Below are 45,420 nucleotides of genomic sequence, written 5' to 3' on the forward strand. Positions count from 1 at the left end.
GAGTTGCACGACTCACTCACACACAGCATCTCGATCGTCAAGCTCCAGGCCGGTGTCGCCGTCCATCTCGCCCGCAAGCGCGGCGAGGACGTGCCGCCCGCGCTCCTCGCCATCCAGGAGGCCGGCGTCGGCGGGGCTCACCTCGGCACCAGTGGCCCGCCGCGTCGATTCCCCTTCGCTGTACGGGGGTTGGTCCAGCCCGTCGGTGTACCAGTACCGCTCGCGGGCGAACGGGTAGCCGGGCAGGCCGACCTTGCGGGGCTTCGGTGCGTCGGCGTCGGCGTGCAGGCGCGCCCAGTCCACCAGCAGGCCGCTCGCCCACGCCTCGGCGAGCGGTGCCAGTTTGCCGCGCCGCGACCAGCGCACGACCGTCTCCTGGAACTCCTCGTCGGCCAGGAACTGCCCGACCGCGCCGGCCCGGCCCTCCCCGGCCCCGAGGTAGGCCCCCTGCGGCAGGCTCCTCCCGCCCGCGCAGGCGTCGAGCGCGTCCACCAGGTCGGGAAGGCCGCTGACCACCACGGCGAACCGGGCGGGCAGGGCCTCTCGGCCGACCTGAAGCGTGTAGGCGATGTCGGGCAGGTCCGTGCTGCTCCACTGCCCGGCCCGCAGCGCGTCGCCCAGCCGCCGGGCGTACGCGCGCAGGCGCTCTTCGTCGCGGGCGGAGAGTACGACGACGACGGGAACGGGGCCGCCGTGCTGTGCGGACGCCCCGGGGACGTGCTCCTCCACGTACTCCTCCACGACGACGTGCGCGTTCGTGCCGCCCGCGCCGAACGCCGAGACTCCGGCGAGTCGTGGGCGCCCCTCCCTCCTCGGCCAGGGCGCGGCGTCACGTTGCAGCACGAACGGTCCGGCCGCGAAGTCGATCTCCGGGTTGGTGCGCTCGGCGTGCAGGGTCGGCGCCAGCGTGCCGTGCCGCATCTGGAGCAGCACCTTGGTGAGGCCCGCGATGCCCGCGGCCGACTCCAGGTGGCCGATGTTCGACTTCGCCGAGCCGATGGAGCAGAAGTTCCGGTCGTCGGTGAACTCGGCGAAGGCCGCGCTCAGTCCGGCGATCTCGATCGGGTCGCCCAGCGCGGTGCCGGTGCCGTGGGCCTCGATGCATCCGATGTCGCGCGGGTCCCTGCCGGAGCGTCGCCAGGCGCCGCGGATCACCGCGGCCTGGGCGAGGGGGTTGGGCACGGTGAAGCCGTGGGTGTGGCCGCCGTGGTTGACGGCGGTGCCGCGCATCACCCCGAGCACGCGGTCGCCGTCGGCGAGGGCGTCGGCGAGCGGGCGCAGCAGCACCGCGCCGACGCCCTCACCGGGCACGTAGCCGTCGCCGCCCTCGCCGAAGCTGCGGCAACGGCCGTCGCCGGAGGCGAACTGACCCTCGCCGATCATCAGGTACTTGCTCGGGTGCAGCGACAGGTTGACGCCGCCCGCCACCGCCACGCCGCACTCCCCGCGCTGCAGGGCGGCGCAGGCGAGGTGGACGGCGGTCAGCGCCGAGGCGCACATCGTGTCGACGGTGACGCTGGGGCCGCTCGCGTCGAAGAAGTACGACACCCGGTTGGCGATGGACGCGAGGCTGCCCGGTACGACGAGAGGCTCGCCGCGCACGCCCTGCTCGGCGCCGTAGAGCTGGTACTCGGAGTACATCGCGCCCACGAACACCCCGATGTCACCGGCGTCCTCGCCCACCCGGGCGCGGGCGGCGGAGCGCAGGGCGTCCCGCGTGTAGCCGGCGTCCTCCAGCGTGGCGTGGGCGCACTGCAGGAACAGCCGTTCCTGCGGGTCCATGGTCGAGGCCGCCTTGGGCGAGATGCCGAAGAACAGTGGGTCGAACTCGTCGACCCCGTCGAGGAAGCCGCCCCACTTGCTGTAGGTCCGGCCGGGGACGCCTCGCCGCTCGTCGAAGTAGCGGTCGTGGTCCCAGCGTCCGGCCGGGATCTCGGTCACGCTGTCCCGGCCGTTCAGCAGGTTGTCCCAGAACGTGTCCAGGTCGGGCGCCCCGGGGTAGCGGCCCGCCATCCCGACGATCGCGACGGCCATGCCCTGCTCCTGCGCGGGGACCGGCTCCGGCTCCGGCTCCGGTCCCGGTTCCGGCTCCGGCTCCGGTCCCGGTTCCGGTTCCGGCTGCCGCGCGACGGCAGAGAGGCGTGCGGGAGCGACGGCCTCGGTGGGCGCCTGCTGCCCGTCCCGCTGTTCGTCGCGCGGTTCGTCTCGCGGTTCGTCTCGGGAGCCCACGACCGCGGCGAGCGCCTCGGGCTGTGTCCGCAGGAAGTGCCGGGCCAGGCCGTCGACCGTGCGCACCTCGAAGAAGAGGGTGCTGCCCACGCCGTCGAAGTCCCTGCGGACCGCTTCGGTGAGCTGGACGACGAGGATGGAGTCGATGCCGTAGCGGTCGAACGTCACATCGGCCCGGATCTCGCCGACCGGGAGGTCCAGGACCTCCGCGACGAGCGCGCGGAAATGGTCCCGGGCCAGGTCCAGCAGCCGCTCGTCACGGTCGGCGGCGGACTGCGGTGACGGCTGCGGCGCGGACTGCGGCGCGGGCCGCGGCGAGGCGGTGTCCCGGGGGCGTACGGCGTCGTCGGCCGGGGGAAGGGTGCCGCGGAAGGCGCTCACCCCGTCCGGGCGCGGCTGGCGGATCATGCCGTCGCTCTCGGCGACGATCACCTGCTGGCCGAGGTCGTCGGCGCCCTCGGCGCCCACGAAGCCGCCGTGGAACCCCACCTCCTTCAGCACCCGGAGCCAGCTTCCGGGCGCCAGGCCGGGAGATCCGGCGATCCGTGGTGCCGGGTCGTCGTAACGCCACCAGCCGTCCAGCAGACCGAAGGTGAGATGGCTGAAGAGGATGTTGTCGCTGAGCTCGTTGAGCAGCAGCAGGGAGTTCGGGCGCGCGGCGGCCTTGGCGTTGCGCAGGGTGGTGCGGATGTTGCGGGTGGCGTGCAGAACGTTGGTGGCGATCACCACGTCGTACGAGGCGGGGGTGAGCGGCTGCCCGGCCAGGGGTTTCTCGGCGTTGAAGAGCTGGGGGTCCAGGTAGGGCGCGACCGGGCCGTACGCCCTGCGCGCGTGCAGCAGGAACGCCTTGGAGATGTCGGTGTAGGTGTACGTCTCGATGCGGTCGGCCCACGGCTTCAGCCGGCGGAACACCACGGCGCTGGTGCCTCCGGTGCCCGCGCCGATCTCCAGGATGCGCAGTCGCGCGGAGGGGTCGTCGGCGAGGCGGCGTTCGACGTAGGCGACGAGGGTGTCGGCGAGGACGTCGTTGAAGTAGTCGGCGACCGGGTTGTTCTTGTAGACGCCCTCGACCAGTTCCAGGGAGGCGTTCGGGAACATGACGTCCGTGGCGGGGCGGCGGCCGGTGAGAACGGCGCGCAGGGCGCGCAGCGTCGTGTCGACCAGGACGGCCTGCGGGCGTTTGGCCTCGTCGGCCAGCCACGGGTCGCGTGCGCGGTCCCAGTCCGCCCAGGCGTCGTCGAGGGACACGGAGCGGGGGTCGACGGCCGCGTACCGGTCGTCGCCAGCACGGCGCAGCAGGCCCTCGTCGGCCAGGACGGCGAGGATGTGGGACATCCAGCGCTCGTAACGGTCGTCGATGCCGCCGACGGCACGCCACTCGTCGGCGGTGACGGCGCGGCCGTCGGCGAACAGGCCCAGCGACCGCAGCAGCGCCCAGGTGATGCGGACGAGCGCATCGTGCATGATCCCGGCGTGCCCGTCGGCCTTCACGCGCAGCCGCGCGATCTCGTCCCGCCGGTCGGGGCGGCTGTCACGCAGCGCGGTGATCAGGGACGGGACCGTGGTGGCCAGGGTGGCGGCGGGCCGGCGGGTGAGCGCGTCGGCGCCGTAGATGCCGTCGATGCTCCGGCTGTCGGTGGCCTTGAGCAGGGCGAGTTGGGGGTGCGGGGAAGCGAGCAGGGCGTCGAAGGCCGCCATGCCCTCGTCGGGCTCGATCGAGCCGAGCCCGAGCCGGCCCATGCGCTCGCGGTAGCTGTCGGCGGTGACACTGCCGACGCGGGCCCAGTAGCCCCAGTTCATCACCTTGACGGGGCAGCCGAGCCGGGGGGCGAGCTGCTCGGCGAAGGCGTCGGCGAAGGTGCAGCCGGCCGCGTAGTTGGCCTGCCCCGGCGCCTTGAAGAAGGACTGCATGGACGAGAAGAAGGCGACGAAGTCCAGCGGCTGGCCGGCGAAGACGTCGGCGAGGTTGACCGACACGTCCGCCTTGGCCGCGTACGCGGTACGGAAGCCCTCCTCGTCCATGCGGGCCAGCGTCCGGTCGCCCAGCACGAGCGCGGTGTGCAGCACCCCGCGGACCGGACCGTGCCGCCGTACGATCTCGTCGCGGGCGCGCCGGAGGGCGTCGCGGTCGGTCGCGTCCGCCTGGACGTAGTCGGGGCGCGGGCCGTGCCCCGCCAGGGCCACGGCGTCCTGGCGGGCCGCGATGTCGGCGTCGTGCGGGCTGCGGCCGATCCAGACCACCTGGGCGCCGTGACGGCGCATCATGTGCTCGGTCCACACGGTTCCGATGCCTCCGGCGCCGCCGATGGCCACGATCACACCGCCGGTCGCGGGCGGGGTGGCGGCCGTGCCCGGCTCGGGCACCTCGAGCAGCCGCTGGCGGTACCACTCGCCGTGCCGGTACGCCAGGATCTCGCCGCGCGGGTCGGCGGGGAGCGCCAGCAGATCCGGCCACGGTACGGACGTGCCGGCCCCGAGGTCGGCGACGCGGACGCGCCAGTGCGGGTACTCCTTGGCGAGCGTGCCGGCCAGGCCGTGCACACCGGCGTGGGCGGGGTCGGCGTGCGCGTCGCCCGGCAGCAGGCGTGTCTGCCGGGTGACGAGGGTCAGGCCCAGCTCGCGGGCGTCCGCGCCGTCCGCCAGGAGTGCCTTGACCAGCCGGAAGACGGCCAGTGCGGCCCGGGTGCCGGTGGCTGACGGTTCATCGGCGGCCGGGTCACCGGTCGGTGCGTCGGTCGGTGCATCCGCCACTGGCACGTCGGCCGGGGGGAGCCAGATGACGTGCTCGGTACCGGTCGGCAGCCCGGCCTGGGCATCGGCCTCGGCGTCCAGGACGGTGGCTCCGGGGTAGTGGCGGCGCAGCCCGGCCTGCTCGTCCGCGGTGCCGCCGAGGAGTACGACGCGGGCCGACGGGGCGGGCCAGTGGGGGGCGTCGGGTACGGCGGGCAGGGCGTCCCACACCGGGGCCAGCAGGGTGGCGTGCGGGGATGTGTCGGCCGTGGGCGGTGGTGTCGTGCCGGTCAGGCGTCGCGAGGTGTAGCCACGCAGGCTCACGCTGAGGCGTCCGGCGTCGTCGTACAGGTCGATGTCCACTTTGGTCACGTTCCGTCCCGCCACGGGCGCGTAGCCCTCGGTGTGGCGCAGGTGGGCCCACATGCGCTCGGTGGTGGGGGCGAGGATGTCGACGGCATCCAGCGCGAACGGCACCGCGGCGGCGCCGGGTTCCTCGGGCAGCGTGCCGTCGGCGTCGGCGTGGAGGCCGACGACGGCCTGGACGGCGCTGTCGAGCATCGCCGGATGCAGCCCGAACGCACCGTCGCGGGCGCCGTCCGGCAGGACGAGCCGGGCCAGGACCTCGCCGTCGCCGACGGCCAGGGTGTCGATGGCGCGCAGCCGGTCGCCGTGCCGGATGCCGACGCCGTCGAGGGCGGCACGGCACTGCTCCCGCGACAGGGTGCGGCGCGTGCAACGGGCCCGCAGCTCGTCCAGCGACGCGGACCCGGGCCTGTGGGAAGAGCCGGGCGAGCCGGGTGAGGTGACGCGCCCCTGGGCGTGGACGGCCGAGCCGTCGCGCAGCACCCGGAAGGCGTCACCGTCGAGGTCGACACGCAGCTCGGCGCCGTCGGCATCGGCGTCGACAGGGAACGGCGCGGGCCAGACGACATCGCGCAGGCCGACCGGCCGGAAGGAGCCCCCGCTTCGGTCGCCCGTGGCGGCACGGCGTGTGAACTCCAGCGACATCACGCCCGGCAGGACGGCCCGGCCATCCACATGGTGGTCGGCGAGGAAGAACTCCGCCCCGCTGAGCCGGACTCGGAGCGCGTTCGTGTCCGTGTCCATGCCCGTGCCCGTGCCCGCGTCCGCGTCCGTGTCCATGCCCGTGCCCGTGCCCGTGCCCACGTCCGTGCCCGTGTCCGGAGCCGCATCCAGGGCCGCATCCGGGGCCGACTGCTGCGACGGGGTGTCGGCCCAGTAGCGGCGGCGCTCGAAGGGATAGGTGGGCAGCGGCACCTGGCGGCGCACGGCGGGCGGGAAGCTCTCGGTGAACCGGTCGGCCTCGCCGCGCACATACGCCTCGGCGAGCGCGGCGGGCGCGAGCACGCGCACGCCCCCGACGGGCCTGGGCTCGGCGGCGGTCTCCCCCTGGACCACCGTGTCACCGGCGGTGCCGGACAGCCAGGCGCGCAGCCGGTCCGCCAGCGTCGGCAGGTCGGCGGCGACGACAGCCAGCCGGTGGGCGAAGTGGGAGCGCCCCGCTGCCAGGCTGTGGGCGACGGCGCCGGCGGGCAGGCCCGGCTCGCGGTCGAGGTGGCCGAGGAGCCGTTCCACGATGGCGCGGAGTGCGGACCCCGTGCGCGCCGACAGCAGGAACGCGTACTCCCCGCCCGGTTCCGCGACGTGGGCTGCCCGGTGTTCCTCCAGCACCACATGGGCGTTGGTGCCGCTGGCCCCGAAGGAGCTGACGGCCGCCCGGCGGGGGCCGCGGGCGGGTGCCGGCCAGGGCCGTGGCGCAGTGGTGACCGTGAACGGGCTGCCGTCGAGCGCGATGGCACGGTTGGCCTCGCGGAACTGCGCCGACGGCGGGATCCGCCGGTGCTCCAGGGCCAGCAGCGCCTTGATGACGCCCGCGATACCGGCGGCGAACTGCGTGTGCCCCAGGGTGGACTTGACCGAGCCCAGGACCACGCTTCCGGCCGGGGCCCCCTCGAACACCCGGCTGAGGGCACGGAACTCGATCGGGTCGCCCAGCTGCGTACCGGTGCCGTGCGCCTCGACGAGCTGGATGCCGCCCGGCTCCACCCCGCTCGTGGCGTGCACCTCACGCAGCAGCCGTTCCTGTGACGCCGCGCTGGGGGCCGTGATGCCGTTGGTGGTGCCGTCCTGGTTGAGGCCCGAACCGCGGATGACGCCATAGATGTGGTCACCGTCGCGCACGGCGTCGGCCAGCCGTTTGAGGACGACCGCACCCGCGCCCTCGCCCGGGACGAAGCCGTCGGCGCGGGAGTCGAAGCTGTGGCAGCGGCCGCTGGGCGAGAGCATGCCCGCGCGGCTGGCCGATTCGTAGAGCCGTGGGGTCGTCTGGATGAACACCCCGCCCGCGAGGGCCAGATCCGCCGCACCGGCACGCAGGTCGCGGCAGGCCAGGTGGAGCGAGACCAGCGAGCTGGAGCAGGAGGTGTCCGTGGTGAGTGCGGGGCCCCTGAGGTCGAGGTGGTAGGCGATCCGGGATGCCACGAGCGAGCCCATGGTGCCCCACAGCGCCTGCGCCGGGGGCGCGGCGGCCAGGTGCTCGTGGTAGTCCCCGGCGTAACAGCCCACGTACACACCGCAGGTGCTCTTCCGCAGCCGTTCCCCGGTGTGGCCGGCGTCCTCCAGCGCGTTCCAGCACTGTTCCAGGAAGATGCGCTGCTGCGGGTCCATGGCGGCCGCCTCGACCCCGGAGATCGCGAAGAACACGGGGTCGAACTGGTCGAAGCCGCGCACGAATCCGCCGTTCCGGCAGGTCACGTCCGGGCCGAGGGGCCAGCGGGTCACCGGCTCGACGAGGTCCGCGCCGGCCATCAGGTGGTCCCACAGGGCACGCGGGTCCTCGGCGTCGGCGTACCGGGCGGCCATGCCGATGACGGCGATGGCGTCGTCATCGGCATCGTCGGCGTCGTTCACGGCGTCAGCGGCAGCGGCAGCCGGTTCGGCGGAGAGCGTCGCCGAACCGTCCGCATCCGCGCGCAGCAGGTCGCCGTAGGTGTCGGTGATGTGCGCGTGCAGGCGCTCCACGGTGCCGTGGTCGAACAGGTCGGCGGTCTCCAGCGCGGTGCCGAGGGACGCGTTGAGGGTGTGGACCAGGTGCACACCGAGGATGGAGTCCAGGCCGTAGTCCGCGAACGGGCGACGGCGCTCGATCTCGGCGACCGGCATCTGGAGGGCTTCGCCGAGCGCGTCGAGCAGGACGGACTCGACCGACTCGGCGTTCACGGCCCGCGCCGCCGTGGAACGTCGCGCGTCCACGGCCGGTAGTACGGGCACCCCGGTCTCCGTGGTCTCCGTGGTCTTCGTGGTGGCCGCCGGGCCAGGCCAGTAACTCCGGCCGGCGAAGGGGTAGGCGGGCAGGTGGACCCGCGCGGGCGGCTCGGTGCCGGTGTCGGTGCCGGTGTGGAGGAGGGTCCAGTCCAGGGGCATGCCCTTGGCCCAGAACGCGGCCGGCTCGTCCAGGTCGCCGCGCGCGATCCACTGGGCGACGAGTTCGCGCAGTTCGTCCTGCCCGGCCAGCGTGGCCAGCGCCTCGCGGGCGGCCCTGACCCGGCCGCGCCGCCACGCGCCCTCGCCCTCGGGGTCGTCGAGGAAGGCGCGGAGCTGCTCGCGCCACTCGGCGGGTGTGGCGGCGACGCAGCACAGCCGCTCGTCCATCGCCTCGCGGCCCGTCTGCAGGGTGGCGGCGACGGCGTGCAGGTCGACCGCGGCCGGCCGGTCGTCGAGCCAGTCGGCCAGTTGCCGGGCGCGGGCCCTGAGGTCGTCGGCTGTACGTGCGGACAGCGGCAGCAGTACGGGCTGATCGGACGCGGCGGGAGACGTGGCAGGTGAGGCGGGCGGCGAGGCGGACGAGGACGGTGAGGGCGTCGTCCCGGGCGCCGTGTGACCGGCCTCCGGCGCCCGGTACTCGGCGACGATCACGTGCGCGTTGGCCCCGCCCGCGCCGAAGGAGGAGATGCCGGCCGTCCGCGGCGCGCCGTTCGCCGGACGCGGCCAGGGCGCGGCGGTGGTCTGCAGGGCGAACGGGGTCGCCGAGAAGTCGATGTCCGGGTTGGGCCGCTCGGCGTGCAGGGTGGGCGCGAACTCGCCGTGTCGCAGCTGGAGTACGGCCTTGGTGAGGCCCGCGATACCGGCGGCCGCCTCCAGGTGGCCGATGTTCGACTTCACCGAACCGAGGGCGCAGGCACCAGTCGTGGCCGCGGTCGTGCCCGTGGTCGTGCCCGTGTCGGGGGCGAAGGCCTGGGTGAGGCCGTCGATCTCGACGGGGTCGCCGAGGCGGGTGCCGGTGCCGTGCGCCTCCACGTAGCCGACGTCGGCCGCCGACACCCCCGCGCGGTCCAGCGCCTCACGGATGAGCGCCGCCTGAGCGCGCGGGTTGGGCACGGTGTAACCGTTGCTGCGACCGCCGTGGTTGACGGCGGAGCCGAGGATCACGGCGTGGACGGGGTCTCCGTCGGCCTCGGCCCGCGACAGCGGCTTCAGCAGGACGGCGCCGACGCCCTCGCCGGGCAGAAACCCGTCGCCGCCCTCGCCGAAGCTGCGGCAGTGCCCGTCGGTGGCAGGCATCCGGGAGCGACACAGTTCGACGTACGTGGAGGGGTGCAGGTAGAGGTTGACGCCGCCGGCGATGGCCAGTTCGCAGGCACCGTGGCGCAGGTGCTCGCAGGCCTCGTGCACCGCGGTCAGCGACGACGAGCACATGGTGTCGATGGGCATGCTCGGGCCGCGCAGGTCCAGCAGGTACGACACCCGGTTGGCCAGCGACGCGAAGGAGGTGCGCGGCGCCGGCGGCACCCCGTCGACCGCCGGCGGGCGGTGCCGGTCGTACCCGGTCTTGGTGATCCCGGCGAAGACGCCGACCCGCGAGCCGTGCCGCTCGGCGAGCCGCTGCCGTGTGTAGCCGGCGTCCTCCAGCACGGACCACGCGGTCTCGACGAACAGCCTCTCCTGCGGGTCCATGTCGGCGGCGTCGCGCGGCGCGATTCCGAAGAACGCGGCGTCGAACCGGTCGAAGCCGTCCAGGAAGGCGCCCCACTTGCTGTAGCTGGCGCCCTGGCTCACGGCGCGCTGCGGGTCCGGTTCGTAGAAGCCGTCCAGCGACCAGCGCTCGGCGGGGATCTCCCGGCTGCTCTCGCGGCCCGCCCGCAGGTTGTTCCACAGCGCCTGAAGGGTGGGCGCGTCCGGGTAGCGCCCGCTCAGGCCGATGATGGCGATGGGCTCGTCGGCGCGGACAGGGCGCGGACGGGGCGTTGTCCCGGCGACGGCGGGACGCGACGACCGCGGAACGGCGGCGGCCTGGGGCGCGACGGGCTGAGGGACGTCCCCGAGCCAGCGGTGGCACCCGTCGGGGTGCTCATCGGCCAGGTATCCGGCCAGGTCGTGCAGCGTCGGGTACTGGTAGAGCAGCGTCTTGGGGAGGGCGCCGAACCACCGCGCGAACCGCTGGTTGAGCCGGGTGACGGCGAGCGAGTCGATACCGAAGCTGTCCAGCGGCACGGCGGCGTCCAGCCTGGCGACGTCCAGCCGCACCGTCTCGGCGACGAGTTCCTTCAGCCGGGGCAGCACCCGCGCGCGGAGCCCCGCAGTCCCCGTAACCGTCTCCGCCTCCGCCCCCGGGGCTCCCTCGACCGGCTCGACTCCCTTGTCCATGCTGTTCTCGTCGCTCTCCTTGTCCATGACCAGCAGATGCGGTGCGTCCAGTGCGAGCGCACCGTGCAGGGCGCGCAGCGCGGTGCCCGTTTCGAGAGGGCGGCCGAACCGGGCGGTGAGCGCGGGCACGTCCTCCGCCGGAACGCTCATCCCGCCGTCCCGCCACAGCGGCCAGCCGACCGCCAGGCTCCGGCCGTGCCGCTCTCCCGCGGCGACGAGCGCGGCGCGGTGGGTCTGATACGCGTCGAGGAAGCCGTTCGCCGCGGCGTAGTCGGCCTGTCCGGCGTTGCCCAGCGTCCCGGCGGCGGAGGACAGCGCCGCCAGGAACTCCAGGCGCACCTCCCGCGTGGCCTCGTCCAGGTTCACCAGTCCGGCGGTCTTCGGCGCGAGCACCCGCTGGGCGTCCTGGTGGGACTTGCGGATCACATAGTCGTCGCTGGTCAGACCCGCCGCGTGCACGACGCCGTCGAGCCCGCCGTGCGCCCGTACGACCGCACGGACCAGCTCGGCCACTGCGCCCGGGTCGGTGACGTCCACCTGGCGGTACTCGGTCCAGGGTCCCGGCGGTCCCTCGGCCGAGCGCCCGCACACGACGATCCGGCTGCCGGGGGCGTGCCGCGCGATGTCGGCCGCGAGCAGCCGCCCGATGCCGCCCGCCCCGCCGGTGAGGAGGTAGACGCCGCCGGGCTTCCACACCGGTAAGGCCGCCTCGGGGGCCGGGGCGGCGATCCAGTCCCGTACGTGGCGGCGACCGTCGACGTACCGCACATGGTCCTGGTCCCGCCCCGAACCCTGTCCCTGGCTCTGCCCCTGCTCCTGCCCCTGCCCCTGCCCCTGCCCGGCCTCGACGTCCAGCACATCGGCGAGTTCGTCGCCCGAGGGCCACCGGACGAACTCGATCAGCCGGCCGTGCAGCGCGGGGTCCTCCTGGGTGGCCGTGCGCAGCATGCCGATGAGCCCGGCGTAGCCGTTCCGCGTCCCCTCCCGGCACACGACCTGCACCTGGCGGGGGCCGCCGGTCGGCCGGTCGAGCAGGCGCTGCAACTCTCCGAGCAGGCGGGTCGCCGCGTGCTCGTAGGCAGCGGCGGGCCCGTCATCCCGGCTGTCCACCCGGGCGAAGGACACACCGGGCAGCCGTCGGCGCAGAACGGCGGCGGCCTCGTCGGGCACGTCGCACAGCACGACCAGCCGCCGCGCGCCCGTCACAGTGGCCCGCCCCAGCGCCGGTTCGTCGCGCCACGTCGGGACACGAAGGATGGTTCGACTCATGTTCCGTTCCGTTTCGGGTTCGCAGGGCAGCCTCGGCCGCCTGATCGGGGCGGAGGGGGTGAAGGCGGGGTCCTTCGGTCAGTCGCCGCTCAGGGCGTGCGGGTCGGCGCGGCCGTCGAGGATCGCGTCGAGCAGCGCCGCCCGGGCCCCGGCGTCGAACGCGGTCCGGGGCGGCGGCGCGGGAGGCTCGTCGCTCGCGGGCACCCAGTGGCGGACACGCGCGAACGGGTACGAGGGCAGCCGTACGGTGCGCCGCTCGCCGGTGGAGTGCAGGGCCCGCCAGTCGACGAGCCTGCCCTCGCACCACAGGGCCGCCACCGTGTCGAGCCGTCCCTCCCGCAGCGCCTGCGTCACCTCGGGGTCCTGCGCGGGCTCGCGCCGTACGCCGGAGCCGCGGGACCGCCGCAGGGCGCCGGAGTGCAGGCCGGACGTCTCGTCTCCGGCGAGGAACCGGTTCAGGGCGCCGAGGACCTCGCCGATGTTTCCGGCGACGAAGGCGAGCCGCCGTTCCATGGCCTCCCGGCCGACCTGGAGGGTGAACGCCAGGTCCGCCGGATCAGGGGTTCCTCCGTGGTGGCGGGCCCCTTCGAGGAAGTCCCGCAGCCGTCCGGCCGACGCGCGCAGCCGGTCGCCGTCCCGGGCGGACAGCACGATCAGCTGGGGTGGGGCCGTGCGCGTCGGCCCGGTGCGTGGCTCGGTCTGCTGCGCGGGTGGCGCTTCGAGGACGACGTGGGCGTTGGCGCCGCCGAAGCCGAAGCTGCTCACCCCGGCCCGCAGCGGCCACTCCCGCCCCTCGGGGTCACGGCGCCGGGTCCAGGGTCGCAGCTCGCGCACGACGTCGAAGCCTTCGTCGGCGAGCGGGAGTTGGGGGTTGAGCCGGTCGCAGTGCAGGGTCGGCGGCAGCTCGCCGTGGCGCATGGCGAGCAGCACCTTCAGTACCCCGGCCAGGCCCGCGGCCGCCTCCAGGTGGCCGATGTTGGTCTTCACCGAGCCGAGCGCGCACGGCTGCTGCGCGCGGGCGGGCCTGCCGTGAGCTGCGCGGAGGGCGCCGTAGGCACGGGCGAGGGCGTTCACCTCGACGGGGTCGCCCAGCGCGGTGCCGGTGCCGTGGGCCTCGACGTAGCCGATGCTGTCGGGGTCGATGCCGCGCATGGCGTCCTGGATCAGGTCGGCCTGCGCCCTGCCGTTGGGGGCGGTGAGGGAACCGGCCCGCCCGCCGTGGTTCTCGGCGCTGCCGCGGACGACGCCCCAGATGGCGTCGCCGTCCCGGCGTGCCTGCGCGAGCGGCTTGAGCAGGACGGCGGCGACGCCCTCGGAGCGGACGTAGCCGTCGGCGTCCGCGGAGAAGGTCTTGCAGCGGCCGTCCGGGCTGAGCATCCCGGCCAGCTGCGTGGCGGCGAAGGTGTCGACGCTCAGCAGCAGGTTGACGCCGCCCGCGACGGCCATGTCGCAACGGCCGGACCGGATGCTCTCCACCGCCCGGTGCAGTGCGACGAGCGAGCTGGAGCAGGCCGTGTCGACCGGTTCGCTCGGCCCGTGCACGTCCAGGAGGAAGGAGATCCGGTTGGCGAGCATGGAGTGCGCGTTGCCGGTGGCGGTGAAGGCGTCGGGGGCCACCCCGCTCGCATTGAGCAGGTGGTGGTAGTCGCTGCCCGAGACCCCGAAGTAGACAGCGGTGTTCGCGGGCAGCCGGGCCGGGGCGTAGCCGCCGTTCTCCAGCGCGGCCCACACGGTCTCCAGCGCCAGCCGGTGCTGGGGGTCCATCAGCTCGGCCTCGAGCGGCGACAGGGAGAAGAAGTCGGCGTCGAAGCGGTCCACATCGGCGATCCGGCCCGCGAACTTCGGGAAGTCGGCCTTCGCCACGACGCCGGCGTAACGCTCGTCGAAGCGGTCGCCGGGGTAGTCGGCGATCAGGTCGGCGCCCGCGCGCAACCGCTGCCAGAAGGTGTCCAGGTCCTCAGCACCGGGGAACCGTCCCGCGGCGCCGACGATCGCCACGGCGTCGTCGTCGGGCAGGGGACGGGTCGCGGACACCGGCACTGGCACCGGCACCGGCACCGGCTCGGCCCCATGAGTGGGCTCGGGTTGTGCCAGAGGTGCAGGAGGTGCAGGAGGTGCAGGAGGTGCCGGGGTCGGCTCCTCGGGGGCGGCCGGAACGGTGAGCCGCGCGCCGTAACGGTCCAGGAGATGTTCCGTGAGGCTGCGGATGTCGGGGCACTCGTAGAAGAGCGCCGGGCTGAGGTTCGCGCCGAGCACGCCGCCCAGTTCCGCCGCCAGTTGGGCGAGCGCGATGGACTCGAAGCCGTACGCGTGGAAGTACGTGTCGTCGTCGATGTCGCCGAGGTCGGCTTTCAGCAGATCCGCGACGGTCTCCCGCACGATCCGGACGAGTGCCGCCTCCCGGTCCCCGGCCACGGTCGCGGCCACGGGCACGGGCACAGTCGCGGCCACGGGCACGGGCACGGGCTGCCGCTCCTCATGGCCGGACGGCAGGGGCTCGGGCACAACGGCCACGGACTCACGCACGGACTCAGGCACGGACTTGGGCACGGACTTGGGCACGGACTCACGCACGGACTTGGACGCCACCTCAGGCGCCACCTCGGCCACGGACTTGGACGCCACCCCAGGCGCCACCTCGGCCACGGACTTGGACGCCACCCCAGGCGCCACCTCGGCCACGGACTTGGACGCCACCCCAGGCGCCACCTCGGCCACGGGCATCACGGCCACCGGCCTGGATACCGCCTCGCCCCGGAGAGCCGGCGGCAACGGCGCGCCGGTGAACTCGGCTTCCTCGACCCGGCCCAGCGTCCGGCCGTCCTCGTCGAGGAAGGCCGCCTGGAACACGGCGTCGGAGGTCCGGGTCAGCAGGATCGCCCAGGTGCGCGCCAGGTCCTCGCCGTAGGCGGCGGCGACCGCCGAGACGGTCAACTCCGCACGGCCCAGCGCGTGCTGGACGCCCTGGACCAGCCCGGCGAGCACCCACGCCGGGATGTGCACGTTCTGTTTGTGCGGGTCCTGGCACAGGGGCGGCTCGGCGACCCGTACCAGCAGCCGCCGCCCGTCGAGGACCGTGACGCCCTCGACGGCGCGTGCGTACGGCCGGGCGTCGACGCCGAGCGCGGACAGCCCCGCGTAGAAACCGTCCCCGTCGATCGTCGCCGACGCCGGCGGGACCTGCGGCTCCGCGGCCGGCTCGGGCGTCGCCCCCGGTACGACGTCGGCGGCGAACCGCAGCGTGGACTCACCGGCGTGCCACAGCTCGACGCGGTGCGTACCGGAACCCGAGGTGCCGATCCGCCACTCGAACGTCTCCGGCGCCTCGGCGGGCGACGGCAGCGCGGCCCACCGCGCGTTCCGGAGCAGCAGCGGCCCCGTCAGCCCGGAGAGCCGGGCGAACGCCAGCGCCGCGTCCAGCAGGGCAGGGGTGAGATAGCGGCGGTCACGGCCGACGGAGTAGACGTAGTCGAGCAGGTCCTCCCCGCGCGGCTGGAGCGCGTAGCGCACCCCGTGCAGATCCGAGCGGTTGGCGCCGACCCACGGGTGGGCCCGCCCGGTGAGGGACAACGGCCTCAGCACGCTCGGCGCGTCGTCGTACTCGGGGTACCAGCAGCGGACCTTGTCGAACGGGTAGCCGGGCAGCGACACCTTGGCGGGGCGGTTGCCCGGGGGCCACAGCAGGTCCCAGTCGAGGCTCGCGCCCGCCACCCAGTGCCGGGCGAGTCCGTGGGGATCCGCCTCCCGCAGGGCCTGTGCGACGGCCTCCGGGTCGGCGGTCCGCCGCTGCCGCAGCGTGCTCGCGTTGAAGTGCGTGTCCGCGGCCACCTCGGGGGTCTCGGCCTCCCAGTCCACGTCGAGCAGACCGGTCAGCCGGGACCGGACGTCGGCGAGGTCGTGCGCGACGAACGCCAGACGGCACGGCAGCTCGTTCTTGCCGGTCTGCAGGGTGTACGCGAGCGCGTCCGGACCGGGAGCGGTGTCCCGTACGTACGTCAGCATCGAGCGCAGCACCCGGCCCAGAGCCTTGGGCGTCATGGCGGAGAACACCATCAGTCGCGGGGAGCCGCTGCTCTCGGTGTTGTGCTCGCTGTGCACGGTGTGCTCGGTGTGCTCGGTGTGCACGGTGTGCTCCTCCACGACGAGGTGCACGTTGACGCCACCCGCCCCGATGGAGGTGACGCCCGCGCGGCGCGGCACCGGCTCGCCGCCGACCACGGGACGCCGCCACTCCTCACGGCGGCGCTGCACGGTGAACGGTGTCCTGTCGAAGTCGATCGCGGAGCTGAGCGTCTCCGCGTGCAGGGACGGCGCCAGCGTGCGGTGCTTGAGCTGGAGCAGCACCTTGGTCAGACCGGCGATCCCCGATCCGGACAGCAGGTGCGCGATGTTGGACTTGACCGAGCCGATCGCGCAGAACCCCAGTTCCTGGGTGTCGCGGCCGAACGCGAGGCTCGCGCCCTTGATCTCGATCGGGTCGCCCAGGGAGGTCGCCGAGCCGTGGCCCTCCAGATAGCTGATGGTGCGCGCGTCCACGGCGGCGTCGTCGAGTGCCTTCTCGATGGCGCGCGCCTGCTGGTGCGGGCTGGGCACCGTGAAGCCGTTGCGCACCCCGGCGTTGGTCATGCCGCTGCCCTTGATGACGCCGTAGACGTGGTCGCCGTCGGCGACGGCCTCGGCCAGCGGTTTGAGCACGAGCATGCCCACGCCCTCGCCGAGGATCGTCCCGTCGGCGCCGAGCCCGTAACTGCGCACGACCTCGGCCGACTTGGTGGTGAAGTGCGCCTGCGAGGTGGCGATCAGGTCGTAGGGGTGCAGCATCAGGTTGACGCCGCCGACGAGGGCCATACGGCACTCCCCGCCGCGCAGCATGCGCACCGCCTGGTGCACGCACGCGGACGACGACGCACACATCGTGTCGAGGTACATCGACGGCCCGGTGAACCCGTAGTAGTACGACAGCATGTTGGCCATCACGCCGATCTCGCTGCCGCTGGTCGCGGTGCCGCGCATCAGCATGTTCTGGAAGCCGTAGAGCGCGTAGCTGTTGTTCATCGAGCCGACGAGGACGCCGACGTCGCCGTCATAGCGGCGGCGTAGCGTCTCCCGCGAGTAGCCCGCGTCCTCCAGCGCCGTCACACCCGCCTGCATCAGCAGCCGGACCTCGGGGGACAGCAGTTCGGCGTCGCGCTGGGAGATGGAGAAGTAGCGCGGGTCGAACGCCTCGACGTCCCGCAGGAACGTGCCGGTCCTGACGACCGTCTTGCCCTGCACGTCACGTTCGTCGAAGTAGATGTCGCTGTGCCGCCAGCGCGACCGCGGCACCGGTTCGAAGCTGTGCCGGCCCTCGCTCAGCAGGGTCCAGAACTCCTCCAGCGTGTCGGCGCCCGGGTACCGCCCGGCCATTCCGATCACGGCGATGTCGTGCCGCGCGGGGGCGGCGGGACGAACGGGGTCGGCGGGACGAGCGGCGGCATGCACCACGGTGGCCATAGCCGTAGCCGTGGCCGTGGCCGTGGCCGCGGGTGCGGGTGCGGGTGCGGGTGCGGGGACAGCCGGAGCCTCGGCCGCGGGCCCGTCCGTGACCTCGGGTGACGGCTCCTGCGCGGCGAACACGTCCACGAGCCGGTCGCGGTGCTCGGCCAGGAAGTAGTCCGCCACGCCCTTCAGGTCGACGTACTCGAAGAACAGCGTCTTGGGCAGCGACCCGAACGTGTCCTCCAGCCTGCTCGTCAGGTCGACGATGGCGATCGAGTCGATGCCGTACGTCTCCAGCCTCTCGTCGACGAGGATGCGCTCCGCGGCCTGCCCGGTCACCTCGGCGAACAGCTCTCGCAGCAGGTCGTGCGTCCGCGCGGCCAGGGCGCGGTCGTCCAGGGCGGTGGCCGGAGCCTTCTGGTCCCCGCCGCGCGGAGGAGCAGGCCGCGCGGGCCGGTCGAGGCCCGCATACGTCCGCAGCTTCGGCCGCTCCCCGTGGAGGACCACGCGGCGGGCCGGACCCTCGGTGCGCAGCGCGCGCTCCAGCGCGTCCAGCCCGGCCTCGGCCGGCAGGGGGACGGTGCCGGTGCGCTTGCGCAGATAGGCCAGGCTCGTATCGTCGATCCGCATGCCTCCGTCGGCCCAGAGCGGCCAGTCGACCGCCCGGGTCACCCGGCCGGAGGACTGCCGGCGCGCGGCGAACGCGTCGAGGAAGGCGTTGGCCGCGGCGTAGTCGGCCTGCGCGGCGTTGCCGAACGCGCCCGCGACGGAACCGAACAGCATCAGGAAGTCCAGGGCGTGGTCGCGGATCGCGGCGTCGATGTGCGCGGCACCGTCCACCTTGGCGGCGAGCACGGCCGCCGTACGTTCCAGTGGCTTGTTGACGAGGTAGTCGTCGTCGAGGACCCCGGCCGCGTGGAACACCCCGTCGAGCCTGCCGTGCTCCGCGACGATGGCCGCCACCGTGGCCCGTACGCTCTGCGCGTCGGTCACGTCCGTACGGCGGTGCACCACCGTGCCCTGGGACAGGCGCGTCCCCAGCGCGTCGATCTCCTCGCCGCGCTCCGACCGGCCGCCGACGACGACCGTCGCGCCGTACCGCTCGCACAGGCGCTCCGCCAGCAGCCGGCCGATACCGCCCGCGCCGCCGGTGATCCAGTAGACACCGCCGTCGCGCAGCAGGTTCTCGCCGGTGTCGGTCGGGGGCAGTTCGACGGTCCGGTGGCGCAGCCGGCGTCCACCGGTGTCGTAACAGACCTCCGCGTCGTCCTGAGCGGCGGCCTCCGCCCGTACGACGCGCTCGAAGCGTTCGGTGTCGCGGGAGTCGCACCCGTCGAGGAGCACGAGGGAGCCCGTGAACGAGGGGTTCTCCTGGTGCGCGGTCTTCAGCAGCGCCGCCAGCGGTGCGAAGACCGGCGAGTCGGGCCGGCCGGGCGCGACCACGAGCACGCGCCGCCCTTCGCCCGCCAGCCGCCGCACATGGGGGTAGCAGGCCTCGAAGGCCGCCTTCATGGCAGCGGCGTCACCATCGCCATCGCCGTGGGGAACCGTCAAGTGAAGGACGTCCATCCCCAGCCGGGCGGCGCTCGCCTGCACCAGATCCCTGTCCAGTACGGCGTTCAGCACCGTCACCGGTCCGGCCGGCGCACCCTCCGATGCGCCCTCCGATGCGCCCTCCGGGGCCTCGGCCGGGGACCAGACCCCGGTGACCTCGAAGATCTCCGCCTCCGTCTCCGCGGCGGGGTCCGCGGTCCCGGCGGCCGGCAGCGCCCGTGAGGAGTAACCACTGAAGCTGACACATAGTCGGCCGCTCTCGTCGAACAGGTCGACGTCGATCCTGGTCGCACCCGGCCGGGTTCCCTCAGCGGGCCGCAGCCAGGCCCACATGGTCGCCGTCGTGGGCGCGTGCGCGGCGAGGCCGTCCAGCGCGAACGGCACCTCGGGCGCGGACGGCATACGCCAGCCGCCGTCGGCCGGGCCGAGGGCCAGGGCCGTGAACAGGGCGCTGTCGAGGACCGCGGGTTGCAGCGCCAGGTCCGCCGGGGCCTCGGCGGGCAGCCTGAGTTCGGCCAGCACTCCGTCCGGTCCGCGGTGCACCGCGTGCACGGCGCGCAGCGCGGGGCCGTGCACGATGCCGCCGGAGCGCAGCGCGGCGTACCCCTCAGCGGCGTCGAGGCGCTCGGGGAACCTCTCGCGCAGGGTGTTCAGGTCGGTCTCCCCGGCCGGGGCGGCGCCGTACTCGATGCGGCCGCTGGTGTACGGGGTGCCCTGCTCGCCGGTGATCGCGTAGTCGTAGCCGTCGCCCGCGGCGGTCAGCCGGAGCCGCGTGGACAGACCGGCACCGTCGACGAGCAACGGCCGGATCCACACGGCGTTGCGCAGACGCGGCGGCTGCCCGGCGCGGGGGCCCGCGACGGCCGGCTGCCCGGCCGCGGCCGTGGCGAGTGCGAGCGCCACGACGCCGGGGACGATGTGGGCGCCGTTGACGAGGTGGTCCCGTACGAAGCCCTGCGCGGTGTCGAACCGCACGGGGAACGACCAGTCGCCACCGTCCTTCCGGCCCTCTCCGAGCAACGTCCCGGCGGTACCGCCCTGCCGCTCCTCTCCGCGCACCGGCTCGGGGGTACCGGCGGCCGGTGTCCGCAGCTGCGGCGCGTCCGGCCGGAACCAGTGGGGCGTGCGCGCGAACGCATAGCCCGGCAGATGCACGCGGGTGCCCTGCTCCGGCCAGTGCGCCCAGTCGACCGGAAGGCCCTGGGCCCAGGCCGTCGCGAACTTGTCCGCCCGCCCCTGCTCCAGCCAGCGGTCGGCCAGGGCGGTCAGGTCGTCCGCGTCCAGCCCGTCGGGGGCGCTCGCGTCGGCCCGGCCGTACGGGCAGCCCGACGGCGGCTTCTCCCCCGCGGCCACGCGCTCCAGCTGGTCCGCCCACTCCTCGGGCGTGCCCGCCCGGAACACCACCCGCTCGCGCAGGGGCACCCGGCCCTCGCGGAGGGTGCGCGCCACGTCGGTCAGGGACGGCGGATCGTTCTCGGCGACACGGCCCCGGACCCAGTGGGCCAGGGTGCCGCACAGCTCCCGCAGGCGGTCCGCGTCCAGGGCCGACACCGGCAGCCACTGTTCCGCGGTGTCCTCGGTGGCGGGGAGCGGGTCGGCGGACTCCAGCAGCACATGGGCGTTGGTTCCGCCGAACCCGAACGAGCTGACGCCCGCGCGCAGCGGTCCGGGGCCCTCGGTGGTCCAGTCGGTGAGGCGGTCCACCACGTACAGAGGGCTGCCGTCCAGCTTGGCGAGGGGGTTGAGCCTGCGGAAGTTGACGGTCCCGGGCAGCTTGCGGTGGCGCATGGCGAGGATCACCTTGAGCATGCCCGCCACTCCGGCGGCGCCCTCCAGGTGGCCGATGTTGGTCTTCACCGAGCCGATACCGCACCGGTGCGCCGGAGCGCTCCCCTCGGCCTCGGACCGATCCGCTCCCTCCGGCCGGCCCGCGCCCTCGGACCGACCCGCGTCCTCGGACCGACCCGCACCCTCCCCCCGCTCCCCGCTCAGTGCCGCGAAGGCCTGCTTCAGGCCGCGGATCTCGATCGGGTCCCCGACCGGCGTGCCGGTGCCGTGCGTCTCGACGTAACTGACGCTCTCGGGGGCGATGCCCGCGCGACGGTACACATCGGTGATCAGCTCGGCCTGCGCCGCGGGGTTGGTGACCGTCAGCGAACTGGTCCGGCCTCCGTGGTTGGTGCCGATTCCCTTGATCAGCGCGTACACGGGGTCACCGGCGCGGCGGGCGTCGGCGGCCCGTTTGAGCATCAGGACGCCGCCGCCCTCACCGCGTACGTATCCGTTGGCGTCCGCGTCGAACGTCCGGCTGAGGCCGTGGGGCGAGAGCATGCCCGCCTTGGCGAAGGCGATGAAGTGCCGGGGAGACCAGGTCAGGTTGACGCCGCCGGCGAGCGCGTGGTCGCAGTCGCCTGCCTTGAGGGCCTGAACCGCCTGCTGCACCGCCACCAGCGAGCTGGAGCAGGCCGTGTCGTTGACGACGCTGGGACCGTGGAAGTCGAAGTGGTGCGACACCCGGTTGGCGATGATCGAGTAGGCCGTGCCCGTCGGGTAGTAGGCGTCGATCTCCTCGACCTGCTGCTCGATCAGCTCCGCGTAGTCCCAGTGGCAGACGCCCATGAAGACCCCGGTGCGCGACCCCGCGAGCAGGTCGGCCCGGTACCCGGCGTCCTCCAGCGCGTGCCAGCTCAGCTCCAGGGCGAGCCGCTGCTGCGGGTCCATGGACTGCGCCTCGCGCGGGGAGATGCGGAAGAAGTCCGCGTCGAAGCAGTCGATGTCGTCGACGAAGCCTCCCCAGACGCTGTTGGTCTTGTTGAACTCCCGGCGCGGGTGGCCGAGGTGGTCCTCCTTGCGCCAGCGGCGGGCCGGCACCTCGCTGATCAGCGAGCGGCCCTCGGCCAGGTGGTCCCAGAACTCCTCCGGGGTACGGGAGCCGGGCAGCCGCAGGGAGAGACCGACAACGGCGATGTCCTGGTCGTCGGCGGTCACGGCGATGTCCTCGTCATCGGCGGGGACTCCGGATTCGTTCTGCATCACACGCTCTCCGTTCGGGCCGACAGGGCGCTGCCGCGCCGGTCGACGACGTGCAGGGGGACACCGAGCGGAGCGTCGCGGCGGGCGAGCCCGCGCACGTACCAGTGGTGGAGCCAGACCGTCGAGGCCAGGAGGACGAACGCCTGGTTCTCCTTGGTGCCGATCCGCTCCGGAGGTCCCTCGAAGACCCGGTCGGTGAACCTCCGGACGAAGCGCGTGTCGAGCACGCCGATGTCGTCGAGGGTGCCGGGATCGGTGAGGATGTCCCGGTAGTCCGGGCGGGACCGTACGAACGCCGCGCTGTCGGGGGCGCGGTAGGGGAACTTCCCCTTCTTCACGATCCGTTCCGGCAATACGTCTTCGTAGGCGCGCTTGAGCAGGTACTTCTCGTCGTCCGGATCGCCGAACCGCAGGTTGAGCGAGGCGGCCCGGCGGAGCACGGCGGGGTCGAGGAAAGGGCAGCGGTTCTCCACACCGTGCGCCAGGGTCATCCGCTCGCCCTGCGTGGACAGCAGGTAGCCGCTGAGCAGGGTCCTGAACTCCAGCCACTGCGCCTTGTGCACCGGGGACAGCTCCGCGTACCCGGGCTCCTGGGCCACGAGCTGCCGGGCCGCCGCGAACGGATCGCCCGCGTTCCTGAGCAGGCGGACGGCGAACCGGCCGTTCTGGAACCGCATCTGGTGCGAGAACAGTCCGGGCAGGCTCTCCTCGGTGAACTGCTGGTACAGGCCGAGCATCCGGCGGTGGCCGTCCTCGCCGCTGAGGTGGCGCAGATAGGGGTAGACACGGCTCAGCCGGCTCAGCCGTGCGTCGTTGTCCAGCGTGTGCCATTCGGCGAGCAGCCGGGTGTCCTTGAAGATCCCGTAGCCGAGGAACGCCTCATCGGCGCCCTCACCGCTGAGGACGACCTTGACGCCTTCGTCGCGCACATGGCGGGCCAGCAGATACATCGGTACGAAGGCGGTGCGGAAGACGGGCACCTCGGCGTGCCGGACCGCGTCGGGGAAGGCCTCGACGATGTCGGAGTCGGCCACGCGCACGGTGGAGTGGCGGGTCCCCAGGCGTGCCGCCAGCTCGTTCTGCTCGGCCGACTCGTCGAACTCGACGTCCTCGAACTCCACGGAGAAGGTGCGTAGTTGACCGTCCGTGCGCTGTGCGGCGAGGTGGGCGATGATCGACGAGTCCAGTCCACCGGACGCGAACACCCCGACCTCGACGTCGCTGCGCAGCCGTACGTCGACGGCGGCCTCAAGCTCCGCCCGGACCAGCTCGACGGCCTCCTGCTCGCTCCGCGGTGCCGGGCCGGGCGTCAGGTCGAGCGTGGCCCAGCGGCCCCGCCGGACCTCGTCGCCGCGGACGGACAGGTACTCGCCCATCGGGATCTGCTCGATCCCGCGGTAGCCGCTCTGCCCCGGCAGCGGGGTCCAGGTGGCGAAGACGGACGACAGTTGCTGTTCGTCGAACTCGAACCGGAAGCCGGGGTAGGCGAGGAACGCCTTCATCTCGGAGGCGAACAGCCACGCGCCCCCGTGCCGGGCCACGAACAGCGGCCGCTTGCCGAAGCGGTCGCGGACCAGGTGCAGTTCGCCGGAGACGCTGTCGTAGACCGCGAACGCGAAGGCGCCGTTGAACCGCGGCAGACAGTCGTGCCCCCACGTCGCCCAGGCGGCCAGGACGACCTCGGTGTCGGACTCGGTGCGGAAGACGAAGCCGCGGGCGGTCAGGTCGTCGCGCAGTTCCCGGTAGTTGTAGAGCTCGCCGTTGTAGCAGAGCCAGTAGCGGCCGTCGGGGCTGCCGATCGGCTGGGAGCCGGTGGACAGGTCGATGATGCTCAGCCGCACGGTGCCCATGGCGAGCCGGTCGTCGAGGAAGCAGCCCGCCTCGTCGGGGCCTCGGTGCTCGATCTGGGCGAGCATGCCGTGGATCAGGTCCGGGTACTCCAGCGGGGGCAGGGCGCTGCGGTAGAAGCCGGCGATGCCGCACATGGGGTCACCGGCTCCCGGCGGTCCGCTCGCGCGCCGCCTCGACCAGTTCGACGATGCCGGACAGCGAGACCCTGACGTTGTCGAGGAGACCCTCCTCGCCGATCCGCACGCCGTAGTGCTGCTCGATGTGCGCCATCAGCGAGACATAGCCGAACGAGTCGAGGACGCCCGCCTTGAACAGGTCGGTGTCCTCCGTGATCTCCGAGTCGAACTCGAACATGAACTGCTCTTCCATGTACGACCTGAGTTCCTGCTGCATGGTTCGCTGTCCCCTGCCGTCGGTTGCCGTCGGTTGCCATCGGTTCGTCCGGGCGGGCACGAGGCACGCCGTGTACGTGGACTGTTCGCTGTGCGGGCCCGCCGCGCGGCCGCGCTCCGCTCAGGTGCCGGGCCAGGGCCCTAGGCGGCCGCGAGCCCGGAGGTGACGATCCGGGCCAGTGCGGGCCACTGGGTCCGGATGAAGAAGTGGTCGCCCGGGAACCAGTGCACGGTCAGCGGCCGGGTGGTCTCCCGCTGCCAGGCGTCGATGTCGGCCCGGCTGAACCACTCGTCCTCGCCTGCCATCGCGGTGACGGGGATGTCCAGCGGCGGTTCGGCCACGTGCTCGTAGGCGCCGAGGGCGGTGAAGTCGGCCCGCAGGACGCGCTCGTAGAACGCCATCAGGTCGCCGTACTCCCACAACTCCGGCGGGATACCCCCGAGTTGCTTCAGATGGTCCCGAAAGGCCTCGTCCGGCAGCCGCCAGGTGTCGCGCTCCCGGCTCGGGATCGCCGGGCCGCTCTCCCCGGAGACGAACAGGTGCACCGGCGGGGGCAGGCCCTCCGCGCGCAGCCGCCGGCAGAGCAGGAACGCCAGCCGGGCACCGAGACTGTGCCCGTAGAGGGCGTACGGGGTGTCCGGCGTGTCCGGTGCGTCGAGGCGGCCTCGCAGCTGGGCGAACAGGTCGTCGACGATGGCGGCGGGCTCCCGCAGCAGCGGTTCACCGGCCCGCCGTCCGCGGCCGGGGCGCTCCAGCGCCACCAGCTCGATGTCGCGGCAGTGCTCCGTCAAGGGGGCGTAGGCGCGTTCGTCGCCGCCCGCGTAGGCGACGCAGAACAGGCGCGGCCGGGCCCCGGGTGTGTGCGGCTCGGTGCGCGGCTCCGTGTCCGGCTCGCCGTGCGGTTCAGTCCGCTTCCGGGGCGCGGCGGTCGTCGACGGGCGCCCGGCGGCACGCGGCCCGGCTTCCCCGGCGATCTGCCGGACCATGCGGGTCAGGACGCTGCCGTCGCCGGCCTCACGGCAGTCCTCGACGGAGGTGCGCTCCAGCAGGTACCGGACGCTCTCGGCCCATCGCACCGGTGCGGCGATCTGCTCACTCAGGGTCCCGGGGACCTCCGCGTCGTACGGCCGCGCGGTGAGGTTGGCGATCACCGTGGCCCGCGGCGGGGAGAAGCGGAAGCCCTTGAGGAACGCGTGGAACTCGTCGCGGGCGGGAGCCATGAACCGGGAGTGGAATGCTGCCGACACCTTCAGCGGGACGGCTCTGACCGAGCGCGCGCCGAGCAGACGGTGGGCCCGTTCGATCTCGTCCCGGGCGCCGGAGAGCACGGTCTGGGTACCGGTGTTGAGGTTGGCGATGTCGAGCCGGGCCAGGCTCTCCTCGGCGAGGAAGGCCCGCAGCTCGCTCTCGCTCATCCCGACGACCGCGAGCATCGCCCCGTCGGAGGCACGGGCCATGAGTTCGCCCCGCTTGATGACGAGCTTCAGACCGGTCTCGAAGTCGAAGACCCCCGCGGCGTGCAGGGCGTTGTACTCACCGAGGCTGTGCCCCAGCAGGTACTCGGCCTCGGGCTCCCCCCGCTCCAGGGAATCCCGGTAGGACAGCGCGTTGACGACGTACAGGGCAGGCTGTGTGAAGCGGGTGTCGTCGAGCCTTCCCTCCGGGTCCTGAAGGCAGAGCCGGGGGAGGTCGTAGCCGAGGACGTCGTTGGCGAGTGACGTCGTCCCGGGGAAGCGGTCGAAGAGGCCCGAACCCATGCCCCTGGCCTGGGACCCCTGCCCGGGGAAGAGCACACAGGGCGCTCCGGCGGTCGAGGCCATCATTCAGATACCGCTTCTTCCCGTATTCGAGCCATAACAATCCTGCCGAATTGAGTTTCCGTGATGCGGCGCTCTACGATGTGCAAGGCCTGCCTTACCGGGCTCTTCATCGCATCATCGCGCCGAGGCTTGAACTGACTTGAACTCTATTTACCGGAGCGAATGCCGGGCCACCCCTACCCCACCCCGACAGCCCCCTCTTCCGGGGCTCTGAATATGCGATGAGGGGGTAGTGCGCGCGGGAAAAACGGTGCGCCAGGTGTCGTGACGAAACACGTACGACACCCGGCGCACCGGAAGGGGAGATCTGAGGACCCCTACGACAAAGGCCTGGGGTCTCTTATGACAAGGGCAGGCGGGTCCTTGCTGTAAGGGCCTGGGCCCCTTACAGCAAGGCCACGTCCGCTGGTACGGGGCAGGCCGCCGCGAGATCCTCCCGCCGCTTGACCTTGAGTTTCCGGTATATCCGGGTGAGATGCTGCTCGATAGTGCTCACGGTGACAAATAACTTGGAGGCTATCTCACGATTGCTGTAACCAATACTGGCCAGCCAGGCGACGCGCTGTTCGGCCGGGCTCAGGGCGCTGAACGCCTCGCTCGCCTCGGGCTCCTGACCGGCCCGGGTGCCCGGCACGGGTGGGGGCGCGCCCATGACGGCCGGGCTGGGGATCACGGCCTCCATACCGGACGTTTCCCGCAGGCTCCGTTTCAGAGCGCCCTCGAAACCGCCTGCCCGCGCCATACGCAGAGCCCGCCGCATCAGGGAACGACCGGTCTCCGCGTGGCCGAGCGCGTAGTGGACCTGCCCCAGCTCGTCCAGGACGTGAGCGAGTTCGACAGGGTCACCGGATTCCTCCAGCAGGCTCATCGCCTCGCGCAGCGGGCCCCCTCGCCGCTCGACGGGCCGTGTCAGCGCCAGGACGCGCAATGCCTGGGCCTTCAGCCGGGCCAGGTCGTCGCCTGCCGTGGCGATCGCCTCCTCCGCCATCCGGACCGCCTCGTCCTTCCGGTCCAGGAGCAGATACGCCTCGGCGGTGCCCGCCTGCCATGGGCACGTCGGCACCGGCGGGTACCCTCCCTGCCGCTCGGCCTCGCCGCAGGCGAGGAAGTCACGGAGCGCCGCGTAGGCGTTGTTCGTGGCGAGGTGGTACTGCCCTCGGGCGTGCAGGTACACCCTGCCGAAGTGCGACTCCAGCATCGCCGGGGGCACCGGGATGTTGAGGACGTCGGCCGCCTCGGCCGGTTTTCCACGCCGGGTCAGCGCGAGGATCAGGATGCTCAGCGGCAGGCCGACGGCCACTCCCCAGGCCTGCGGCCGTTCGAGCGCGACCCTGGCATGGGCCTCGGCCTCTTCCAGCCTTCCCTGGGCGAAGAAGCCGGCGGCCTGCAGTCCGCGGAGCAGGGCCCGCTGAAAGGGGCTCAGGCGCTCGAAGAGCTCCGCGGAGACTCCGTCGATCTGCGGCATGGCCGACCAGCTGGCGCTGACGTGGCGCAGCAGCAGGAAGCAGTAGTGGTACTGGTTGATGTCCGGCGTCTGCGCATCGGCGTCTCCCGCCGCGAAGAAGGCCGACGCCAGCTGTCCGACGATGACGCGGTACAGGCCGTCCGCCTTGGTCCGCATCAGGTCGCGCGTGGTGAGAACCGCCTGCGGCCAGGGCGGAGCGGTCCGGCTCAACACCTGCCACGGGGCCGTGTCCGCCGGCGCGGGCGACGCCTGCGTGTCCGCTCCTCGCAGGCCTGTGAAGAACAGGCTCAACAGCTTTTCGACGACGGCCAGTTCGGTGGCCGTCTCCGGGCTCTCGCCGGCTCGGTCCCGCAGCAGCCGCAGTACGGTTTCCGCCTCGTCGAGGCGCCCGTGCCAGACGAGCATCTGCGCCAGCAGCATGAGGTCACGGTCCCGCAGCCGGCCCTCGCGTGCGGCGGCCACCAGGTCGGCCAGATGGCGCGCGGCCACATAGGCGTCCACCTGCCATTTGGCCCGGGTGACCGCCATGAGCAGTTCGGTGTGATCGTCCGACCCGTCCTTGAAGCCGTGCGCCGACTCCATCAGTTCGACGGCCTGGTGCCACCGTCCCTCGGCCTTCGCCTGCCTGGCGGCCTCGCGCAGGACGGAGACCTCCCAGTCGGCCGTGACGGTTCCCGTCGCCGTGATGCACCGGGCGACGTCGGGGGACGGCGCCCCGGACTCGTAGAGCAGCCGCGCGGCGCTCCTGCTCAGTTCGGCGCGGCAGGTGAAACCGGTGTCCTCCCATACGGCCGCCTGCATCACCGGATGCCGAAAGCGTCCACCGGTCACCAGGCCGCTGTCCTCCAGCAGGTCCAGAGCCGCCACGACCTTCACCGGCTCGACCCCGCTCAGCGCACTGAGCAGGTCCGGCGAGCGGACGTCACCGAGCACCGCCAGGGCACGGGCGACCGACTCGACGCTCTCCGGCCGATGTGCGGAGATCAGGAGGGAGACGGTCTCACGGAATGCGGTCCCCAGAACGGGAGTCCATTGCTCGGGAGGAACATCCCGGTGCGCGCACTTGGAGTCGTACGCGATCGCCGACACCAGGCGTGGGTTCCCTCCGCTTATTTCCAGGACACCTTTGACGTAATCCTCGGAAAATCGGTGTCCCGTTAATCCGTGAAGGAGTTGCGCCGCACTCCGATGGGTAAGGTGCGCGAGTTGCAGAACCAGCGGACGGGCATTCCTCATAATGGCGGCCCGTAAGGATCGGTATTCCTTGCCCTGGTCCGTCCGGTCGGTCAGCACGAGGAAAACGCGTCGCCGACGGAGCCGATTGCTCAGAAAGCGCAGGACTTTTATCGAGGCGGCGTCGCTGTAGTGTGCGTCGTCCACGACGGCCACCACGGGGCCCTGCTCGGCGAGATCCCGCAGAGTGTCGCCGACAAGTGCCTGCGCCTGCCGCACGAGAAGCTCCTCGTCGCGGTCCGGCGAGCCCGACGCGGCTTCCCCGTGCTCCGCGAGGAGGGCGCTCAGCTGGGCCGCAATGCCGTCGCGGGTCTCGGCGCACCCGCTGAACCACTGCTCGATGACGCTCAGCGGAGACCGCTGCTCGCCCGGGCACCCGGTGGCGTACAGGGTGACCATTCCCGCCGCACCGGCCCGCTCGGCGAGCCGGTTGAGGAGGGTGGTCTTACCCGATCCCGTAAATCCCCTGACGACGGCTATTCCACCCCCCTTACGACCGGGATTTAGAATGTCATCCCAAACCAACTGCAGGGCCTCGTCGTGATCCACCAGCAAATTACAGCCATCTTTCTCAGTCGGGCGACATTCCACTCCGGTCCTGCCGTGTGATACCACGGTGACCGTTTCGGCACTCCCCCTTCTCCTCAGGCTACTGCGTCGCCGATCATTCGCAAGCGACCCGAGGAATCCCGATGGGCCTCACGGTACATCACCTTCCGCTTACAGTTCGGCGGGAATGTTTTTTTGACACCCCAATGAACCTGTGGCGGGGTTTTTACGTCAGGGGAACGCCAGGGGAGAAGGTCCCGCGGCTCGTCGGCCTCGGCGCCGGGCCCGAGCCTCGCGACGTCATGCCAGTAGGGAGACGGATGGTACGACCAGTCACCACACCAGGTGGCGTTGGCGGGTCGTCGGCGGTCGGCAGGCAGCCGCTCCTCATCGCGCACAGGCTGGTCATGACTGTCTCTCTATCCGGACGAGCGCGCCTTGAGACCCCTGGACGACAGGTCAGGGGTCCCTAGGGGCTCCCCAGGGGTCGCACCGGACGGATCACCGTGTCACTGGGGCGGGTTTCCGTGCTTCCGGAGCGGGAGGTCCGCATGCTTGCTGTGCAGCATGTCCAGGGAGCGGATCAGTACCTGGCGGGTCTCGGTGGGGTCGATCACATCGTCGAGCAGTCCGCGCTCGGCCGCGTAGTACGGGTGCATCAGCTCGGTCCTGTACTCCTTGACCAGCCGTGCCCGCATCGCCTCCGGGTCGGGAGCTTCCGCGATCCGGCGCCTGAAGATGACGTTCGCGGCGCCTTCCGCACCCATCACGGCGATCTCGTTCGTCGGCCAGGCGAACGTGAGGTCGGCGCCGATCGACTGGGAGTCCATCACGATGTAGGCACCGCCGTACGCCTTCCTCAGGGTGACCGAGATCCGGGGCACCGTGGCATTGCAGTAGGCGTACAGCAGTTTGGCGCCGTGCCGGATGATGCCGTCGTGCTCCTGGCTCACTCCGGGGAGGAATCCGGGTACGTCGACCAGGGTGACCAGCGGAATACTGAAGGCATCGCACATCTGCACGAACCGGGCGGCCTTCTCCGAGGCCTTGATGTCCAGGACTCCGGCCAGCGAGGCGGGCTGACTGGCGACGACGCCGACCACACGGCCGCCGAGCCGGGCCAGGGCGACGACGATGTTGGTGGCCCAGCGCTCGTGGATCTCCAAGTAGTCGCCGTCGTCGACGAGTTCCGTGATGACCTCGCGCATGTCGTAGGCGCGGCTGCCGTCGGCCGGCACCAGGTCGAGCAGGGCCTCGCACCGCCGGCCCACCGGGTCGTCCGCCTCGACGGACGGCGGGTTCTCCCGGTTGTTGCCCGGCAGCAGCGACAGCAGATAGCGGACCTCTTCGAGGCAGGTCTCCTCGTCGTCGTACACGAAGTGCGCCACGCCGCTCGTCTCGGCGTGCACGTCCGCTCCGCCGAGGCCGTCGTGCGAGATCTCCTCCCCGGTCACCGCGCGGACCACGTCGGGGCCCGTGATGAACATCTGCGAGGTCCCGCGGACCATGAACACGAAGTCCGTCAGGGCGGGGGCGTAGGCGGCGCCCCCGGCGCACGGTCCCAGCATCACCGATATCTGCGGGACGACCCCGGAAGCCCTCGTGCTGCGCTGGAAGATCCCGCCGTAGCCGGCGAGCGCCGAGACGCCTTCCTGGATCCGGGCGCCCGCACCGTCGTTCAGGGACACGATGGGCGCGCCCGCCGTGAGGGCCATGTCCATGATCTTGTGGATCTTCTGTGCGTGGGCCTCGCCGAGGGCACCGCCGAAGACACGGAAGTCGTGGGCGTACACAAAGACTGCACTTCCGTACACCGTTCCCCAGCCCGTGACGACACCGTCCGTGTACGGTTTGCGGTCTTCCAGGCCGAATCCGGTTGCCCGATGCCGCCGAAGGGGTTCCACCTCGTTGAACGAACCCTCGTCCAGCAGCAGTTCAATCCGCTCGCGGGCGGTCAGCTTGCCTTTGGCGTGCTGGGCCTCGGTCGCCTTCTCACTGGGGCCGCGGCGGACCTCCTCCCGAAGGGAGCGAAGCTCCTCGACGCGGCTGGGGAAATCGTGCGCGACCTGCATGCTGCGATCCCTCCGAATCTGCCCGAATCAGTCGGCTGTGCGGCGGTACTTGCGGTACTTCAGGCATTCGACGTCGAGGTTCGCGAATTCTTACGGCCCGGCCGGACACGGCAATCGTAGAAATCACCACGACCCCTGTTCATCCCCTGAGACCCCCTCAATCTCCTCGGGGATATGACACCGCACCGAAATCCCGGGGCCTCAAGTAACGGCACGTCACCACAGGTTGGCCTGCTTTTCAATTGCGTACAGGTTTGAAAGGGCGCCCGGCGCGGCACGCGGCGCTTACGGCGCGACCGACCGGAAAAAGGCGCAAGAAGAAACCAGGGGCACGCCGTCAGGCCGTTCGGCCGGCGCTGAGGGCCGCGTAGGCGCGTAGCTGGTGGGGCTGCCCGTGCGATGTGCCGATTCGCAGGGCCGCGAAGGGGCCCGTGACCCCGACCAGGTGCGGGACCGGCCGCAGCGTCAGCCGGTCGCCGGGGCCCAGGAGGCCGTCGAGGACCGCCTCGCTCACCAGATGGTGCAGGTGGACCAGACACGCGGCGATCGTCAGACCGGCCGTGGCCAGGTACAGCTCGCGGTGCACCGGGGCACGGTCGCCGGCAGGGCCGTCTGCGGGCAGTTCGACGACCGTACCGGGCAGGGCGGGCAGCTCGGCGGTGGCGGGGAACAGTTTGAGCAGGCGGCGCAGGGCCGTGCTGTGTTCGGCGGGCGCCGGACCGAGCCAGGCGGTCGAGCCGTCGTCGGCGACATGGTCGAAGTCGAACCGCTCGCGCAGGTTGACCGGGTTACCGGCCAGGAAGACGGTGCGCGTGAAGTCGTGGCGCCACGCTGCCGCCGCCTCGTGACCGACGCGGCGGGCGAAGGCGTACGTCTCCCCGAGCCAGGCGGGCAGATCGAAGCCGCGCAGCACGCAGACCGCCAGCACCTTGGGATCCTCGCTCGCCGCCGCCACCTCCTCGCGCGCCGCGAGCAGTCCCTCGTCGGTCAGCAGATCGACCCGCGCGGCCAGCTCGGGCCGGACGTCACGGACGCGCCGGGCGTTCTCGGCACGCAGCAGCTGCTGGGAAATGATCACAGGTAGACCGCCTCCAGGAGGTCCCGGGGTGGAGCGGGGCGGTGCCTGGCCAGCAGGCCGGCCGTCAGACGGTAGGGGTTGACGTGCAGATGGTCCTTGCGGTGGCGGGCCAGTACTTCCGGCACGGCGGCCGGGTCGGGGCTCCGGCCGTCCGACAGCAGCCGGGTGGCACGGGCCAGGCTCTGACGCAGTACGTCCTTGCGGAACGACTGCTGCTGGCCCGTACCGAGCACCGCTATGAAGTACAGGCGCATACCGAGACGCAGCACCGCCTCGTCACACCCTTCGCCCACCTCGTCCAGGAGGGCATCGACCGTATGCCCCTGCCAGCCGCCGTGGCGCGCGGACCGGATCCGGCCGTCGATCGGGACACGGCCGAGAACGACACGGCGCACGGTGGTGCCGGTGGCCACCAGCACGCGTTCCACCAGGTGGTAGTCGGCCTCCAGCTCCCGGTCGTACAGCAGAACGACCTCGTCGAAGGACGGGGCCAGCGGCAGGAGTTCGCGCATCATGCAGGCCAGATAGTTGGGGCGGCCGTGGGAGTCGACGATCTGGCGCAGCGGCAGACCGTACCGGGTGGCGTCCAGGTACACGGGCCCCCCGCAGGCCCGCAGATCCAGGCAGAACCCCAGGGCGGACAGCCGCTCGACCGACTCCTCGGCGCCGAGAGCGGGCGGCTGGTGCGCCAGCAGCCCGGGGTCGTGCATGCCGAGGCGCGCGTAGTGCGCCGTCCAGAGTTCCAGGACCCGGGCACCGGCCGGGTGCACCCAGCCGTGCGTCTCCACCGCCTCGGCGTAGGGGCGCAGGGCCGCCGCGCCGGCCTTCTCCTGCCGCGCCCGGTAACCGACGTACATCTCACCGACCTGCTCCTCCGACAGCCCGGAGTAGTCGGCGTCCCCGACCGTACGGTCGAGGTACTCCCAGAAACCCAGCGTCTGCTCGGTCAGGTGATAGGTGGTGGGGCTGTAGCGATAGGTGACGTCGGCCAGCCCGCTGCTGGCCCGGTACATCACATCGGTCCACAGCAGGCCCTTGAGATGGCTGGGGGTGAGCGGCTTGGACGGGGTCACGGTGATCGGCGCCAGCAGCACACGGGGCCTGCCCGGCCGGCGCCCCTGCGCGGCGACGGCCGGGTCCTGTGCGGTCAGGGTGCCGTTCATACCGGCCGTTTCCGCCCGTGGACGAAGAACACCCGCCGCACGCCCGTCACGGAGCGCTCGGGCACCGGGTCCGGCCAGCGGCCGTAGTCGGCGTCCGGGTCGCCGGGCTGTACCGCCTCCACCTGGAAGCCGTGCGCGTCGAAAAGCGCTTCGGGCTCGTCCGTGCCGAACACCCACGGGCAGCCCCAGCCGGCGAACACGTCCAGGAGCGCCCGGACGTCCGGCAGCGTCAGCGCCGCCGCGTTGACGAGGTCCGCGGCGATCCGGCTGTCCGGCGCCATGAGGGCCGCCACCTGGTCCAGCAGGCGGTGCGCGTCCTCCTGGCCGACGTAGTAGAGCAGGCCCTCCAGAAGCCAGACGGAGGGGCGGTCCGGGTCGTATCCGGCCGCGAGGAGTCCGTCCTGCCAACCGGGCCGGGTGAGGTCGAGCGCCACGGCCCGCCGGTCGACCCGCGGCCGCTCGGACCGCAGTTGCTCCTCCTTGTAGGCCAGCACGGCGGGCCGGTCGAGCTCGAAGAAGCGCGTGCCGTCGGGCCACCGCATGCGGTAGGCCCGCGAGTCCATTCCGGCGGGAGCGAGCACGACCTGCGGGGTGGCGCCGGCGCGGGCCGCACCCTGGAGGAGGTCGTCCAGGAAGCGGGTGCGGATGGCGTTGTAGTCGGGGGTGCTGGGCACGGTGCGTTCCCCGCCGCGCGGGAACGTGGCCTCGCGTATCTCCCGCAGCAGCCCCATTCCCGCGTCCCCCGCCAGCCGGGCGGCGTAGGGGTCGTCGAAGAGCCGGTCCTCGCGGCTCGTCTCCGCCGCGCGCAGAGCGGCCGTCAGCAGGGACGTCTGCTCAACGGCGTCCAGGGTGTTCGTCATGCCTGTCCTTCCCCGACGGGCCGTGCGGCGCCGGTCAGTCGTTCCCACAGTGCCGGGTCCTGCCGGAAGAGCCGGTCCTTCACCTGGGTCGGCCGGATGCCGGTGGCGACGGCCGTGTGCCAGTCCGCCAGGAACGCGTCCTCGTCCAGCAGGCCCACCGTCAGGGCGCCCAGACGCCCCTCGGAGCGTGCCGTGCGGTAGTCGCCCGACTCACCGCCGATCGCGGTGTCGAGCAGCGCCGCGAAGCGCGTGGTCTCCGCGGGCGACCACGCCCCGTACGGTGCCAGCGCGAACTCGTACGACGGCGCACTGCCGTCCGCACCGACGACCCGGCAGGCGGCGTTGCGCACATCGAGGCCCGTGCTCCGGGCCACCGCGGCCAGCGCCCGGAGCACCTGCGCGTCCCGCAGGCGTTCCCCGGCGGCGTCCGACCGGGTGGCGCGCCCGGCGTACTCGACCCGCGGTACTCCGTCGACACGGTCCACCACACGGACCACGTCACCCACCGCGTAGCGGTACAGCCCGCCGATGTGGCTGAAGACGACGTGGTAGTCACGTCCCGCTTCCAGCTCGTCCCACGCCAGCGTCTCGGCGTCGGGCCTGATGTCGTCGTCGGCGTCCAGGAACTCGTACACCGAGGCGCCCACGGTGAGCGAGCAGGCCGAGGTGTGCCGGTCGAGCGCGACGCCCACCGGCCCTTCCGAGGCGGCGACCGGCGCGGGCAGCGTGGCCACGCCGGGGCCGAACTCCTCGCGCAGTCGCGGCAGATAGAGCGACGCCATGCCGGTGGTCCAGCAGAACAGCGCCCGCATGTGCGGCCAGACGTGGGCCGGGCGGATCGTGCCGAAGTGGTGGGCGAGGCGCTCCAGTTCCCGCGCCCGCTCGGGATCGGGGTCGGTGCGGTGCAGACCGCCGAGCGTGCCGTCGTGGATCTCCTTCACCAACCGTGGCCACCACAGCCGGAGTTGGTAGGGCAGGGCGGCGACCATGGCCGGGTTGATCCCGATGACGCAGCGTACGTCGCTGGTGACCGCCAGGCGCAGCCGCAGGTAGGCCTTCTCCAGGTGCTCGTGCGCCTCGACGGGCACCGGCAGGGTGCCCCAGGGCGCACCCGTGCCGGGTTCGGCCGACAGCGGCTCACCGAACTTCGCACCGAAGTCGACCTGGCTGGCCCCTACATGCGGCCGTCCCGAGGCGGTGGTGGGCGGAGCGCTCAGGGGATCGTGCTTCAGGTTGAGCACGGCGTCCGGGCGGGCGAGCACGTCGGGGAAGTGTTCGATGAGCGGGGCCCAGGCGGCGTAGTAGAACGGAAAGAAGGTGCGCCGCATGAAGCTCGGGGTGACCGGGACCTTCTTGTGCGCGCCGGTCGTGCCGCTGCTGGTGAAGTACACGGCGGGATCGTCGGCGCTGAGCACGTTGCTCTCACCGGCCGCCATCCGTTCGATGGACGGCCCCAGGGCGGCGTAGTCGTTGATCGGGACGGCCTTGCGGAGGTCGCTCAGATCGCGGACCGAGTCGAAGCCGTGGGCGCGTCCGTACTCGGTGCCCGCGTTGAACTCCGTGAGTTCACGCAGCACACGCTGCTGCTGCCCCCGGGCCTCGGCCAGTGCGGAGACGATCTCCTCGCGCTCGCCGAAGACACGCCGCCGGTAGCGGCGGACACGGTCGGGGTCCGCCCACTCCTCAGACAAGTTCATGGACGCCGAGCACCTCCTGGATCTGCTGCGCGACGGTGGACACCTGGTCCTGTTCGCCGATGAACGAGACGGGCAGGGAACGGACCTCTTCCCGCAGCGCCTCGTTCAGGTCGGCCTGGAAACTCTCGAAGGACGCGCGGTCGCCGTGCTGTCCGTAGTGCTCCAGCGGGTTGAGATCGCGGCCCTCGCCGCAGCGCCGCCAGGCCGTCTCGGCGGACACCTCCAGGAAGATGACCTGCTGGGGCCTGGGGAAGGACCGCCACCAGTCGAACAACGGGTGCTCGTCCAGGCCGGTGAGACGGCACTTGGCGAGCATCTTGTAGTAGTAGGAATCCACCAGGACGGGGGCGCCGGCAGGGCTGCGCATGATGCTGTCCCTCAGGTGCAGCACGGCCGTCTGCAACATCGTCAGCATGAAGTCGGCCGAGTAGTCGTGGTGCAGGGCGGGCATCACGTCGCCCACCAGTCCGCGACGCAGCCGGGCGATCAACGAGTGCCCGGGGTCGAGCAGCTCCTCGTCGGCGGAGACGATCCGCACGCCGCCGGCGCGTCCGGCGAGTTCCTTCAGCGCGGCGGACTTGCCCGCGTAGTCGGTGCCCAGCACGACGGAGAACGGTGGCGTCGCCCGGTCCGCCAGGCCCTGCGCGCCCGTGCCGGCCGACGACTGGACGCGGTGTGCTTCGGTGACACGGCGTAACGGACTCGCCGTCACGCCGTGGCCAGTGGGGGGTTCAGTCATACGGCGTCCACCGTCCTTCTCTCTGAACTGGCGCAGCAGGCCGGCCGGTACGGCCCGAGTGATCGGACATCGGACCGTTCTCGGCGCGAGCCGGTGACGACCCGAGACCACTATTAGTGACAGTTGGACGGTGGTGGTCTCAACCCGTAGTGCCCCCTACCTGCACGGTCACCGAACCCCGGCATTGAGGGGCCGGTACTCGGCGTGTTGGGTTGCGCAGTGCCGACGGGGTGGTCACTGCCGTGCGGGATCCGGCCGGGCGAGGCATGGCCGCGCAGCAGCCCCAGCCACCCCGGAGGCGACGCCCGGCCGGTGGGCCTGGAGGCGGTCCTCAGCACCACCACGGACACCTCGCCCAGCCAGGACCGCTCGGCGGTCTGCTTGGCCTGGGTGATCAGGATGCGGGACAGCTCAGGACGAGAAGGCCGGGCCCGGCCGCCCACACCACCCGGACAGCCCACACCGCCCACACAGCTCGCTGCCGGTGCACGCTTCGGTTCGAAGCGTGCACCGGCAGCGGCATGGGAAAAAAGAAAGCGCTGCTGACGCAGCGCAGTCGGTGCCCCCAACGGGATTCGAACCCGTGCTACCGCCTTGAAAGGGCGGCGTCCTAGGCCGCTAGACGATGAGGGCTATCGGCCCACCTGGGCGCTTTGCAGCGCGTCGGGGACGTGAGAAGCATAGGCGATGCGAGGAGGGTTCGCCAAAACCGTTTCAGGGCCCGGTCGGCGACCGGCCCTCAGCGCCCTGTGGGCGACGGACTGCCGGACGGACGCGAAGCCGAACCCGGCGACAGGCCCGGCGGCGAACTCAGGGACGAACCTGGCGACGAACCCGGGGACCGGTTCGAGGACAGGCTGGGGGACGGAGTGGGTGACGGAGTCGCCCCGGGCTGGTTCTCCTCCGGAAGGTGACGGCTGACCTCGGCCGTCGTCAGGCCCAGGCCGCCCAGTTTGATCTCGTCCCAGGCCTGGAGGCGGCGGGTCTCCCGGTCGAGGTAGAGGACCGAGGCCTCGATGGGGTCGGGGTACTCGCCCTCCACCGCCCGCAGCCCGCTACCGCCCGTCGAACCCTCGAGGCGCAGCCGTGTGCCGTACTTCATGACCTCCATCTCCTGGTGGTGGAGATGCCCGGCCAGCGCCAGCGGCACCTCGCCGTCCGTCTGGCGGGCCGCGTCCGGGTTGTGAGCGATCGCCACGTCCACCGGCCTGCCCGCCCTCTCCTGATCCCGGAGCGCGGACGCCAGCCGGGCACCGGCCAGCTCCTCCGACTGGGCGCCCCCGAGCTTCGCCGAGCGGTCGGGGGTGAACTGGGGATCTCCCATGCCCGCGAAGCGCAGCCCTGCCACCGAGAGCGCCCGGCCCTCGTCCAGGACGTGCACGTTCTTCATGTTCTCCAGATAGCGCTGGGTGGTCATCGAGTCGTGGTTGCCGCGCACCCACACGTACGGCGCCCCGAGGCTCGCGATCGGTTCCAGGAAGCCGTTCTCGGCCGCGGTCCCGTGGTCCATGGTGTCGCCGGAGTCGACGATGACGTTGATGTCGTACTGCTCGACCAGCGAGGCGATGATCTTCCAGCTCGCCGGGTTGAGGTGGATGTCCGACACGTGCAGGACCCGGATCGTGCTCGGGTCCGGGGTGTACACGGGGAGGGTGGACGTGACGTCGTACAGCTTGGTCACGTTCGTCACCAGACGCGCCAGCTCCTTCTGGTAGACGTCGAACTCGGTGACGATGCTGCGCGCGTTGCCGACGAGGGAGGGCGCCGAGGACAGCAGCCCGGAGAACTTGGGCTCCAGCACGGAGTTCGGGTTCCAGGTGGCGAAGGCGGTGCCGCCGGACACGGTGAGCAGGCCCAGGGCGAGGCCGCCGGCGGCGAGGGCGCGGCGCGGGCGGCGGTAGACGGCGAGCCCGAGCGCGGTGGCCCCCGACACCACGGCCACACAGGAGCGCAGGGCCAGGTCGAACGTGCCGTGCCGGACGTCACTCGCGATCTCGTCCTGGAGGCCGGAGATCCGCTCGGGGTGGTCCACCAGGGCCTGGGCGCGGACCGGGTCGAGCTGGTCCACGTTCACGTCGAGGCGGACGGGCGCGACATGGCTGCTCAGCTCCAGCGCGCCGAGCGGCGAGACGTTGATCTTCGTGCCGCCGTCGAGCGAGGGACGCAGGGTCATCGTGGTGTTCATGGGGCCGACCGGCGTGCGGACGTTCCCCACGATCAGCAGGCCCAGCCACGCGCCGAGCAGCACCACGGCGACGAGGCCGAGGGCACGGGTCCAGGGGTGGGGCTGGTTGACGAGCTCGACGGTCGGGTGCGAACGGCGCGCCCGGTACTGACCGACCAGGGCGCCGGGCGACTGCCGTACGCGCCGCAGGGCGGCGACAGCGAGAGCGGGGACGCGGGCCATTGATCCCGTATGCCCGGTTACGGGGGTGGCTATGCGGGGCTGGTAGTGGAGACCGAGGTGACCAATGTCTCGCCTGACTCGTCTGTGTCGTCTGTGCTGTCTGTTCTATGTCGTCTGTGTCGTCTGTGTCGTCTGTTCCGTGTGGTCCGTGTCGTCTGTCTCGTCCTGCGGCTCTCGGGGCCTGTGGACGCCGGGCGGCCCCGGGTCAGCCCCAGCCCAGCTCGTGGAGCCGCTCGTCGTCGATGCCGAAGTGGTGCGCCACCTCGTGGACGACCGTGACGGCCACCTCGTGCACCACGTCCTCCGCCGTCTCGCAGTAGCGCAGGGTCGGGCCCATGTAGATCGTGATGCGGTCCGGGAGCACTCCGGCGTACCACTCGCCGCGCTCGGTCAGCGGGGTCCCCTCGTACAGGCCCAGGAGCTCCGGGTCGTCCGCGGGAGGCTCGTCCTCGACGAACACGGCCACGTTGTCCATGACCCGTGTCAGCTCCGGCGGGATCTGGTCCAGGGCTTCACTCACCAGCTCTTCGAACGCCTCGCGCGTCATCTCCAGCACACGGCCATTGTCACGGACGGCCGCGCCGGGGGAGCGGGACGGGGTTGCCCGCCGTCCGCGAGTCGCTCGCGGAGCCGGGGGTGCGGCGGCGTACTGTACGCCCTCGGTCACGGCTGAGCCACGCTCATCCGGGGCGCGTGTCCTCTTGTGGGCGGCGGGAGTTGGGCAGGTTGACTTCTCCCGCCCGCCCTCGGAGGTGGCTGCCCGTGCGCGCCTTGTACGTACCCGTCCGTCTGGCCGCCACGGTCATGACCCTCGCCGCGGCCGCCGGCTGTGTGAGCGTGGGCGACGACGACGGGGCCAGGCCGGGGCCCTCGCACTCGGCCCGGCAGCGGGGCGGCGAGGAGCCGGAGGGTGGGACGGCGGGGTCCGACGGTGGCGGCACCGACCACCACGGCGGGCGCGGGAAGAAGGGCGCGGCGGCCGAGCCCCACACGTCCGAGTCCGCGTCGTCGTCCCCCTCGGCCTCCGCCTCCCGAACCAGGAAGCCGTCCCCCGGGGCGACCGCGAAGGACAGCGAGGGCGGCGGCAACGACGACGGGCCGCAGAAGCCCGAGCCCCCGCGGGACGAGCCGACCCCCACGCGCACGCCGGAGCAGCCCCCGCCCACGAAGGAACCGGAGTCCCCTGCCCCCGAACCCTCCACACCGGAGCCCTCGTCCTCGGCCCACGAGCAGAGCACGCAGCTGGTGGAACGCGAGCCGGCGCCACGGGCGGGGGAAGCAGCGGCGTAGGGCGACGGGAGACCGAGGCACACGGAGACCGGCGGACGGATGCCTGGGCGCCGGGAGAGGGAGCGGCACCCGGATCGCCTTCGTGGCCTCGGCCCGCCGCCCCCCGATGCGGAGCACAAAAGCGTTCGCCAGCAATTTCGGCGAGGTGAGATCCTGGTCCCCGTATGTCTACGCATCCTGCCCCCGCCCTCGGCGCCCTCGCCCCCCGCCTGGCCGAGCTGTCCCTGCGCGACGCGCACCGGCTCGGGCGCAGGCTCGAAGGCGCGCGCAAGATCCGCAATCCGGAGGCCCGCGCCGCCGTCGTCGCCGAGATCGAGGCGGAGGTGGCGACGGCCGAGGACCGGATGGCCGGGCGGCGTGCCCGCGTGCCCGCCGTCACCTACCCCGAGCAACTGCCCGTCAGCCAGAAGAAGGACACGATCGCCGAGGCGATCCGCGACCACCAGGTCGTGATCGTCGCCGGTGAGACGGGCTCCGGCAAGACCACGCAGATCCCGAAGATCTGCATGGAGCTGGGCCGTGGCGTCCGCGGCATGATCGGGCACACGCAGCCCCGCCGTATCGCCGCCAGGACGGTCGCCGAGCGCGTGGCGGAGGAGCTGGACACACCCCTGGGTGAGTCCGTCGGCTGGAAGGTGCGCTTCACCGATCAGGTGAACCCGGACGCCACCTTCGTCAAGCTGATGACGGACGGCATCCTGCTCGCCGAGATCCAGACGGACCGCGAGCTGCGCGCCTACGACACGATCATCATCGACGAGGCCCACGAGCGGTCCCTCAACATCGACTTCCTGCTGGGGTACCTGTCCCAGCTGCTGCCGAAACGGCCGGATCTGAAGGTCGTCATCACCTCCGCCACCATCGACCCCGAGCGCTTCTCGCGCCACTTCGGCGACGCGCCGATCATCGAGGTCAGCGGCCGGACGTACCCCGTGGAGGTGCGCTACCGCCCGCTCCTCGAAGAGGACTCCGACGACGCCGACCGCGACCAGATCACCGCGATCACGGACGCGGTCGAGGAGCTGATGACCGAGGGCAAGGGCGACATCCTCGTCTTCCTCTCCGGCGAACGCGAGATCCGCGACACGGCGGACGCGCTGGTGAAGAAGAACTATCGCTTCACGGAAGTACTCCCTCTGTACGCCCGGCTCTCGCACGCCGAGCAGCACCGCGTCTTCCAGCCGCACACCGGCCGCAGAATCGTGCTCGCCACGAACGTCGCCGAGACCTCCCTGACCGTCCCCGGCATCAAGTACGTCATCGACCCGGGCTTCGCCCGCATCTCGCGCTACAGCCACCGCACCAAGGTGCAGCGGCTGCCCATCGAGGCGGTCTCCCAGGCCAGCGCCAACCAGCGCAAGGGCCGCTGCGGCCGTACGTCGGACGGCATCTGCATCCGCCTGTACTCGGAGGACGACTTCACCGCCCGCCCGGAGTTCACCGACGCCGAGATCCTGCGGACGAACCTCGCGTCCGTGATCCTCCAGATGACCGCGGCCGGCCTCGGCGAGATCGAGAAGTTCCCCTTCATCGACCCGCCGGACCACCGCAACATCCGCGACGGCGTCCAACTCCTCCAGGAACTGGGCGCGCTGGACCCGCCCGCCCGTCACCCGACCACCACCCCTCAACGAGCCGCTTCGCGGCCTCCTTCGGATTCAAAAGACCCGCGCAAACGCCTCACGCAGACCGGCCGCAAACTCGCCCAGCTCCCCGTCGACCCGCGCCTGGCCCGTATGGTCCTGGAGGCCGACCGGAACGGCTGCGTGAACGAGGTCATGGTCATCGCCGCCGCGCTCTCCATCCAGGACCCGCGCGAGCGCCCCGCCGACAAGCAGACCCAGGCCGACCAGCAGCACGCCCGCTTCAAGGACGAGACGAGCGACTTCCTCGCGTACCTGAACCTGTGGCGGTACATCCGGGAGCAGCAGAAGGAGCGGGGATCGTCGTCCTTCCGCCGCATGTGCAAGCAGGAGTACCTGAACTTCCTGCGCATCCGCGAGTGGCAGGACATCCACAGCCAGCTCCGCACGGTCGCCAAGCAGATGGGCATCCGGCTCAACGAGGAGGAGGCGGCCGACCAGAGCATCCACGTCTCGCTGCTCGCCGGCCTGCTCTCGCACATCGGCATGAAGGACGTGAGGGAGTCCAAGGACTCCGGCCAGGGCACACGCAAGGAGGGCGGCCGGAACGAGTACCTGGGTGCCCGCAACGCCAAGTTCGCGATCTTCCCGGGCTCTGCCCTCTTCAAGAAACCCCCGCGCTTCGTCATGTCGGCCGAGCTCGTCGAGACGTCGCGCCTCTGGGCCCGCGTCAACGCGCGCATCGAGCCCGAGTGGATCGAGCCCCTCGCCGAGCACCTCCTCAAGCGCACCTACAGCGAGCCGCACTGGGAGAAGGACCAGGCCGCGGTGATGGCGTACGAGAAGGTCACGCTGTACGGCGTCCCGATCGTCGCCCAGCGGAAGGTCAACTACGGCCGTATCGACCCGGAGACGAGCCGCGAGCTTTTCATTCGCAACGCCCTCGTCGAGGGTGACTGGCGCACCCACCACAAGTTCTTCGCCGACAACCGCAAGCTCCTGACCGAGGTCGAGGAGCTGGAGCACCGCGCCCGGCGCCGGAACATCCTGGTCGACGACGAGACCCTGTTCGACTTCTACGACCAGCGCGTGCCCGAACACGTGGTCTCCGGCGCCCACTTCGACTCCTGGTGGAAGCGCAAGCGGCACGAGCAGCCCGACCACCTCGACTTCGAGCGGGAGATGCTGATCCGCGAATCGGCGGAGGCGGTCACCAAGGCCGACTACCCGGACTCGTGGCGGCAGGGGCAGCTGAAGTTCCGCGTCACCTACCAGTTCGAGCCGGGCGCGGACGCCGACGGTGTGACCGTCCACATCCCGCTCCAGGTCCTCAACCAGGTCACCGACGAGGGCTTCGACTGGCAGATCCCGGGCCTCAGGGAGGAGCTCGTCACGGAGCTCATCCGCTCCCTCCCGAAGCCGATCCGCCGCAACTACGTACCGGCGCCGAACTTCGCGAAGAAGTTCCTGGACACGTCCGTCCCGCTGCAGGAGCCGCTGACGGTGACCATGGCGCGCGAGCTGAAGCGCATGGTCGGCGTCCCCTTCGAGGCCGACGACTTCGACTGGGCGAAGGTGCCGGACCACCTGCGCGTCACGTTCCGTATCGTCGACGAGCGCCGCCGCAAGCTCGCCGAGGACAAGGACCTTCAGGCCCTGCAGCTCAGGCTGAAGCCGAAGGCGAGGAAGGCCATCTCGCAGGCCGCCGCGGCCACGGCGGAGCGTCAGGGCGGCGAGTCCCTGGAACGCTCCGGCCTGACCGACTGGACGATCGGCGCCCTCACCCGCGTCTTCGAGACCCGCCGCGCCGGCCAGCCGGTCAAGGCGTACCCGGCGCTGGTCGACGAGGGCGACACGGTCTCGGTCCGCCTCTTCGACACGGAGGCGGAGCAGGCGGAGGCCATGTGGAAGGGCACCCGCCGCCTGATCCTGCTGGGCATCCCGGTGAACCCGGCGAAATTCGCCTCGGAGAAGCTGACGAACCCCCAGAAGCTCGCCCTGTCCGCGAACCCCCACGGCTCGATCCAGGGCCTGTTCGACGACTGCGCGACGGCCGCGGCCGACCGGCTGATAGGGGACCTCGGGGGACCGGCCTGGGACGAGTCGTCGTACCGGAAGCTGTACGACAAGGTGCGCGCCGAGATCGTCGACACCACGGTCCGTACGGTCGGCCAGGTGCAGCAGGTGCTGGCCGCCTGGCAGGCCTGTGAGCGCCGTCTGAAGACCGTACGGAGCCCCGTGCTTCTGCCGAACCTCCAGGACGTACGGGCGCAGCTGGACGCCCTCGTGAAGCCCGGCTTCGTGACGGAGACGGGTCTGCGCCGACTGCCGGACCTGATGCGCTACTTGGTGGCCGTGGACCGTCGCCTCCAGCAGATGCCGACGAACGTCCAGCGGGACACCACCCGCATGGAGAAGATCCACGAGATGCGGGACGAGTACGCCTGGCTCCTGGAACAGATGCCGCAGGGCCGCCCGGTCCCCGCCTCCGTCCTGGACATCCGCTGGATGATCGAGGAACTCCGCGTCAGCTATTTCGCCCACGCGCTGGGCACGGCGTACCCCGTCTCCGACAAGCGCATCGTGAAGGCCATCGACGCGGCGGTACCGTAACCACCCCGGTACTCCGGGTGAGTTCGACCGGGGGCTCACCCTCCTGTACAGTCTCTTCTCGCAGCGCAACGCACGGCAGAGTCACTATCCGGCTCCGCCGGGAGGCGCAGCAAAACCTGGTCCTGTGGAGCAGTTTGGAGTGCTCGCCACCCTGTCAAGGTGGAGGCCGCGGGTTCAAATCCCGTCAGGACCGCATCTTTAGAAGGGCCCGCGCCTACCAAGGCTGCGGGCCCTTCGCCATACCTGAGGGCTCCGCCCCCAGCTCCCCCGACATGCCGGCCCGATCGGCCTCGTCCTCAAACGCCGGACGGTGTGACGGGCATTTGGCCTCGGCGGCCGCCTACGGGAAACTCCCAGCCCCGGCTGCAATCCCCCAGTCCGGGCCGGCCCCCAGCCCCTCCGGCAAAACCCGGCGCCACGCGAGCCTTTGGCCCAACCACACCATCCAGCTCCACTCCGCACCTTCCGGCCGCGCTCCACACCTTCCAGCGCCGCCCGCACCCTCCAGCCCCTCCGGCGTTTGAGGAGCGGGGGTCCGGGGGCCGGCCCCCGAAACCGGGGTCCGGGGCGGAGCCCCGAGGAAGGCACCGGGACGCAACCCCGAAGAGGAGGCCCGGGGCGCAGCCCCAAACCCCGGGGGTCCAGGG

The 45,420-nt window shown here is 71.9% G+C and carries 15 protein-coding genes, 2 tRNA genes and 2 pseudogenes; 4 read left to right on the forward strand and 15 right to left on the reverse strand.

Translation table 11 applies throughout. The annotated features are described in order from the left end of the window. Positions 1-123: pseudogene (locus FPZ41_RS48305) on the forward strand (histidine kinase); the annotation flags it as partial. A gap of 351 nt (positions 124-474) precedes the next feature. Here FPZ41_RS48305 and FPZ41_RS47085 read toward each other — a convergent pair. From FPZ41_RS47085 to FPZ41_RS16730, 15 genes and pseudogenes are all read right to left on the reverse strand, one after another. Next, positions 475-11,895: pseudogene (locus tag FPZ41_RS47085) on the reverse strand (SDR family NAD(P)-dependent oxidoreductase); the annotation flags it as partial. Between the two features lie 78 nt (positions 11,896-11,973). After that, a complete protein-coding gene (locus FPZ41_RS16665; protein ID WP_152863389.1) occupies positions 11,974-21,960 on the reverse strand; it encodes an SDR family NAD(P)-dependent oxidoreductase in 9,987 nt (3,328 codons plus the stop codon). After that, positions 21,960-23,945, reverse strand: coding sequence for an asparagine synthase (glutamine-hydrolyzing) (gene asnB, locus FPZ41_RS16670; RefSeq protein WP_152863391.1), 1,986 nt, complete (start codon positions 23,943-23,945; stop codon positions 21,960-21,962). The genes FPZ41_RS16665 and asnB overlap by 1 nt, the downstream gene beginning before the upstream one ends. Before the next feature lie 4 nt (positions 23,946-23,949). Then, on the reverse strand, positions 23,950-24,204 hold the full coding sequence (locus FPZ41_RS16675; RefSeq protein ID WP_152863393.1) for an acyl carrier protein: 255 nt from the start codon (positions 24,202-24,204) through the stop codon (positions 23,950-23,952). A 140-nt stretch (positions 24,205-24,344) separates the two neighbouring features. Continuing rightward, positions 24,345-26,027, reverse strand: a complete 1,683-nt coding sequence (fabD, locus tag FPZ41_RS16680) for an ACP S-malonyltransferase (RefSeq protein WP_152863395.1) — start codon at positions 26,025-26,027, stop codon at positions 24,345-24,347. A 382-nt stretch (positions 26,028-26,409) separates the two neighbouring features. Next, positions 26,410-29,271, reverse strand: a complete 2,862-nt coding sequence (locus tag FPZ41_RS16685) for a helix-turn-helix transcriptional regulator (protein WP_152863397.1) — start codon at positions 29,269-29,271, stop codon at positions 26,410-26,412. 509 nt (positions 29,272-29,780) lie between these two features. Next, positions 29,781-31,343 carry an acyl-CoA carboxylase subunit beta gene (locus FPZ41_RS16690; RefSeq protein WP_152863398.1) on the reverse strand — a complete coding sequence of 521 codons (1,563 nt, stop codon included), beginning with the start codon at positions 31,341-31,343 and terminating at the stop codon, positions 29,781-29,783. Between the two features lie 337 nt (positions 31,344-31,680). Further along, positions 31,681-32,421, reverse strand: coding sequence for a DUF6182 family protein (locus tag FPZ41_RS16695; protein ID WP_322620323.1), 741 nt, complete (start codon positions 32,419-32,421; stop codon positions 31,681-31,683). Continuing rightward, on the reverse strand, positions 32,418-33,584 hold the full coding sequence (locus tag FPZ41_RS16700) for a hypothetical protein (RefSeq protein WP_152863401.1): 1,167 nt from the start codon (positions 33,582-33,584) through the stop codon (positions 32,418-32,420). The genes FPZ41_RS16695 and FPZ41_RS16700 overlap by 4 nt, the downstream gene beginning before the upstream one ends. After that, complete coding sequence (locus FPZ41_RS16705) at positions 33,581-34,444, reverse strand: SAM-dependent methyltransferase (protein ID WP_152863403.1); 864 nt, start codon at positions 34,442-34,444, stop codon at positions 33,581-33,583. The genes FPZ41_RS16700 and FPZ41_RS16705 overlap by 4 nt, the downstream gene beginning before the upstream one ends. Next, entirely contained in the window at positions 34,441-36,141 is a 1,701-nt protein-coding gene (locus tag FPZ41_RS16710; RefSeq protein WP_152863405.1) for a GH3 family domain-containing protein, read from the reverse strand. Before FPZ41_RS16710 ends, FPZ41_RS16705 begins: the two co-directional genes overlap by 4 nt. After that, positions 36,128-36,880: a hypothetical protein gene (locus FPZ41_RS16715; protein ID WP_228022775.1), complete on the reverse strand. Its 753-nt coding sequence runs from the start codon at positions 36,878-36,880 to the stop codon at positions 36,128-36,130. Before FPZ41_RS16715 ends, FPZ41_RS16710 begins: the two co-directional genes overlap by 14 nt. A 560-nt stretch (positions 36,881-37,440) precedes the next feature. Next, positions 37,441-37,513 (reverse strand) — tRNA-Glu (locus tag FPZ41_RS16720). A 106-nt stretch (positions 37,514-37,619) separates the two neighbouring features. After that, complete coding sequence (locus tag FPZ41_RS16725; RefSeq protein WP_152863407.1) at positions 37,620-39,287, reverse strand: metallophosphoesterase family protein; 1,668 nt, start codon at positions 39,285-39,287, stop codon at positions 37,620-37,622. Between the two features lie 205 nt (positions 39,288-39,492). Continuing rightward, positions 39,493-39,843 (reverse strand): metallopeptidase family protein, encoded by a 351-nt coding sequence (locus FPZ41_RS16730; protein WP_131560439.1) that lies wholly within the window; start codon positions 39,841-39,843, stop codon positions 39,493-39,495. A gap of 206 nt (positions 39,844-40,049) precedes the next feature. Here FPZ41_RS16730 and FPZ41_RS16735 point away from each other — a divergent pair, with 206 nt between their 5' ends. The 3 genes from FPZ41_RS16735 to FPZ41_RS16745 all read left to right on the forward strand — a co-directional run bounded on the left by FPZ41_RS16735 (position 40,050) and on the right by FPZ41_RS16745 (position 44,966). Further along, complete coding sequence (locus FPZ41_RS16735; RefSeq protein ID WP_322620324.1) at positions 40,050-40,577, forward strand: hypothetical protein; 528 nt, start codon at positions 40,050-40,052, stop codon at positions 40,575-40,577. A 164-nt stretch (positions 40,578-40,741) separates the two neighbouring features. Continuing rightward, positions 40,742-44,773, forward strand: coding sequence for an ATP-dependent RNA helicase HrpA (hrpA, locus tag FPZ41_RS16740; protein ID WP_152863409.1), 4,032 nt, complete (start codon positions 40,742-40,744; stop codon positions 44,771-44,773). Between the two features lie 118 nt (positions 44,774-44,891). Further along, positions 44,892-44,966 (forward strand) — tRNA-Asp (locus tag FPZ41_RS16745). Positions 44,967-45,420 lie beyond the last annotated feature (454 nt).

Source organism: Streptomyces acidicola, assembly GCF_009377235.1.
Classification (GTDB): domain Bacteria; phylum Actinomycetota; class Actinomycetes; order Streptomycetales; family Streptomycetaceae; genus Streptomyces; species Streptomyces acidicola.

Coding starts and splice junctions, on each gene's coding strand:
- FPZ41_RS16665 (WP_152863389.1), bottom strand. CDS start 21,960: ATGCAGAACGAATCCGGAGTCCCCGCCGATGACGAGGACATCGCCGTG.
- asnB (WP_152863391.1), bottom strand. CDS start 23,945: ATGTGCGGCATCGCCGGCTTCTACCGCAGCGCCCTGCCCCCGCTGGAG.
- FPZ41_RS16675 (WP_152863393.1), bottom strand. CDS start 24,204: ATGCAGCAGGAACTCAGGTCGTACATGGAAGAGCAGTTCATGTTCGAG.
- fabD (WP_152863395.1), bottom strand. CDS start 26,027: ATGATGGCCTCGACCGCCGGAGCGCCCTGTGTGCTCTTCCCCGGGCAG.
- FPZ41_RS16690 (WP_152863398.1), bottom strand. CDS start 31,343: ATGCAGGTCGCGCACGATTTCCCCAGCCGCGTCGAGGAGCTTCGCTCC.
- FPZ41_RS16700 (WP_152863401.1), bottom strand. CDS start 33,584: ATGAACGGCACCCTGACCGCACAGGACCCGGCCGTCGCCGCGCAGGGG.
- FPZ41_RS16705 (WP_152863403.1), bottom strand. CDS start 34,444: ATGACGAACACCCTGGACGCCGTTGAGCAGACGTCCCTGCTGACGGCC.
- FPZ41_RS16710 (WP_152863405.1), bottom strand. CDS start 36,141: ATGAACTTGTCTGAGGAGTGGGCGGACCCCGACCGTGTCCGCCGCTAC.
- FPZ41_RS16715 (WP_228022775.1), bottom strand. CDS start 36,880: ATGACTGAACCCCCCACTGGCCACGGCGTGACGGCGAGTCCGTTACGC.
- FPZ41_RS16725 (WP_152863407.1), bottom strand. CDS start 39,287: ATGGCCCGCGTCCCCGCTCTCGCTGTCGCCGCCCTGCGGCGCGTACGG.
- hrpA (WP_152863409.1), top strand. CDS start 40,742: ATGTCTACGCATCCTGCCCCCGCCCTCGGCGCCCTCGCCCCCCGCCTG.